The following is a 48399-nucleotide window of genomic DNA, read 5'->3' on the forward strand; positions in this document are numbered from 1 at the left end:
AGCCACACGCGCGTACCCGCCGGCGTGCCGGCATCGAGCGCGGCCAGGCACGCGTCCAGGGTGCCGTCGTCGAGCGCGACCGGCAGCAGCACCACCGGCAGCTCGGGCGTGCCGGAGTGCACTCCGCCGGCCATGCTCAGTCGGCGGTCCGGTTCAGCGGCTCCAGCGCGCGGAAGCGGCGGCCGTATTCGTCGGTGAGGTCGCGCGCGTCCTGCTGGTTGCGGACCAGGGTCGGGGTCAGCAGCACGATCACCTCGCTGCGGGTCGTGTTCGACGACTGCCGCCCGAACAGGCCGCCCAGCACCGGGATCCGGCTCAGGCCCGGGAAGCCGGCGGAACCGCGCGTGGTCGAGTCCTGGATCAGGCCGGCCAGCATCACCGTATCCCCGCTCTGCACCACGGCGTTGGTCTTCATGCGGCGGGTGTCGATGCGCACGTTGCCGTTGGCATCGGGCTGGCTCCCGGGGCTGCTGACCTCCTGGACGATGTCCAGGAACACGGTGCCATCGCGGGTGACCCGCGGCCGCACCTTGAGGATGGTGCCGGTGTCGAGATACTGCACCTGGCTGTAGGAGCTGTCGCCGCCGAAGCCCGGGTTCACCGTCACCGAGGAGATCGGGATCCGGCTGCCGACGTTGAGCGTGGCCTCGTAGTTGTTGCGCACCATCACCGAGGGCGTCTGCAGCATCTGCACGTCGCTGACCTCGTCGAGCGCGCTGATGATGCCGGCGGCGTTGCGGCCGAGGAAGGTCCAGGCCAGGCCGGCCGGGCCGGCGCCGGTCTCGGTGCCGGTCACGTTGCCGGCGATCGCGCTCCAGGTCTCGCGGCCGACCGCGTTCGGGAGGCCGGCGTCGGTCACCGCGCGCTCGAAGAACCAGTTCACGCCGTAGCTCAGCTCGCCGCTCAGGGTGACCTCCACCACCTGCGCCTCGATGTGCACCTGCAGCGGCATCACGTCCAGGCGGTCGATGACCTCGCGGATCGAGCGCCAGGCCTGGCCGGTGGAGCGCACCAGCAGGGTGTTGGTCTCGTCGACCGCAGACACGCCGACCTCGGCGCCATCGACCTCCAGCGTCACCGAGGTGTCGCCGCCCTGGCGTTCGCCCAGCGAGAGCGACCCGCCGCCCAGCCCGCCGCTGCTGCCGCTGTCACCGCGATCGCCGATGTCGGCGCTGCTCGTGCCGTCCACGCCGCCGTCGCCGATCTCGGTGGACTCGAGGCCCGGCATCAGCGAGGCACCACCGCGACGGGAGCCGCCGCTGCCGCCGCCACGCCGTCCGTACACCTCGGACAGCCGTTCGGCCAGGTCCTTGGCGGTGACGTACTTCAGCTCGTACGAGAACAGCTGCACGCCGCCGCCGGCGCCGTCGATGCGCGCGATCCACTGCTCGATCTGGTCGAGGTAGGCCGGCTGCGAGGTGATCACCAGCACCGAGTTGGCGCCGTCCAGCGGCATGAAGCGGAACATGCCCGCCACCGGCGAGTTGCTGCCTTCGCCGAACACCTTCTCGAGGTCGGCCACGACCTGCGGCGCGCGCCCGGCCACCAGCGGGAACACGCCCACCGACATGCCGGCCAGCCAGTCGACGTCGAAGATCTCGATCGTCCGCAGGTAGTTCTGCAGTTCCTGGCGCGTGCCGGCGACGGTGATGACGTTGCGCCCGGCGTCCACGTTGACGATGGCGTTGGGCCGCGCGTAGGGCTGCAGCACCTTCTCCATCTCGACCGCGGACACATACTGCAGCGGCACCACGCGGGTCTCGAAGCCGCGCGCGCCGGTGGCGGTGCCGGTGCGCGCGGGCACCGCGCCGCTGGCGACGGCGGCGTCCGCGGGCACGATGTTGTAGCGGCCGTCGGCGTAGATCATGCGGGCGTTGTTCCAGCCCAGCACCATCTCCAGCAGGCTGAGCGCCTGCGCGGGGCTGACGGTCTTCGGCGTCGCCAGGGTGACGGTGCCCTGCACGCCCGGCGCGATCACGTAGTTCTGCCCGAGCATGTCGCCCAGGATCACCTTGACCACCGCGTGCAGCGACTCGCCCTCGAAGTTGAAGGTGGCCTCGCCGCTGGTGCCGGCCAGGCTGGGCGGGGCCGACGCGGCCAGCGATTCGTTGATCACCCGGCCGTCGCCGCGGTGCTTGATCGCGCGCGGATCGCCCGCCAGCGGCGCCTCGACGATGCCGTCACCGTCGACGGTGGCCGCGGCGGCGTCGCGCGGCACGCCATCGACCTGGAACACCGGCTGCGGCATGCGCGCGTCGCGACGCACGTCGGGCGTCGGCACCGAGGCGCAGGCGGCCAGCAGCGTGGCGAGGAGCGCGGCGAGCGCGGGCTTGAACTGGGATCTCGGCGTCATCGTGGGCATTCCTGGGAGTCCGTCCGGCTACTGGCCCTGCTGGGCCTGCTCGCGCAGGCGGGCGCGGCGCGCCTCGATGCGCGCGCGGATCGCCTCCACCTGCTCGTCGGGCGTGCGGGCGGTCGGCGTGTCGGGTGTGGGAGCGGGCGGCGATGGCTGTGCGTCGCCTTCGGTCGGCACCGGCTGGCCGGGCTGGGGCGCGGGCACCGGCTGGCCGCCGTCGCCCGCGGCGTCCGCCGCGGCCGCGCGCGGCGACGCGGGGCGTGCCGGCGACTGGCCCGCGGTCGACCGCGCTGGCGTGGCCTGTCCGGCCGGGGGCGGGCTCGCCATCGCGGTCGGCGCCTCGCCGCCGGTGCCGTCGAACACGCGCAGTTCCAGCGTGCGCTGGCCTTCCGGGCCGTCGAACACGGCCCCGCGCGGCGAGATCGAGGACAACTGCCAGCCCTGCGCGCCGGCCGGCGATTCGCCCACCTTCAGGCGCACGGATTCGCCGCCGGCGGCCGGCTGCACGATCGCGACCTGCAGGCCCGGGGTCAGCAGCACGCTGGTCAGCACGTACTCGAACTCGGCCGGCGCGTCCTCGTCCACCGGGTTGATGAAGAACGGCTGCGGGCGGCGGTCGGTGGTGAACAGCGGGCGCTCGCCGAATTCGCCGTACTGCGCCAGCGGACCCAGGCGGTCCTCGGTTTCGGCCGCGGCCGCGGGCAGCCGCTGCACCAGGCCGGGATCCGGCGGCAGGCGGTCGATCCGGCCGCCCAGGCCGAACAGGCCCAGCACCCAGGTCGCCAGCGCCCACAGCGCCAGCGCGCCGAGCAGCCAGGTGCGCGCGCCCGCGGTCTCAGGGCGCATTGCTGGCTCCCGCCGCGGCCGGCTGCGGCTGCAGGTAGCCGTAGAGGTCGAAGGTGACGTCCAGGCCCGCGCCCTGCGTGCCCGCACCGGCCCCGCGGCCGAACGGCTGGCGCGGCGCCAGCACGTTGAGGTTGTCGACGAACAGGCGCGGCGAGCCATCCTCGAGCGAGTGCAGCACCGCCGCCAGCTCCGGATTGCCGCAGTGCAGGCGCACCTGCACCAGCGCGCGGCGGAACCGGTCCTGCTGGCGGGTGTCGGTCATCGGCGAGCGGTTGCGGATCGCGCAGCTGCGGTTGCCGGGGCTGGCCTCGAGCACGGCGGTTTCCAGGCGCGCGCTCAGCGCCGCGGTGGCGAGTTCGGCGCTGCGCTCGTCCATGAAGCCGGGCACGCGCGCGGCGACCTCGCGCACCTCTTCGAGCCGCGCCTGCACCTGCGGCGCCTGCGCCAGCTCCATGCGCACGCGCAGGTCGCGCTCCTGCAGGCCTTCGATGCGCGCGCCGGCCTCGAGCATCGGCGCCGTCCACCACGGGTGCACCAGCACCAGGTAGGCCAGGGCCAGCACGCCGGCGAGGATCGCCAGCGCCAGCCAGCGGTCGCGGTCAGGGATCGGTTCGCGCACCGGCGGCCTCCCTGCCCTGCGCCGCGGCGGTGGCCGTCGGCGCGACCACCAGCTCGGCGGTCAGGGTGAAACGGTCGCGGCCGCTGCGCGGGTCCGGCTGCAGCGCGCCGGCCAGGGCCGGCGAACGCCACAGCGGCGAGCCCTCCAGCCGCTGCACCAGCGCCGGGGCCTCGCTGCTGAGGCCGATGAGCAGGATCCGCGTGTCCTCGATCGACAGCTTCTCGAGATAGGTGGAGTCGGGCAGCCGGCGCGCAAGTTCGTCCATGACCTCGACCGTGGTCGGGCGCGCGGCGCGCGCGGACTGCAGGAAGGCCATGCCGTCGACCAGGTCGACCAGGGCCTGGCGCTGCGCAGAGGCGCCGCGGGCACGGGTCGCGGCCGCGGCGACTTCGGCCTCGAAGGCGTCGGCGGCGGCGCGGCGGTTGTCGAGGATCTGCCACAGCCCGGCGGCGGTGGCGACCACGGCCACCAGGCCGAGGGCCAGGTTCCAGCCCAGCCACGGATCGGCGCGCCGGTGGCGTCGGGCGCCGGGCAGCAGGTTGACGCCGCGGCCACCGCCTTCGTCGCCCTCGACATCGACGCCGGTCAGCGTGGACGCCAGCGGACCGAGCGCGGCCAGACGTGCGTCCAGGGCCTGGCGCGGCACGACCACCAGCTCGGCGTCCACCTGGCCGTCGCCGCGGCGGCCCACGAGGCGCGCGTCGTATTCGACCTCGGACACCGGAAACGGCGTCTGGCGTTCGATCTCGAAGCCGAGCACCTCGCGCAGCCGGTCGGCGGCGGCGGCCGGCAGCGGCAGGCGGCGGCGCAGGGTGGCCTCGGCGGGCAGCACCAGCCAGCGCGGCAGGCTGGCGACGCGCTGGTTCAGCAGCGGCGCCAGCGGGTCGTCCTCGCCCGCAGACAGCGCCGGCAGATCGGCGATGCGGCGCACGCCGCCCGGACCCTCGATCGACAGCACCAGGCCGTCGCCCGCGGACTGCAGCAGCAGGCGCTCGCGGGCGAGGCCGAACAGCTCGCGCAGACGCTGCGGCAGCCACGTGGCCAGGGCCTGGGTCCACCAGCGCCAGAAGCCGGCCAGGCGCGGGCGCAGCGCAGCACCGGGCCCGGCGATGGCGGGGCCCGCGCGACGCGGTGAACCGGCGGTGTCCTCTACGGTGCCCATCAGCGCGGCGTGGCTCCTTCTTCCCATGCCAGCGGAACATATGCCGACCCCGGCAGTCCGCCCCCACCCGCGCGTACCACCGCCCGCAGCACGGCCTGGCGGCCATCGGCGAGCCGCGCGCGGCTGTCGATACTATACGTGCCGCTGCCGGCGCCCACGAGGTCCGGGGCGAGGCCTTCGCCGCCTTCGCGCTGCTGCAGTACCAGCGCCGGATCGTTGCCCAGCGCCTGCAGCACTTCGCCGCTGGCGAAGCGCGCGTCGGGCTGCGGCATGCCGCTGAACACGGTGAGGTGGCGCGCAGCCGCCTCGAACAGCGCACGGTCCATCCCGAGCACCTGCTCGACCTCGGCCACGGTCTCGAACGGCGCATCCTTGGCGCCGTAGGGCAGGCCGGCGGCGGCGTACTGCGAATCCTCGGCGCCGCCCATCGGCTGGGTGAATTCGTCGCCGTCGCGCCAGTCGACGATCGCCGCCGCCACCGCGTCGGCCTGGCCCTCCTCGGCCCCGAGCACCCGGAACAGCGACCCGAGCAGGCCGGCATCGACGGCGTTGAGGTCGACCTTGCCGGACTCGTCGACGATGCGGACCTCCACCTCCGCCGCGCCGAAGGCCCAGCGGTAGGGACGGCCGTCGGGCACCCACGCGAACTCCGGCTGGCCGGACTGCACCCGCACCATGGCGTACTCGAGGCCCGCGCGCGCGGCGGACTCGGCGACGACCGCGCCGTGCAGTCCCCGCCCCTGCATGTACTCGATGCGCGCGGTGGCGGCGTACGCGCCGACGAGCGCGGTCAGCAGCGCCACCAGCCACATCACGATCACCAGGGCCGCGCCCCGCTGCATGGCCATCAGCGCCGCCCCCGCGCGTCGCGCAGCCGGCTGCGCGCGCCGCCATCGGTGCCCTGACGGCCACGCGGCGCGACCCCGCGTCCCAGGCGGGCGCCCAGCCGGCTGGCGCGCCCGCTGCCGAACTCCGGGGCGCTCGCCGCCTGCGGCAGCGCGACCACCAGGGCCGGCCACGCACCGCCGTTCGCGCTCTCGATCTCGATCGACACCTGCAGCGGGAGCTGTTCGTAGGACTCCCAGGCGTCCAGCCAGTCGGTCAGGCCCTCCTCGTCCATGCCGCGGTAGCGGATGCGCAGGCCGGTCAGGCCTTCGACCAGCGGTTCGGGCGGACGCGGCTCGTCCTCGATGATGGTCTCGCCGGCGAGCACCAGGTCGAACGTCACCGCCAGCGCCTCGCCGTCGTCGGCGTCGTACACGCCGATGTCGTGCAGGTGCGGGCCGCCGCGGCCGAGATAGCTGGGCAGGTCGGCGACGAAGCGGATGCGGTCGGGCTCGCCGATGAAGCGCAGTGCGCCGCCGTTGCTTTCATCCTGCGCGAAGGCGATGGGCTGCGCGGCGGCGAGGCGGCGGCGCAGGAAGCCTTCGACCGCGCGCATGCGCTCGGTGCGCGCGGCGATGGCCTCGCCGCGGTCGACGGTGGCGGTCGCGGCGCGCAGGGTGCCGAAGCCCAGGGCCAGGCCGGCGGCCAGCAGCACCGTGGCCAGCAGGACCTCGATCAGGGTGAAGCCGGCGGCGGCGCGGGCGCGGTTCATGGCCCTTCGCCCGGTTCCGGCTGCACCAGGCGCAGGGACTCCACCACCAGCCGCTGCGCCGGCCCGCCCTCGCCCCAGGACAGCTCCAGCCGCAGGTGCAGCAGCTGCGCGGCGAAGGGATCCTGCAGCGGCGCCGCCGGCTGCAGCGGATCGACCCACGGCGAGACCTCCAGCCGCCAGCGGTAGCGGCCGTCCTCGAGTTCGCCGTCGTCGCGGCCCGGGACCAGCGCCTCGCCCACGCCGATGTCGGCCAGCAGCGACTGCGCGTGCAGCGACGCGCGCCCGGCGTCGGCCGACCAGCGCACTTGGCGGGTCGAGCCCGACAGCGTGCCGAGCAGGAAGGTCAGCGCCAGCGCCAGCACGGTGAACGCGACCAGCACCTCGATCAGGGTGTAGCCGCGCTGGCGGCGAGCGCTCACGGCCGCGCCTCCGCCCGGTGCATCGTGACCTCGCCGGTCAGCCAGGCCACGTCGATGTCGAAGGCCGCGCGGCCGCGGCTGAGCTGCACGCGGCCACCGGTGGAGGCGCCGTCGCCGAAGAACACGATCGCGCCGACGCCGTCGGCCGGCTGCACCTCGCGCGCGCCGGTGAAGTGGATGCCGAGCGACTCGGGCACCTCGCCGCTGCGCCCGTCAGCGCCCTGCCAGGCGTGGGCGGCGGGATCGATGGCGAAGGTCTGCGGCTGGCCGGTGGCCAGCGCGCGGGCGCGCGTGTAGCGCAGCTGGGTGGCGATGTCGCGGGCGTTGCCGCGCAGCTCCATGCGCGCGAAGCCGCCGCCGAGCACGCCGGCGGCCAGCACGCCGGTCGCGGCGATCAGGACCATCACCAGCAGCAGCTCCAGCAGCGAGAAGCCGCCGGAGCGGCGCCTTCCGCCGCGCCCGGCGTTCATGGCGGCGCGGCCTTATTCGTAGCGGATGTCCGCGTCGACGCTCTCCCCGCCCGGCTTGCGGTCGGCGCCGTAGCTGACGATGTCGTAGGGACCGTTGTCGCCGGGGACACGGTATTCGAAGGGCGTGTTCCAGGGATCGTTGAGGTCGGCGGCCTTGGCGTAGGGGCCGAGCCAGCCGGGCGCGCCGCCGGGGGCGTTCACCAGCTCGGACAGCGCGCCCGGCAGCGTGCCGGTGTCCATCTCGAACTGGCTGACCTTCTCGGCCAGCGTCTGCACCTGCGCGCGCGCGAGGTTGACCTTGGCGCGGTCGCCGCCGCCGAGGATGCGCGAGGCCGCGAAGGCGACGATGCCGCCCATGAGCACGACCACCACGATGATCTCGATGAGGCTGAAGCCGCCCTGCGCGGACGGACGCGGGGAACGGTTGAGCGGACGCTTGTGCATGGATTCCTGCCTGACTGGAAAGAGTGGGAGGCCGCGCGGGCCGGGCGTGCCCTGCGCCTAGCCTATGACATTGGTGAGGTCGTAGATCGGCACCAGCACCGCCAGGATCACCACCATGACCACCACCGCCAGCAGCAGGGTGATCACCGGGACCAGCGCGGCCAGCATGCGGTCCAGCGCCTGGCCGGTCTCGGCCTCGAAGGTGTCGGCGGTCTTGAGCAGCATGGCGTCGAGCGCGCCGGACTCCTCGCCCACCTGCACCATCTGCAGCGCCAGCCGCGGGAAGCGCTTGTTGCGCGCCAGCGCCGTGGACAGCGCGACGCCGTTCTTGACCTCCTCGCCCGCGGCTTCGACATCGGCGGCGAGCGCGCGGTTCCCGAGCACGTTGCGGCCGATCGCCATGGCCGCGATCAGCGGCACGCCGTTCTTCAGCAGCGTGCCGAGCGTGCGCGCCAGGCGCGCGGTCTCGATCCGCGCGACCAGGCCGCCGGCGAGCTTCCGCCCGAGCAGCCATTCATCGAAGCGCGCGCGGAAGGCCGGATCGCGCAGCCGGCGGTCGAACCACAGCGCCGCCAGCGAGGGCACCGCCAGCAGCACGATCCACCAGTCGCGCACCAGCTCGCCCAGGCCGAGCACGATCTTCGTGAAGAACGGCAGCTCCGCGTCCAGGCTCTCGTACATCACCCCGAACTGCGGAACCACGTAGCCGAGCAGGAACAGCAGCGCCAGGCCCACCATCACGATCAGGATGACCGGGTAGATCAGCGCATTCATCACCCGGCCGCGCAGCGCGCGCGAGCGCTCCAGGTAGTCGGCCAGGCGCTGCAGCGTGTCCTGCAGGGTGCCGCCGGCCTCGCCGGCGCGGACCATGTTGATGTAGAGCCGCGAGAAGGTGCCGTGCTGGCGCTCGAGCGCGGCCGACAGCGAGGTGCCGCCGCGGACCTGGTCGCGCACGTCGGCGATGGTGCGCCGGGCGGCCTCGTCCTCGGGCAGGTCGAGCAGGATGGTCAGCGCGCGGTCGAGCGGCTGGCCGGCGCCGAGCAGGGTCGCCAGCTGCTGGGTGAACTGCACCAGGCGTTGGCCGGAAAAGGCACTGGGCTTGAACAGTGTCTTCAGGCTGCTGCCACCGCCACCCTCGCTGGCCAGCTTCGCCTCCACCGGCAGGTGGCCCTGCTCCTGCAGGCGCAGCACCACCTCGGCGTCGCTGGCGGCCTCCATCTGGCCGTCGAGCGTCTCGCCGCGCGCGTTGAGCGCCTTGTAGCGGTACAGCGGCATGATCAGGCGTCCTCGGTGACGCGCAGGACTTCCTCGATCGTGGTCTGGCCGGCCAGCGCCTTGCGGATGCCGTCCTCGTACATGGTCTGCATGCCGGCCTCGCGCGCGAGCTGTTCGAGTTCACCCATGCCGGCGTGGCGCATCACCGCGCGGCGCAGGGCGTCGTCCATCACCAGGAACTCGACGATGGTGGTGCGGCCCAGGTAGCCGGTGGGCGCGATCGCCGAACCGCGCGGGCGGTACAGGAAGATCTCGCCCTCGGGCTGGAAGCGCCGCAGGTCGAACTTCGCGATCTCTTCCGGCGAGGCCGGGTAGCGCTCGGCGTGCGTGGGCTCGAGCCGGCGCACCAGGCGCTGGGCGAGGATGCCGTTGATGGTCGAGGTCAGCAGGTAGTCCTCGACGCCCATGTCGAGCATGCGGGTGATGCCGCCGGCGGCGTTGTTGGTGTGCAGCGTCGACAGCACCAGATGGCCGGTGAGCGCCGACTGGATCGCGATGCGCGCGGTCTCGAGGTCGCGCATCTCGCCGATCATGATGATGTCCGGGTCCTGGCGGACGATCGAGCGCAGCGCATTGGCGAAGTCCAGGCCGATCTGCGGCTTGGCCTGGATCTGGTTGATGCCCTCGATCTGGTACTCGACCGGATCCTCTACGGTGATGATCTTCACCGTCGGCTGGTTGAGCTTCGACAGCGCCGTGTACAGCGTGGTGGTCTTGCCCGAGCCGGTGGGGCCGGTGACCAGCAGGATGCCGTGCGGCTGCTTCAGCACCTGCTCGAAGCGCGGCAGGAACTCGTCGGTGAAGCCCAGGCGGTGGAAGTCGAACACCACGGTTTCGCGGTCGAGCAGGCGCATGACCACGCTCTCGCCGTGCGCCGTGGGCACGGTGCTGACGCGCAGGTCCAGCTCCTTGCCCTGCACGCGCAGCATGATGCGGCCGTCCTGCGGCAGGCGGCGCTCGGCGATGTTGAGCTTGGCCATGATCTTGATGCGGCTGATCACCGCGGCGGTGAGGTTGGTCGGCGGGCTCTCGCCCTCCTCAAGCACGCCGTCGACGCGGTAGCGGACCTTGAGCCGGTTCTCGAAGGGCTCGACGTGGATGTCGGACGCGCGCAGTTCGACCGCGCGCTGGATGACGAGGTTCACCAGGCGGATCACCGGCGCTTCGCTGGCGAGGTCGCGCAGGTGCTCGACGTCGTCCATATCGCCGCCCTCGCCCTCGGCGGTCTCGACGATCGCGCCCATCGCACTGCGGCCCTGGCCGTGCCAGCGCTCGATCAGGTCGGAGATCTCGGAGCGGATCGCGACGCTGGCGCGCACGTCCTTGCCGCTGGCCAGGCGCACGGCGTCGAGCGCGTAGGGGTCCTGCGGATCGGCGGCGAGCACGTCGACGACGCTGTCGCCTTCGGCCACCGGCACGACGTGGAACTGGGTCATGAAGCGCAGGCCCAGCGCCACGCCCTCGGGCGGCAGCTCGGGCATGTCCTTGGCGCTGGCCAGCGGCAGGCCCAGCACGGCGGCGCAGGTTTCGGCGTGGTCGCGTTCCGACACCAGGCCCAGGCGGCCCAGCAGGGCGAGCAGGCTGCCGCCCGTTTCCTCCTGCAGCCGCCGGGCGCGGCCCAGGTCGGCCTCCTTCAGGCGGCCCTTGTCGAGCAGCGCGGCGACGATGCGCTCGTCGGCGCCGGCGGTCCCGGTGGTCTGTTCCGCGGCGGCGTTCATTCGTTGCGACGGCTGTCCGGAGGGGCCCAGCACTGTAGCAAACGCCGCAGCCCCGCTACCCCCTGCAGGAGCAGCGAGGCGATCAGGCGGGGCTCAGCCGACCGCGGCGCGGGCGTTCCTGAACATGCGCAGCCAGGGCGAGCCCTGCGGCCAGCTGGCCGGCGCCCAGCTGAAGTTCGCGCTCGCGAGCGTGCGCTCCGGATGCGGCATCAGCAGGGTCACGCGGCCGTCGTCGCTGGTGAGCCCGGCCACGGCGTCGTCGGAGCCGTTGGGGTTGGCCGGATAGCCGGTGGCCGGAGCACCATCGCCCCCGACATAGCGCAGCGCCACGCGCGCGGCGGCGCGGTCGGCGTCACCGGCGAACTCCGCGCGGCCCTCGCCGTGCGAGACCACCACCGGGATCCGCGAGCCGGCCATGCCGCGCAGGAACAGCGACGGCGAATCCACCACCTCGAGCATCGACAGGCGGGCCTCGAACTGCTCGCTGCGGTTGCGCAGGAACTTCGGCCAGTGCGCCGCGCCCGGCACGATGTCCTTCAGCTGCGAGAGCATCTGGCAGCCGTTGCACACGCCCAGGGCGAAGCTGTCGCCGCGGGCGAAGAAGCGCTCGAACATGGCGCGCAGCGCTTCGCGCTCCAGGATCGAGGTCGCCCAGCCGCGGCCGGCGCCCAGCACGTCGCCGTAGCTGAAGCCGCCGCAGGCGGCGAAGCCGGCGTAGCCGTCCAGCGTGGCGCGGCCTTCGACCAGGTCGCTCATGTGCACGTCGACGGCCTCGAAGCCGGCGAGCGTGAACGCCGCGGCCATCTCCACCTGGCCGTTGACGCCCTGCTCGCGCAGCACCGCCACGCGCGGCGCGGCGCCGGTGTTCACGTAGGGCGCGGCCACGTCCTCGGCGGGATCGAAGGCCAGCGCGGGCTGCAGGCCGGGCGCGTCGAAGCGCGAGGCCGCGGCGCGCTCGGCGTCGGCGCAGTCGGGGTTGTCGCGCTGGCGCTGCATGGCGTGGCTCACCGACCACCAGGCGCCGAACAGGTCTTCCCACGCCCACTCGGCCAGGACCTCGCCCTCGGCCAGCACGCGCACCGAGGATGCGGTGGTCGGGCGCGCGATGCGCTGGGCGCACTCCACCAGCCCATGGCGCGCGACCAGGTCGGCGAACTCCACGCGGTCCTCGACCGCGATCTGCACCACCGCGCCCAGCTCCTCGTTGAACAGGGTGCGGAACACGTTCTCGGTGCGGTCGTCGCCCCAGGCGTCCAGGTCGATGTCCAGGCCCACGCGCGAGCAGAACGCCATCTCGCACAGGCTGGCGAAGACGCCGCCGTCGGAGCGGTCGTGGTAGGCCAGCAGCAGGCCGGCCTGGCGCGCCTCGCAGACCAGCTCGAAGAAGGCGCGCAGGCGCTGCGGATCGTCGAGGTCCGGGCAGGCGCCGCCGAAGGCGCCGTGCACCTGCGACAGGATCGAGCCGCCCAGGCGCTGCTTGCCCGCGCCCAGGCCGATCAGCCACAGCTCGGTGCCCGGCTGGCGCGCGAGCAGCGGCGTCAGCTGCGCGCGCACGTCGGCCACAGGCGCGAAGGCGCTGACCACCAGCGACACCGGCGAGACCGACTTCTGCGCCCCTTCGGCGTCCTGCCACTGCGCCTGCATCGACAGCGAGTCCTTGCCCACGGGAATCGACAGCTCGATCTCCGGGCACAGCTCCATGCCGACCGCATGCACGGCGTCGTACAGGCGCGCGTCCTCGCCCGGATGGCCGGCCGCGGCCATCCAGTTGGCCGAGAGCTTGGTGCGCGCCAGCGATTCCACCGGCGCGGCGCAGAGGTTGGTGATCGCCTCGCCCACGGCCATGCGCGCGCTGGCGGCGGCGTCGATCAGCGCCAGCGGGGTGCGCTCGCCGATCGCCATCGCCTCGCCGGCGTGGCCGTGCAAGTCCGCGAGGGTGATCGCGCAGTCGGCCACCGGCAGCTGCCAGGGGCCGACCATCTGGTCGCGCGCGGTCAGGCCGCCGACGCTGCGGTCGCCGATCGTGACCAGGAACTGCTTGGACGCGACGGTGGGATGCGACAGCACGCGCAGCCCGGTCTCGTGCAGGGCCGCGCCGGCGCCGGCGCCGGCGGCGAGCGCCACCACGTCGAGCTGCGGCCAGCGGTTCGGGGCCAGGCGCGCGGTATCGCGGTGCATCTTCGGCGGCTTGCCGAAGATCACGTCCATGGGAAGGTCGATCGGCAGCGCGGCGGCACCGGCGTCATGCGGCTGCCGCTCGAGGCCCAGCGCATCCGCGGACGGTGCCAGCACGCCATGGCCGACCACCAGCCGCTCCTCCGCGGTCGCTACGCCGACCACCGCGAACGGGCAGCGCTCGCGCCGGCACAGCGCGGCGAACCCGGCGATGTCGGCGGCCGCGATGCCGAGCACGTAGCGCTCCTGCGACTCGTTGCACCACAGCTGCATCGGCGACAGCGAGGGATCGTCGCTGGGCACGCGGCCGAGGTCGATCACGCCGCCGACGCCGGAGTCGTGCAGCAGCTCGGGAATGGCATTGGACAGGCCGCCGGCGCCGACGTCGTGGCACCACTTGATCGGGTTGCCGTCCTCGCCCAGGGCCGCGCAGCGGTCGAGGACCTCCTGGCAGCGGCGCTCCATCTCGGGGTTGTCGCGCTGCACGCTGGCGAAGTCGAGGTCCTCGGCGCTCTCGCCGGAGGCCACCGAGCTTGCCGCGCCGCCACCCAGGCCGATCAGCATCGCGGGACCGCCGAGCACGACCACCGCGTCGCCCGGCGACAGCCGGCGCTTGGCCACCTGGTCGCGGTCGATCGCGCCCAGGCCGCCGGCGAGCATGATCGGCTTGTCGTAGGCGCGCACCAGGCCGTCGGCTTCCGGCAGCTCGAAGCTGCGGAAGTAGCCGGCGAGGTTGGGGCGGCCGAACTCGTTGTTGAACGCCGCCGCGCCCAGCGGGCCGTCGGTCATGATCTCGAGCGCCGGCGCCATGCGCGGGTTCAGCGCGCGCGGCTGCTCCCAGGGCTGCGGCAGCGCCGGGATGCGCAGGTGCGAGACGCTGAAGCCGACCAGGCCGGCCTTGGGCTTGCCGCCGCGGCCGGTGGCGCCCTCGTCGCGGATCTCGCCGCCAGCGCCGGTAGAGGCCCCCGCGAACGGCGAGATCGCCGTCGGGTGGTTGTGGGTCTCGACCTTGATGCAGAAGGCGCTGTCGCGCAGGCCTTCGGCGCGGTACACGGCCGTGGCCGGGTCGGGCCGGAAACGCTGCGACGGATAGCCCTCCACCACCGCGGCGTTGTCGCTGTAGGCCGAAAGCGTGTGCTCCGGCGTCTGCGCATGCGTATGCCGGATCATCCGGAACAGCGACTGCGGGCCGCCGGCGGGCGCGCGCATGTCCTCGCCGTCGATGGTCCAGGAGGCATTGAAGATCTTGTGCCGGCAGTGCTCGGAGTTGGCCTGCGCGAACATCATCAGTTCGACGTCGTGCGGGTCGCGGCCGAGCGCGCCGTAGCGCTCGCGCAGGTAGGCGATCTCGTCGTCGGCCAGCGCCAGGCCGAGGCGGCCGTTCGCCTCTTCCAGCGCGGCCAGCGGGACCACCTCGACTTCGCCGCGCGCGGGCGCGGTGAACAGCGCCGAGGCGCCGGCGTGCGAGGCCAGCAGCGACTGGGTCATCGGATCGTGCAGGACGCGTTCGACCGCGGCGGCGACCGCGGCATCGGACGGCCAGCCGGCAACGTCGATGCGGGTGCCGCGTTCCACGCGCTTCACCGGCACGCCGGCGCCGCGCAGCAGCTCGCCGGCCTTGCTGGCCCAGGGCGACAGCGTGCCCAGGCGCGGCGAGACGTAGCGGCTGGTGGCGCCGGGCGCGGCGGCTTCGACGGCGTCCGAGGCCTGGAGGATGCGGTGCAGGACCGCCGGGTCGGGCGTGGCGCCGGCCTCGGCGGCGATCCAGTAGACATGCCAGGCACCGGTGATGCGGATGCCGGGATCGATGGCTTGCAGGCGGGCCTGGAGGCGTTCGCGCCGGAACGGCGACAGGGCGGGCAGGCCCTCGAGGACGATCATGTCCGGATTCGACCGTGGAAACGGGCCCGCCATTGTAGCGAAGCCGGGCGGCCGCGCGCGGCGCGGGCGGGAAGGCTCAGCGGCTGCCCGCGGCGCCGTCGGCCTGCGGCACGGCGGCGCCAGCCGGGGCGGCTTCGGCCGGAGCGGCGTCGGCGGCCAGCTCGTCCAGCGCCGCGCGCAGGTCGGCCGGCGGCATGTAGCCCGGCATCTGCACGCCGGCGGCGGTCACGATCATCGGCGTGCCGGTCAGGCCGACGCGGCGGCCGATGTCGTAGTGGCGCGCCACCGGGTTGGTGCAGTTGGCCGACTGGACCTTGCGGCCTTCCTTGGCGGCGGTCAGCGCCGCGCCGCGGTCGGCCGCGCACCAGACCGAGACCATCTTGGCGAAGTCCTCGCTGGCCGGGCCCATGCGCGGGAAGGCCAGGTACTCGATCGCGATGCCGAGGCGGTTGTACTCGGCGATGTCCTGGTGAAGCTTCTGGCAGTAGCCGCACTCGACGTCGGTGAACACGCTCACCGTGTGCACCGGGTTTTCCGGCGCGAACACGATGCGCTCCGAGGCCGGGATCGTGGCCAGCAGCCTGCGGCGCACCTCGGCCATGCCGGCCTGGCTGAGGTCCTTCTTCTCGACCACGTCGTACAGCGCGCCCTGCAGCAGGTAGCGGCCGTCGTCGCTGATGTAGACCACCTGGCCACCAACCACCGCCTCGCGGAAGCCCGGCAGCGGCGCCGGGCCGACGTGGTCGACCTCGATGCGCGGATTGATCGACTGCAGCGCCTGGATCGCGCGCTCGTCCACCGAACCCTCGGCGGCCGTGGCCAGGCCCTGGGACGGCGCGGGCGCGGCCGCGGTGCCAACGCCGGCGGCGCTGTCGGGGGCCTGGGCGCAGGCGGTGAGGCTGACGGCGCAGAGCAGCAGGGGAAGCAGGGACTTCATTCGCGGTCTCGATCCGGGGGCGGCACCGGGCGACGGCGCCAAAGGCCGCATTCTCGCACGGGGCCCCGTCGCGGGACCGGCCGCCGCCGCGGAGCGTTGCGCGGGCTTTCAGGCACGCGGGTGGTGGCGCGCATGCAGCCGCTTGAGCTGCTCGCGCGCGACCAGGGTGTAGATCTGGGTCGTCGACAGCGAGCTGTGGCCCAGCAGCATCTGCAGCGAGCGCAGGTCCGCACCGTGGTTGAGCAGGTGGGTGGCGAAGCTGTGGCGCAGGCCGTGGGGGCTGACCTTGCCGGGATCGATGCCGGCCGCGGCGGCGTGGCGCTTGACCGTGGACCAGAACGCCTGCCGCGACAGCGGCCGGCGCCGCGCGTCGATGAACAGCGGCACCTCGCCGCGCGCGTCGAGCGGCACCGGCCTGCCGCCCGCCAGCGCCGGAAGCGCCTGGGCGAGATAGCGCTCGAGCCAGGCGCGCGCCTCCTCGCCCAGCGGCACCAGCCGGTCGCGGCCGCCCTTGCCGGTGACGCGCAGCACGCCCTGGCGCAGGTTCACGCCGTTGGCCGGGAGGTCCACCAGCTCGCTCACGCGCAGCCCGCAGCCGTACATCAGCTCGAGCATGGCGCGGTCGCGCAGCCCATCGGCGGCGTCGACGACGGGCGCCTCGAGCAGCCGCTCGACCTCGCGCTCCGACAGCGCCTTCGGCAGCAGCCGCGGCAGCCGCGGCGGCTCCAGCAGCGCGGTCGGATCGTCCGCGCGCAGGCCCTGGCGCAGGCGCCAGCCGTAGAAGGCACGCAATGCCGACAGCAGGCGCGCGTTGCTGCGCGGCGACCAGCCCTCGCGGCTGCGCCAGGCCAGGTAGTCGAACAGGCCGGCGCGGTCCGCGTCGGCGATGTCGCCGCGATCGCGCCAGCGCGCGAATCCCTGCAGGTCGCGGCGATAGCCGTCCAGGGTCTGCCGTCCGGCGCCGGACTCGGACCACCAGGCATCGATGAAGCCATCGATCGCGCGGGCGTCTGCATCGCGCAGCGGCGGCAGCGCGTGCACGCGTGCGCGGAGCTCGGCGGGCGTGGTCGCGGTCATCGCCACCAGCTTAGCGGCGCGCGCCGCGCGGCGGCTATCCTGTGGCGATGCACGCGAACGCCCCGCACGACACTCCCGAGCCGGTCGCCGGCAGCACCCGCGCCGGCGCCCACGTCGGCAAGCGCCTGCTGGCGATGCTGTACGACCTGCTGCCGGTGCTGTCGCTGTGGTTCCTGCTCGGCTTCCTGTTCACGCTGGGCTACACCCTGGCCGGCCACGCGCCGCGCGAGAACATCGCGCCCTGGAGCCCGCTGCAGTGGCTGCTGTGGCTGTGCTGCTGGCTGGTCACCGGCGCCTACGCGACGGTCAGCTGGCGCCGCGGCGGCCAGACCCTGGGCCTGCGGCCATGGCGCCTGCGCGTGGTGTCCGCCGACGGCGCGGCCCTGGCGTGGCCGGCGCTGTGGCGACGCTACGCCGTGGCCACGCTGTCGCTGGCGGCCGGCGGCCTGGGCTTCTGGTGGGCCTGGATCGACCGCGACCGCCTGACCTGGCACGACCGCGCCGCGGGGACGCGCATGATCCACGAGCCGAAGAACAGGAGCTGAGCCGCGTGCGCATCGACATCTGGTCGGACCTGGTCTGCCCCTGGTGCTGGATCGGCAAGCACCGCCTCCGGCGCGCGCTTGAACTGCTGGGCGACGCCGCGCCGCCGGTCGAGATCCACTGGCACCCCTTCCTGCTCGACCCCGGGGCCGACGCGACGCCGGTTCCGCTGCGCGAAGCCTATGCTGCGAAGTTCGGCGGCGCCGGGCGCGCCGGCGAGATCCTCGCGCAGACCCAGGACACGGCGCGCGCCGAGGGCCTGCCGATGGACTTCGACCGCGGCCAGGTCCGCGTGACCACCCTGCCCGGCCACCGCCTGATGTGGCTGGCCGCGCGCGAGGGGGACGCCGATGCCGTGGGCGAGGCCCTGTTCCGCGCCCACTTCGCCGAGGGCCGCAACCTGGCCGATCCGGAGGTGCTGGCCGCGGCGGGCGCCGAAGGCGGACTCGACGCGGCGCGGGTGCGCGCGATGCTCGATTCCGACGAGGGCCTGGCCGAAGTGCGCGCCGCGCTCGGCCGCGCGCAGGCGATGGGCATCCGCGCGGTGCCGACCTTCGTCATCGACGGCCGCCAGGGCATCCAGGGCGCGCATCCGCCCGAGGCCCTGGCCGACGTGCTGCGCGAACTGGCGCCGCCGCGTCCGGCCGAAGACGGAGCCGCCGCCTGCGGGCCCGACGGCTGCGACGCCTGAGCCCGCCGGGCGAATCAGGACCTCTCCGCCACCGTCCCGTCCGCGCCATCGCCCTCCGCATCGCCCTCGTCTGCCGACCGCGGCGGCGCGGGGGCGAACCAGCCCACGGCCGTGCATAGCAGGCCGTAGGCGATGAAGGACCCGATGCCGAGCAGGTCGCCCAGGTGGCGGCGGTCGAACAGCACCAGCTTGGCCAGCACCACCCCCATCAGCACCGCACCCGCGAGCCACAGCGCGCGCTGGCCGCGGCGCGAGCCGCTGATCCAGCCGGCCACGCCCAGCACGCTCCAGACCAGGGTCAGCGCGGTCTGCGCGAGGCTGGTCGACCACATCGATTCGCCCCAGGCCACCCCGCCCCAGTGGTGCACGCCGCGCAGGGTGACGCAGGTGACCAGCATGAAGCCCGCGGCCGCAAGCAGCGCCACCCGCCGGCGCCCGAACTCCGCCGGCGCATCCGCCGACCAGAGCCAGCGCCCGAACAGCGCCAGCGCCGCCAGCTGGGCGAGCTCCAGGGGATTGAGCAGCGGCAGCCAGGGCAGCGGCGCGCTGGCCCCGGCATCGCGCAGCGCCAGCAGCCAGCCAAACCCCACCACGCCCAGCACCAGCGCCGACAGCGGCGCGCGGGCCGCGTCGAAGGCGGCCCCCAGCGGCGGCCGCAGCCAGCGCCAGCGGAACAGCTGCAATGCGAGCAGGGCCAGCCAGGGCAGGGCCGGCAGCGCCCGCCTCCAGCCACCGCCCAGCCCAAGGACGCGCGCAAGCTCCAGCGCCGAGAGCGACAGCACCAGCGGCCACAGCAGCCACCAGGCCGACTGCGCCCAGAGCGCGGGCAGGCCGCCGTCGCGGCGCAGGCAGGCCAGGCTGCGCCAGCCGAGGACGGCGAACAGCAGCCAGGCCGCGGCGCCCCAGCCGGCCAGCGGCTGCCCGCGGGCGTCGACCTGCGCAAGCGCCAGCGGCGCGGCGAGCGCGAAGGCGCCCAGCACCGTCAGCACCAGCGCCGGTGCCGCACGCCGGCGCTGCGCCTGCGCCGCCAGCAGCGCGGTCAGGGCCAGCGCCGCGACCAGCGCGTCCGGACGCTGCGCGGCGGACAAATGCTCCACCACCTCGCCCAGCACCGCACCGGCCCACCAGGCCAGGCCCCAGCCGTAGGACAGCAGGGCGGCGCCGTCCCGGCCGGCCGCGCGCAGCCACCAGGCGCTGGCGAATCCGGCCACCGCCACCAGCAGCGCACCCGCGAACACGGGATTGAGCAGCGGACGCGGATCCGCGGGCAGGCTGGCGAGGCCGATGAAGAAGGCCAGCGCGGCCGCCAGCTGCAGGGCCGCGCCGCTCCAGCGCGGCAGCCGGCGCCCGGTGCGCAGCCCCAGCCAGACCAGGCCTGCGCCCTCGACGGCGAACACCGCCGCCGTGGCCCGCGCCGACAGTGCCAGCGGCACCGCCAGGGTCGCGAAGCCGGCGGCCAGCAGCGTGTAGGCCTCCGCGAGCACCGCATGCGGGCCGCGGCGCTGCCACCAGGCCAGCGCGGCGTAGACGGCCGCCAGCACCAGCGCACAGCCCGCCAGCGCCCTACCATCGCCTTCGAGCAGGCCCGCCTGCAGCACGAACGCGACCAGCGGCGTGCCGAACAGCAGGCAGCCGTCGACCACGTCGCGCCGCCCCGGCGCCCGCCGGCGCGCATACAGCACGGGCAGCAGCAGGTAGAAGGCGAAGAACAGCAGCAGGAAGGGCTGGGTGCTTGCGAACTTCGAAGGCGCGTAGGCCAGCACGCCCCAGGCCACGCCGATGCCCCAGGTGAAGGCCCAGCCCAGCAGGTTGAGTTCGCGCCAGGCCCGCAGCCAGGCGATGGCGAAGATCGCCGCGTTGAGCAGCGCGTAGTACGAGAACAGCACCACGTGGTTGCCGCTGCCGGTGGACAGCCAGATCGGCGCCATGAAACCGGCGAGGATGCCGAGCACCGCCAGGGTGCGGGAATCCTGCAGCACCGCAAGCAAGCCCAGCGCCGCCACCAGGGCGACGCTGGCGGCAAAGGCCGGGCCCGCCGGCATCAGGCCGTGCAGCTTGAACGCCGCGAACACCACCAGCAGCAGCACGCCGATCGCCCCGCCCTGCACCGCCAGCGCGAAGCTGCGGTGGCTCTCGCGCTGGCGCCAGGCGAAGGCCAGCGCCGCCAATGCCGCCGCGGCGATGCTCGCCAGGCGCAGGCTCATGGGCACCGCCAGCCAGCCCTGGTCGCTGGCGTACTTGAGCAGCGCGGCCACGCCGGCCAGCAGCACCAGCACGCCGACCTTCACCGGGACGTTGCCCTCGGTGAACCAGCGGCGCAGCCGGCTGGCGATTCGCCCGAACGGATCCGGCCCTGCCGGCGCCCGCCGCGCGGCGGCGGGAATCGGCTCGACGCGTGGCGGCCGTTGTGGCTGCGGCGGTGGCCGATGTGACGACCCCGGCTGGACCGGCGCCGGTGTCGGTGACCGCTGCGTTTGCGCGACGTCCGCTTGCGCGGCCGGCCCCCGGGCCTGCTGCGCACCCATACCGGGCGCCGCCGCCGGCGCGTCCGTCCGCGCTCCGGCCCGCGCCATCGCGCGTTCCAGCTCCGCGACGCGCCGCTTGAGGTTGCCCACGGCGACCAGCACCACGACCAGCAGCACCGGCACCGCCAGCACCGCCAGCGCTCCCAGCAGGAGGATCGATTCCATCGGCGCGAATCCTTCGCCGCTCCCCGCGGCCCAGAGCGCACCTTAGCCGCGCCGGTGCCGCCGGTGCACGGCTGGCACCGGTTTCCGACCCTTCCCCCGGAAACAGGAAGCCCCGCGCGCGGCGGGGCTCCAGGGAGTCGAACCGGTGGCGCGCCTTACTTCGCGGCCACGACCCTGGCGAGCTCCAGGCACTTGTTGGAGTAGCCCCACTCGTTGTCGTACCAGGCCACCAGCTTGACGAAGGTGTCATCCAGCTGGATACCGGCCTCGGCGTCAAAGATCGAGGTGCGCGCGTCGCCGCGGAAGTCGGTGGCGACCACCTTGTCCTCGGTGTAGCCGAGGATTCCCTTCAGCGCACCTTCCGACTGCGCCTTCATCTCGGCGCAGATCTCGGCGTAGCTGGCGCCCTTCTCGAGCTCGACGGTCAGGTCGACCACCGAGACGTCGGAGGTCGGGATACGGAAGCTCATGCCGGTCAGCTTGCCGTTGAGCTCCGGGATCACCTTGCCCACGGCCTTCGCGGCGCCGGTGGACGAGGGGATGATGTTCTCGAGGATGCCGCGGCCGCCGCGCCAGTCCTTGTTGGACGGACCGTCGACGGTCTTCTGGGTGGCGGTGGCGGCGTGCACGGTGGTCATCAGGCCGCGCTTGATGCCCCACTTGTCGTTGAGCACCTTGGCCACCGGCGCCAGGCAGTTGGTGGTGCAGGACGCGTTGGAGACGATGGCCTCGCCGGCGTACTTGTCGTGGTTCACGCCGTACACGAACATCGGCGTGTCGTCCTTCGACGGCGCCGACAGGATCACCTTCTTCGCGCCGGCATCGAGGTGCTTCTGCGCGGTGGCCTTGTCGAGGAACAGGCCGGTGGACTCGATCACCACGTCGGCACCGACCTCGTCCCACTTCAGGTTGGCCGGGTCGCGCTCCTGGGTCAGCCGGATGCGCTTGCCGTTCACCACCAGCGTGCTGCCGTCGACCTCGACGGTGCCGTCGAAGCGGCCGTGCACGGAGTCGTACTTCAGCATGTAGGCCAGGTAGTCCGGCTCCAGCAGGTCGTTGATGGCCACGATCTCGATGTCGTTGCCGAAATTCGCCACCGCCGAACGCAGGACGTTGCGCCCGATGCGGCCGAAACCGTTGATGCCAACCTTGATCGCCATGGAATGCTGACTCCGTCACGCCGCGTCGCCGCGGCAGGGTGGGTGGGACACGCAGAACGCGCATTTTAGCAGTCCCGGCAGGGCGGGGCCCGACTTGATCGCCGTCAATGCGCCGCGGTACGGCGCCCCGCAGGATGGCGCCACTCCCACACCAAGAAGGCACGCACATGCCCCGCAAGACCCTGCCGTTGCTCGCCCTGGCCCTCGCCGGCGTCCTCGCCGCCCCCGCCGCCCTCGCCCAGTCCGCCGGCGACTGGACGGTCGCGATCGGCGCCCACCAGGTGAACCCGGATTCCGACAACGGCGCCCTCGCCGGCGGCACCCTGCCGCTGGACATCGGCTCCAGCACCCGCCCGACGATCGCGTTCGAATACTTCCTGCGCGACAACCTCGGCCTGGAAGTGCTGGCCGCCCTGCCCTTCCAGCACGACATCAACATCGACGGCCTCGGCCGCGTGGGCAGCACCAAGCACCTGCCGCCGACCATCAGCCTGCAGTACCACTTCAACAGCGCGGGCAAGGTTTCGCCGCTGCTGGGCGTGGGCCTGAACTACACGACCTTCTTCAGCGAGGACACCCGCGGCGCGCTCGCCGGCTCGGACCTGGAGCTGGACGACTCGTTCGGCCTGGCGCTGCACGCCGGCCTCGACTTCAAGGTCGGAGAGAAGGGCGCGATCCGCGTCGACGTGCGCTGGATGGACATCGACAGCGACGTGAAGCTCGACGGCGCGGCGCTGGGAACCGCGGAGATCGACCCGCTGGTCTATGGCGCCGCCTACGTCATGCGCTTCTGATCCACACGGCGACGCCGGGCGCGTGCGGCTAGAATCGCCGCATGCGCCCCTACCGTGACCGCCCGATGACCCGATTCCTCCCCGTCCTCGCCCTCGCCTGCGCGTTCGTCGCCGGCGACGCCTCCGCCTGGAGCGCGAAGGGCCACCGCATCGTGGCCCACATCGCCGACGCCGGCCTCAGTCCGGCCGCCCGCGTGGAAGTCGAGCGCCTGCTTGCCGGCGAAGCCGACCCGACCCTGGCCGGCGTGGCCACCTGGGCCGACGAGCTGCGCGACAACGAGCCCGAGCTGGGCAAGCGCTCGGCGAAGTGGCACTACATCAATTTCGACGGCCGCTGCGGCTTCGAACCCCCGCGCGACTGCAAGGGCGACAACTGCGTCGTCACCCAGACCAACCGGCTGTACCGCATCCTCGCCGACACCCGCCGCGATCCCGCGGAGCGCACCATGGCGCTGAAGTTCCTGGTGCATTTCGTCGGCGACCTGCACCAGCCGATGCACGCCAGCCCGCGCGACGACAAGGGCGGCAACGACTACCAGGTCAACCTGGGCGGCGAAGGCAGCAACCTGCACCGCATCTGGGACGGCACCATCATCGAGCGCCGCGACCTGTCCGCGGAGGACCACGCCGAGGCCCTGCTGGAACACCTGCCGTCGTCCGACCCGACCCTGCAGTCCGACCGCCCGGTGCTGGAGTGGGCGCTCGAATCCTGCCGGCTGGTGGAAGACGGCAAGGCCTACCCGGCCGAGGGCGTGCACGTGATCGACGAGGCCTTCCTCGACGAACGCCTGCCGCTGGCCGAACAGCGCCTGCGCGACGCCGGACTGCGCCTGGCGCAGCTGCTCAACCACGCGCTGGCGCCGCCGACCCGGGCGCCGTGACCCGGGCTGCGCCTGCAGTCGAGCCCCCCCGCCCCGCCGGCGCCCGCACGCGGCACCACGGCGGGCGCCGCCAGCCGCGGACGCCATCGATGCCGGACGTCCTCCGCGCCCTCGCCACGCTCTGCGCCCTGCTGCTCGCGTCCGCGGCCGCGCTGGCCGCGCCCGGCGCCGCGCGCGCCGCGGATGCGCCGCTGACCGTGTTCGCCGCCGCCAGCCTGAAGGAATCGATGGACGAGGCCGCGGCCGCGTACCAGGCCGGGACCGGCCAGGCCGTGCGGGTGTCCTACGCGGCCAGCTCCGCGCTGGCGCGGCAGATCGAACAGGGCGCGCCGGCCGACGTCTTCGTATCCGCCGACCTCGACTGGATGGACAGGCTGCAGGCACAGGGCCTGGTCGATGCGGCGACGCGCAGCGAACTCCTCGGCAACACCCTTGTGCTGATCGCGCCCGCGGCGTCCAAGGCGAAGCCGCTCGCGCTGCGGGAGGGCCTGGACCTGCGCCCGCTGCTCGGCGAGCGCGGGCGGATCGCGCTGGGCATGGTCGACAGCGTGCCGGCGGGCAAGTACGCGAAGGCCGGCTTCGAATCGCTGGGCATGTGGTCGGCGCTCGAGCCCCGCGTGGCCGGCGTGGAGAACGTGCGCGCGGCGCTGATGCTGGTCGCGCGCGGCGAGGCGCCGCTGGGCGTGGTCTACGCCAGCGACGCCCGGGCGGAACCGCGCGTGCGCGTGCTGGCGACATTCCCCGCGGACTCGCATCCGCAGATCGTGTATCCCGCGGCGCGGGTGGCCGCGAGCCGGCATCCGCACGCGGCCGGCTTCGTCGCCTGGCTGCAGCGGCCCGGGGCGCGCGCGATCTTCCTGCGCCACGGCTTCAGCCTCCGCTGAGGCAGGCGACGCGAGCCCCCGCCGCACATGCCCGACTTCAGTCCCGCCGAATTCGCCGCGATCACGCTCAGCCTGAAGGTGGCCTGCGTGGCGGCGCTGGCGAGCCTGCCGGCCGGCATCGCCGTGGCCTGGGTGCTGGCGCGCCGGCGCTTCCCGGGCAAGGCGCTGCTCGACGCACTGGTGCACCTGCCGCTGGTGGTGCCGCCGGTGGTGGTGGGCTATGCGCTGCTGGTGAGCTTCGGCAGCCAGGGCGCGATCGGCGCGTTCCTGGCGGAGCACGTCGGCCTCACCTTCGCGTTCCGCTGGACCGGCGCGGCGCTGGCCAGCGCGATCATGGGCTTCCCGCTGATGGTGCGCGCGATCCGGCTGTCGATCGAGGCCGTCGACCATCGCCTGGAGCAGGCCGCCGCCACCCTCGGCGCCAGCCCCTGGCGCGTCTTCGCCACCGTTACCCTGCCGCTGGCCTGGCCCGGCATCGTGGCCGGCGGCGTGCTCGCGTTCGCCAAGGCCCTGGGCGAGTTCGGCGCCACCATCACCTTCGTGTCGAACATCCCCGGCGAGACGCAGACGCTGTCGTCGGCGATCTACGAACTGATGCAGGTGCCCGGCGGCGAGACCGGGATCTGGCGCCTGGCGCTGGTGGCGGTGCTGATCTCGCTGCTGGCGCTGCTGGCCTCGGAGTGGCTGGTGCGCAGGCAGCACGGCCGCCGCGACGAGGGGGACGAGGCGTGAAGCGCGGGCAATCCCGCATGGCCGGCGCGGCGATCACGGCGGACGCGGAGCCCGCGGCATGCTGAGCCTGGACGTCGAACTCAGGCGCGGCCGCTTCCGGCGCCACGTCCGGATCGAGGACGCGGCCCGCGTGGTCGCGCTCACCGGGCCCTCGGGCGCCGGCAAGACCACGGTGCTCAACGCGATCGCGGGGCTGGTGAAGCCGCGCGCGGGCCGCATCGAGGTCGACGGCCGGGTGCTGTTCGACAGCGCGCGCGGCATCGACCTGCCCGCCCATCGCCGGCGCGTGGGCTACGTCTTCCAGGACGCGCGCCTGTTCCCGCACCTCGACGTACGCGCCAACCTGCTCTACGGCCGCCACGCCGGACGCGGCGAAGGCCCGCGCTTCGGGCTCGAGCCGGTGGTGTCCCTGCTCGGCATCGAGGCCCTGCTGCGGCGCCGCACCGCCAACCTCTCCGGCGGCGAGGCGCAGCGCGTCGCCATCGGCCGCGCCCTGCTCTCGCAGCCGGCGATCCTGCTGTTCGACGAACCGCTGTCGGCGCTCGACCAGGCCCGGCGCGAGGAGCTGATCCCCTACCTGCAGCGCGTGCGCGACGAGGTGCGGCTGCCGATGCTCTACGTCAGTCATCGCGCCGAAGAGGTGCAGCAGCTGGCGGAGGCGACGCACCGCCTGGACTGAAGCGCGGGCCTCCCTTCGATCGCGCATCGATGCCACGGGCCGCGGCCGCCGTGGGGGGCGGCCGCGAGCCGGGCAGCCACTCAGGCGCCGCTGCCGCCTCCGGGCGCCGGGGCGACCGCCTCATCTTCCGACGACCGGAAGTCGACCGGGACGCGTACCCAGCGTTCGACGGGCCTGCCGTCTTCGGTGGCCGGATCGAACGTCCACATCCGGGCAGCCTCCACCGTCGCGGCGTCGAACACGCCGGCCGGCTCGGATCTCTCCACCACCACGTCCTTGACCGTGCCGTCGGTGCGGACGAGCAGCTTGAGGATCACGCGCCCGTCCACCTCCGCCGCGGCGGCCTCGGCCGGATACTTCGGCGGCGGCGTGCGGTTGATCGCGCTGGGACCGGAGGTGGCGGCAATCGCCGTCGGCAGGACATGGCCCGGCGCTGCGGGAGCCGGTGCCGGAGGTGCCGGAGGTGGCGGAGGTGGCGGAGGTGGCGGAGGGGCAGACGGTACCGGCGGCGCGGCCGGTGCCGTTGGCATGGGCGGCGCCGGCGGTGCCGCCGGTGCAGGGGGCGGGACCGGGGCCTTCGTCGCAGCGGACATGGCCGCTGCAACAGGTGTCGACGGTGTCGCCGGTGGCGGCGGGGCCGCCGGACGCACGGCCCAGGCGGCATAGCTGCTGCCGGCGAGCACTGCGCCCAGCACCAGGAGTCCGGTGCGGCGGCGCAGGGCGCCGGGTTGCGGCTGTTTCAACATCTGGATGCGCTCCTTCAGGGATTGGCTGGACTGCCAATGGCAGCCGACCGGCAGTCCAGGGACGGCCAGCTGCACGTTCAACATCGCGGCCGCATAGCTGCGGCGGGCATGGGGATGGCGGGCGAGCACGGTGGCGTCGCAGGCCAGCTCCTGGTCGAGGCGGAAGCGCCGCTCAGCCAGGTGCAGGACGGGGTTGAACCACTGCAGGCAGCGCAGCGCGACGGCCAGCAGGTTGGCGCGGGTGTCGCCGCGGGCGAGGTGGGCGCGCTCGTGGGCGATGACCAGGACGGCTTCCTCGCACCCGTGCCGCTGCTCGAAGGCCAGGGGCAGGACGATGCGCGGGCGCCACGCGCCGACCACCGCCGGACCTTCGACGCCGTCGCCACGCCAGTGGCCTTCGGCGTCGGGCTCGAGACGGCCCAGGGCTGCGACGAAGCGGCGCTGCTGGCCGGCGAAGCGCCAGGCCACGGCCACGGCGCCCAACAGCCAGACGGCGGCGAGCACGCTGGCCCACCCGGGTCCGTCCGCCGACGCCGCGGCCGGGGCGACCTGCTCCGGAACCACCAGCAGCGCACCCGGATGCAGGGCCGCCAGCGCCGGCGCCAGCAGCTGCCCGGCTTCCGGCCGCGGCAGCAGTGTGACCAGCAGTGCGAGCGGCACCAGCGCCCAGGCCGAATAGGCCACGCGCGCACCGAAGGCTCGACGCAGCGGACGCCGCAGCGCCAGCACCAGCAGCGCGGCCGCGCCCGTGGCCAGGCTGCCTTCCACCAGCCAGCGCAGCACGGCCTCAGCGGCGCTCATCGTCGAGCTCCTCCACCAGCCGGCGCAGCTCGTCGATATCGGCCCGGCTGAGCTTGCCGCGCTCGCTGAAGTGCGCCACCAGCGGCGCCACCCGGCCGCCGAACAGGCGATCGAGCACGCCCTCGCTCCGGTTGGCCACCCAGGCCTCGCGGGTGAGCACCGGCGAATAGAGATAGCGGCGACCGTCACGCTCGGCGCGCACCGCGCCCTTCTTCAGCAGCCGGTTGAGCAGGGTCTTGATGGTGGGCTCGGCCCAGTCGCTGTGCCCGGCCAGACGCGCGACGACGTCCTCGGAGGCCAGCGGATGCTCGGCCCAGAGCACGTCCATCACCACGGATTCGGAGTCGCTGATCGGCATATCGATTACGCCCGTAAACGCTTGAATCGATTACAGGCGTAAACGGAGGCGGTGTCAAGGGGGGTGCGGGGGCGCGCTGGTCAGGGATTGGAGCAAAGATTTGCCACGGATTGCGCGGATTTACGCGGATTTACGCGGATCTGGCCGAGGCAAGGTCGTGGCTGGAATCTTTGGGAAGAGCCTTGGCTGCCAAGCACGTGCTGATGGGGCTGGCCTTGCACGGATCCGCGTAATCCGCGTAATCCGTGGCCAGACGCTTTCAAACCAGGCTTCAGGCCTCGCCCAGCGCCTCCAGCCCCTCGATGCGCCCACCCGCGACCGCGGCTGCGATGGTGGCGTCCGTGCCGTCTATGTCGATGCCGTTGGCCGCGTACCACTCCGCCGCGTAATAGCTGTGCGCGTAGCGCTCGCCGCTGTCGCAGAGGATGGTCACGATGGAGCCGCTGCGGCCTTCATCGGCCATTCGTCGCGCGGCGTGCAGCACGCCGACGAAGTTGGTGCCGGTGGAGCCGCCGACGCGGCGGCCGAGCGTGGCGCTGACGTGGCGCATCGCCGCCAGCGCCAGGGCGTCGGGCACCTTGACCATGCCGTCGATACAGCTCGGGATGAAACTCGCCTCGACCCGCGGGCGGCCGATGCCTTCCACGCGCGAGCCGCAGGGATGGGTGAAATCGCGCCAGGGCGCGCCGGCCAGCGCCGCGCGATAGGCGGCGTGGAAGACCGATTCCTGGGGGTCGGCGCACAGCACCCGCGTGTCGTGGCGGCGGTAGCGCGCGTAGCGGCCGAGCGTCGCCGCGGTGCCGCCGGTGCCCGGGCTGCACACGATCCAGGTCGGCACCGGATGCGGCTCCTCGGCCATCTGCCGGAAGATCGATTCGGCGATGTTGTTGTTGGCGCGCCAGTCGGTCGCCCGCTCGGCGTAGGTGAACTGGTCCATGAAGTGGCCGCCGGTTTCGGCGGCGACGCGGTGCGATTCGGCGTCGAGGTCGCAGGCGCGCTCGACCAGGTGGCAGCGGCCGCCGTGGAACTCGATCGCGGCGATCTTCTCCGGCGAAGTGCTGGCCGGGATCACCGCGATGAACGGCAGGCCGAGCAGGCGCGCGAAGTAGGCCTCCGAGACCGCGGTCGATCCGCTGGAGGCCTCGACCACCGGCCGCCCCTCGCGCAGCCAGCCGTTGGCCAGCGCGTACAGGAACAGCGAGCGCGCCAGCCGGTGCTTGAGGCTGCCGGTGGGGTGGCTGGACTCGTCCTTGAGGTAGACGTCGATGCCGGGATAGCCCGGCAGCGGCATCGGGATCAGGTGGGTGTCGGCCGAGCGGTTGAAGTCGGCCTCGATGGTGTGGATGGCGCGTGCCACCCAGTCGCGCTGCGCCATGATCCCGCCTCCCCCTGCGCGCGTTACAGCGCGCGCGCGGCGTCGACCACCGCCTCGACCGTGAAGCCGAAGTGCGGGAACAGCACCTCGGCCGGGGCGCTGGCGCCGAAGCGGTCGATGCCGACCACCGCGCCGTCGAGGCCGACGTACTTCCGCCAGAAGTCGGTGATGCCGGCTTCGATGGCGACGCGCTTCCTGCAGGCGTTGGGCAGCACCGACTCGCGGTAGGCCGCGTCCTGGCGGTCGAAGACGTCGGTCGAGGGCATCGAGACCACGCGCACCTTGTCGCCGAGCTGCGCGGCGGCGTCCATCGCCAGGCCGACCTCGGAGCCGGTGGCGATCAGGATGACCTCCGGCGCACCGACGGAATCCTTCAGCACGTAGCCGCCGCGTGCGATCGCCGCGACCTGGGCGGCGTCGCGCGCCTGCGGCGCGAGGTTCTGGCGCGAGAACACCAGGCAGCCGGGGCCGTCGCGACGCTCGATCGCGGCCTTCCAGCACACCGCGGACTCGACCGCGTCGCAGGGACGCCAGACGTCGTTGCCCGGGATCGCGCGCAGGCTGGCCAGGTGCTCGATCGGCTGGTGGGTCGGGCCGTCCTCGCCCAGGCCGATGGAGTCGTGGGTGTAGACGTGGATCGCATGCGCGCCCATCAGCGCGCTCATCCGCACCGCGTTGCGGGCGTAGTCGCTGAACACCAGGAAGGTGGCGTCGTAGGGAATGAAGCCGCCGTGCAGCGCGAGGCCATTCGAGATCGCGGTCATCGCGAACTCGCGCACGCCGTAATAGACGTAGTTGGCGTCCGGGTCGTCGCCGGCCACGGACTTGCTGCCGCTCCACAGCGTGAGGTTGGAGCCGGCGAGGTCGGCCGAGCCGCCGACGAGTTCCGGCAGGTGCGGCGCGAAGGCTTCGATCGCCATCTGCGAGGCCTTGCGCGAGGCGACCTTGGGGCTGTCGGCCTGCAGCTTGGCGATGTACGCATCGGCGGCGGCGGCGAAGCCCTCGGGCAGCTCGCCGTGCGAACGGCGACTCAGCTCGGCGGCCAGCTCCGGGTGGCGCTGCGCATAGGCATCGAACAGGCGGTTCCACTGGTCCTCGCGCACGGTGCCCGCGTTGTTCGCGCGCCAGCCGCCGTAGATCGCCTCCGGGATCTCGAAGTCGCCCTGCTCCCAGCCCAGCGCCTTGCGCGTGGCGACGATCTCGTCCTTGCCCAGCGGCGCGCCGTGCGAGGACTCGCTGCCGGCCTTGGCCGGCGAGCCGAAACCGATCGTGGTGCGGCAGCAGACCAGCACCGGCCGGTCGTCGTGCTGCATCGCCTGGTCGATCGCGGCCTTGATCGCCTTCGCGTCATGGCCGTCGACGCCGCGGATCACGCGCCAGCCGTAGGCCTCGAAGCGGGCCGGGGTGTCGTCGGTGAACCAGCCCTCGACGTCGCCGTCGATCGAGATGCGGTTGTCGTCCCAGAACGCTACCAGCTTGCCCAGGCCCCAGGTCCCGGCGAGCGACGCGGCCTCATGCGAGATGCCCTCCATCAGGCAGCCGTCGCCGAGGAACACCCAGGTGCGGTGGTCGACCACGGCGAACTCGGGGCGGTTGAAGCGCTGCGCCAGCAGCTTCTCGGCCAGCGCGAAGCCGACGGCATTGGCGAAGCCCTGGCCCAGCGGCCCGGTGGTGGTCTCGACGCCGTCGGTGACGAAGTTCTCCGGGTGGCCCGGGGTGCGGAAGCCGAGCTGGCGGAAGTTCTTCAGCTGTTCGATCGGCAGGTCATAGCCGGACAGGTGCAGCAGCGCGTACTGCAGCATCGAGCCGTGGCCGTTGGAGAGCACGAAGCGGTCGCGGTTGAACCACTTCGGGTTGCCCGGGTTGTGGTTCAGGTAGTCGTTCCACAGCACTTCGGCGATGTCGGCCATGCCCATGGGCATGCCGGGATGGCCGGAGTTGGCCGCCTGGACGGCGTCCATGGCGAGGATGCGGATGGCGTTGGCGAGGTCGCGGCGGCTGGGGCTGGTCATGGTCTCGGGAGGCTGGGGACGGCGGGCGAAGCCGCCATTGTCCCATCCCCCGCCCCCCGCGTCTCCCGCGGGCCGGGTTCAGGCGGTCGTTCCGGGCGGGTCGTCCGCCAGCCCGGCCGGCGGGTCCACCTCGCCCTTCGACACGATGGCCGCGATCCCCAGGTCGCCGGTCACGTTCACCGTGGTCCGGCACATGTCGAGGAAGTGGTTCACGCCCAGGATCAGGCCGATGCCCTCCGGCGGCACGCCGACCATGGCGCAGATCAGGGCCACCACCGGCAGCGAGCCCGAGGGCACGCCGGCGGTGCCGATGCCGCCGAGGATGCACACCAGCATCACCATGAACTGCTGGCCCAGGGTCAGGTCGACGCCGAAGAACTGCGCCAGGAAGATCACGGTCACGCCCTCGAACAGCGCCGTGCCGTTCTGGTTGGCGGTGGCGCCGATGGTCAGCACGAAGCGCGAGACCTTGTTCGGCAGGCCGAGGTCCCGGTCGGCGACCTTGAGCGCGGTCGGCAGCGTGGCGTTGCTCGAGGCGGTGGAGAACGCCATCAGCATCGCCTCCTGCACGCCCTTGAAGAACTTCCAGGGCGAATAGCCGCCGACGAACTTCAGCGCCAGCGAATACGTCACCAGCATGTGCAGCGCCAGCGCGCCCACCACCACCAGCACGAAGGCGCCCAGGCGCAGCAGCAGGTCCCAGCCGAACAGCACGGCGAGGTTGAACATGAAGCAGAACACCGCCAGTGGCGCCAGGCGGATGATCAGGCCGATCAGGGTCATCGAGACCTCGAAGAGGCCCTCGATGCCGCGGCGCAGGGTGCGGATCGGCGCGGAGTCCGGGCTCATCACGATGCCGACGCCGAACATCAGCGCGAAGAACATCAGCGCCAGGATGTTGGCGTTGTTGGCGGCGGCGCCGACCACGTTCTGCGGCACGATGTCGAGCAGCATCTGCACGCCGGTGGGCTGCGCGCCGCTGTCGCGGACGATGGCCTCGGTGCGCTCGGCGCCCTCGGCCAGGAGCTGCTGCGCCAGCACCGGGTCGACGCCGACGCCGGGCTTGAACACGTTCACCATCACCAGGCCGAGCAGCACGGCGATGCCGGACAGCACCACGGTCGCGACCAGGGTCTTCCAGCCGATGCGCCCCAGCGATCGCACGTCGCCCATCTCGGACACGCCGACCACCAGCGCCGAGAACAGCAGCGGCACGATCATCATGAAGATCAGGCTGAGGAACAGCGTCGAGAACGGCTGGGTGGCGTACTGGGTCAGGGCCTGCACCCAGCCGGCGTCGCGACCGATCCCGTAGTGCACGAACAGGCCGAGCACGAGGCCGGCAACGAAGCCGATGGCGATCTTCCAGTGCAGCGGCATGCGCTGCCTGGCGGGCGCGGTCGGCTCGGTCATGCGGTGTTCCCCGGAACGGTGTGGACCGCGGAGCTTAGCAAAGCGGCGCATCCGCCCTTCAGCGGGGATAGTGCGGCGGCAGGAGCCCGTCGTCGCCGGCATCGTCGCCGTCAAGCCAGTCCGGACCGCGCATGAAGGCGGCGCGGACGGCCGCCCGCGCCTGCGCGGCGCCTGCCCCGTCCTGCCCCCAGCGCGCGCGCTGCAAGCCTGCGATGGCTTCACGCTGCGGCCCCGGTGCGAGCCGCGCCGACAGGGCGTCGAGGTCGGCGACCGGGGGCGTCGCCAGCGCGCAGAGTGCCGCCGCGACTTCGCCGAGATCACCGGTATCGAGCGCCGTGCGCAGCGCGGGCCCGTGGCTGCTGCGAGACGCGGCCTGGCCGCCCGGGCGTCGCGACGGCGTCCCGGCAACCGCGTCCGCAGCCAAGACAAGCCCCCGCTGGCGCCACTGCAGCGCCCAGGCCAGGGTGACCAGCCACAGCAGCGCGAAGGCCACGGTGGCCAGGGCCCAGCGGTGCACCGGACCCTGCACGCCCGGCAGGCGCACCCAGGGCCCGGCATCGCTCGCCAGGGAAGCGCCCGCGTCATGCGCGGCAGCGCCGCCCGCCACCGCGGCCACGTCGAGCTCGAGCGCTGGCACGGTGGCCGTCCGCGCGCGATCGGCGCCGACGTCCCACCACGCCATCGCCGGCGCCTCGATGCGCAGCGGGCCCGCACGCGCGGGCAGCACCGAGAACCGGCGCACCATGCGCACGCGCGGGCGCCCGTCCTCGATGGTTTCATCGTGCTGCGCGGGCTCGGGGAAGACCTGCGCGCCCGCGTCGGCCACCAGCATCGGGGGTTCCAGCTGTGCCGCCGTGGCGCCGTCGGCGACCAGCTCGAGCTCCACGGTGAACGCATCGCCGGCGCGCGCGGCATCCGGTGTCTGCAGCCAGCGCAGCTGCAGTCCGTGCAGCGGCAGCCACGGGCGCGGCGCGCCGTCGGGCACCGGCTGCACGTCGAGCGCTAGCGCCGGCCCTTCGGCCGACAGCGCGCGCTGGCCATCGCCGAACAGGTCGTCCAGCCAGCCGCCGACGCCGCGGCCGCGGAAGGTGGCGGGCGGCAGCGTGATCCGGCCGCTGCGCTCGGGGATCAGCAGGTAGCGCCGCTCCACCACCTGGAAGGTGCGCCCGCCCACCTCGCGCGTGTACTGCAGGTCGCTGCCGGCGCGCTGCAGTCCCGCGCCATCCACCGACGGCTGGTCGAGCTGGCCGGACAGCAGCTGCGCCGAGTAGTACAGCCTGAGCCGCAGGCCGACGGCCTGCTGCACATGGGGCGAGGGATCGTCGACCTCGGCCTCGATGAAGGCGGGGCCGCGCGCGCGCGGCTGCGCGACGCTCGCGGGAACGACGGTCAGCGTCAGCGGCGCGGTGCGTTCGCTGCCCACGCGCAGCGCGGGGATCGCCAGGCGACCCTCGCGCCCGGGCTGCAGCGCCACGGCGTACAGCGTGCGCGTCACCGGCTGGCCGTTGCGCGTCACCAGGGACTGGCGGCTGCTGCGCTGCTCGATCCGGAACTCCTGGCCCAGCGGACCGTAGTCGGGGCGGCCGCCGCCATCGGTCTCGATGTTGAGCGTGACGGTCTCGCCGAGCTCGATGCGGTCGCGATCGAGCCAGGCGCGGGCCTCGGCCGTCGCCAGCTGCGGCGCGAGGACCAGCACCAGCGCGAGCAGCCAGCAGACGATGCCGCGGGACGTGGCGGACGGATTCGGCATGGATCAGCGCTCCCCTGCGCGGCGGCGCAGGTGTTCGTTGCGGAAGCGCGCGCGCAGCAGCGCCCCCGGGTCGTCGGGGACGCGCCGCAGCCACGCGGCATTGGCCTGTTCGCGCTCGTCGGCGGCGGTCGACGCGCTCTGGCCGGCGACGTTGCGCTCGTCGTCGCCTTCGGCGCCCGCGCCCTCGGCGTCGGCGGCATCGAGCGCACGTTGCATGGCCTCGCGCTGGGCGGCATCGGCCGCCTGCTGGCGGGCGCGGTCCGCGGCGTCCGGCCCGGCCTCGCCGGCCTGCGGCGGCGTCCCTTCGGCGCCGGCGTCCTTGCGCGGGGGCGGCTGCGGGCCGGAGTCGTCGCCGTCGAGCTCCCTGCCCGGGTCGTCGTCGGGGTCGGCGTGGCCGTCGTCGCCGCGATCGCCGGCATCGCGGCCGTCGCCGCGGCCACCCTCGCCCGCGTCTGGGGCACTGTCGCCGCCGCGGCCAGCGCCAGGCGGCGGATCGCGCCGCATCGCGGCTTCCACGGCGGCCCGGTTGGCGAGGGCGTCGGGCATTCCCGGTGACTGGCCAAGGGCGTCGTCGTAGGCGGCGATCGCCTCCTCGTAGCGGCCGGCGCGGGCGAGCGCGTTGCCGCGGTTGTAGGCGGCATCGGCGCCGGGCAGCCCGGCGAAGCCGCGGGCGGCGGCGGCGAAATCCCCCCGCCGGTAGGCCGCCTCGGCCTCGGCGCTGCGGGCATGGGCGACCTGGTCGGCCCGCCGCCAGGCGGTGGCGGCCGGTGCGTCGCCTTCTGCCGCGAGCGAGGGTGGCAGCGGCAGCACCAGGCACAGCGCCAGCACCGCGAGCACCCCGCCGCGCCGGAACGCCGGCAGCAGGAGCAGCATGGCCAGCGGCAGCAGCCAGTAGCCGCCGTCCTCGCGCACCCGGCCCGCGCCCGCCACGGACCCGCCGGCCGCGCCGCCGGCCGCGTCCAGGCCGGCCAGGACCTGCGCCGGCGCCTCGTCCCAGGCGTGCACGCGTCCGCCGCCGGCGGCCGCCAGCGCGCGCAGCGACTCCACATCGAGCGCGGTGCGGTGGATTTCGCCGTCGCGCCCGCGGTAACCGGCGCCCGCCGCCGTGCCCATGGCGAGCACCGAGACGGTGTAGCCCCGCCCCGCGGCGCGCCCCGCCGCACGCACCGCGCCGGCGTCTGCGGCGGGCGCCAGCAGCAGGATGCCGCCGCGCACGTGGCCGGCCTGCCGCAGCAGGTCGGCGGCGAGGTCGATGGCGGGTCCGGCACGCTGGCCGTCGACGGGCATGACGTCGGGCGACAGGGCGTCCAGGAACACCGCCACGTTGGCCGGATCCGGCGTCAGGGGCGACACCACGTGGGCGTCGTCGGCATAGGCCACCAGCGCCACGTCGCCCGCGTGCGCGCGCAGCAGCGCGTCGAGGCGGGCCCGCGCCTGCGCCAGTCGCGACGGCTGCAGGTCGTTGGCGAGCGTGCTGCTGGACAGGTCGAGCGCCAGCACCAGCGCGCCGCCGCCGGCCTGCAGCGGCTGCGGCACCGTGCGCCAGGCCGGTCCGGCCAGGGCGACGATCGCCAGGCCCAGGCCGGCCAGCACGCCGACGCCCGCCCATGCGCCGCGGCGCACGCCGCCGCCACGCTCGAGCAGGTGCGGCAACAGGTGCGGATCCACCGCCGTGCGCCAGCCGCTGCGATCGCGCGCGCGCCTGCGCCACGCCAGCGCCAGCACCGGCAGCAGCACGAGCGCCAGCAGCCAGGCCGGGCGCAGGAACTGGAGTTCGCCGATCGCCAGCGTCATCGTCCGCGCCTCCGCCATGCGAGTCCGGCCGCGAGCAGGCCGCAGGCCAGCGCCAGGGCCAGCGGCCAGTGGTAGCGCTCCAGGCGCGGGCGCACCGCCTCGCCGCGCGCCTCCACCGGCTCGATGCGGTCGATCTCGCCATAGATCCCGGCGAGGGTCGCGGTGTCGCGGGCGCGGAAGCTGCGCCCGCCGGTCGTGTCGGCGATGCGCGCCAGCGCGGCCTCGTCGATCTCGCTCCCGCCCGAGGGCAGCCGGAAGCCGAACACCGACAGCTGCTCGCCGTCGCCGCCGAAGGCGATGGTGTGGATGCGCACGCCGGAGTCGCGGGCGATGTCCGCGGCCTTCACCGGATCCAGCACGCCGGCGGTATTGACGCCGTCGGTGAGCAGCACCAGCACGCGCTCGCCGCCGCGCTGGGCCTGCAGGCGCTTCACGCCCAGTCCGATGGCGTCGCCGATCGCGGTCTCGCGCCCGGCCAGCGCGACCTCGGTGGCCATCAGCTGCTCGCGCACGGTCGCGAGGTCGGCGGTCGCCGGCGCCAGCACGTAGGCACCCCGACCGAACACCAGCAGGCCGACGCGGTCGCCTTCGCGGCGATCGAGGAAGTCGGCGATAACGGCCTTGGCCGCGGCGAGCCGATCCACCACCTCGTCGCCCACCAGCATGTCGCGCTCGCCCATGCTGGCCGAGAGATCGACGGCGAGCATCAGCTCGCGCGCGACCTGCGGCGGCTGCACGGCCTCGCCCCAGGCCATCGGGCGCGCGGCCGCGAGGCACAGCAGCGCCCAGCCGGACCAGGCCAGCCAGGGCGTGCCGTGCACGCGCGGTCGCCCGTGCACCCCCTCGGCCAGCGCCGACAGTCGTCCGGCCGACCACGGCACGCGCAGCGCCGCACCGCCCTCCCGCACCGGTGGCAGCATGGCGCGCAGCAGCCACGGCAGCGGCAGCGCGAGCAGCAGCCAGGGCCAGGCGAAGCCCGCGAAGGGGCCGAATGCGGCGGTCAGGTCCATCAGCGGCGCGCCATCCACTCGATGAAGCGCTCGCGCGCCGCCGCGCGCAGGTCGGCGACCTCGTCCGGGTCGAGGCCGGGGCGGTAGGCGCCCTCCAGCAGCAGCGCGCCGCGGGCGCCGTCGAAGCGACGTGCCTCGCGGCCCTGGTCGAGGAAGTCCAGCCAGGGCTGGCCGTCGAGACGGTCGGCGCCCGGATCGACGCGGCGTGCCGCACGGCGCAGCAGCGAGGAGATGGCGGCGACGGTCGCGTTGGCGTCGGTGCCGGAGGTTTCCGCATCGAACAGCGCCAGCAGGCGCCGGCGACGGCGCTGGCGCCGCAGCCGCAGGCCCAGCACGCATGCGGCGAGCACCAGCAGCGCGCCGGCGACGAACCACCATCCCGGCGCCGGCGGCCACCACGACGGGCCCGTGGACAGATGGAGGTCGCGCAGGACGAGGCCGTCGCTCATCCGCGTCGCCCCATCCCGGGTGCACCCAGCCAGGCATCGCTCGGCGCGTTGCCGGGCAGCGTGACCGCACGCACGCCGCGGGCGGCGAGCGCGCTGGTGATCGTCGACACCTGGTTGGCGAACGCGTCCTGCCAGCGCCTGCGCTGGGCCGGGTCCGCGAGGTCGAGGTCGACGCGGTGCGCGTCGCCGGCCTCGCGTCCCGCGGGCGCGAACCCGAGCAGCCCGCTGGGCGGATCGGTCTCCAGCGGATCGGTCAGCATCACCACGTCCACCTGGTGGTGGGCGGCCAGCGCCGGCCAGCGTTCGTCGGGGATGGCCGCCACGCTCGCAGGATCGGCGAGCACCAGCAGCCTGGAGCCTGGACGCAGCAGCCGCCGCGCCTGGTCGAGCGCCACCTCGAGTCCGGCGTCGTCGTCCGCAGGTCGTGCGTACCAGTGCACCAGGGCATCGAGTACGCGCAGCGCGCCGCGGGCACCGGACGCCGCCGGCACCGGTGGCGCCGCGTGGCTGCCGCGCAGGGCGGCGATGCGGTCGCCCTCGGCCACCGCGCGCCAGGCGGCGACCGCGCCGGCACGCGCGGCCTGCACCGACTTGAAGCGGGCTCGCGTGCCGAAATAGAGCGCCGGCGCGGTGTCGCAGACCAGGAGCGTGGTGCGCTCGCGTTCGGCCTGGAACAGCTTGGTGTGCGGCTTGCCGGTGCGCGCGGTCACGCGCCAGTCGATGTGGCGGGCGTCGTCGCCGATCGCGTAGCCGCGCGACTCGGCGTACTCCATGCCGCGGCCGCGCAGCATCGAGGGGGCCTGCGTGCACACGCCGGACATGCCGCGCCGGGCACCGCCGCGCGCATGCGCGAGGCCGCGCAGGGCGATCAGTTCGGCAAGCGTGGGCACCACGCCTTCGCGGTGGCGATCGCTTTCGTCTCCCGACGGTCCGGCGACCCCGGTGCCGCGTGCGGCCAGCGCGGCCGCAGCGCCGGGGCGCCGGAGTCGCGCGCCCAGCACATGCAGCACACCAGGACCCGTCACGGCAACGGCACCTGCGCCAGCAGGGCCTGCACCAGGCGTTCGCCATCCCAGCCTTCGGCCGTGGCCTCGTAGCTCGGCAGCACGCGATGGCGAAGCACGTCGGGCGCCATCGCGCGCACGTCGTCGGGCGTCACGAAATCCCGGCCCGCCAGCCAGGCATGCGCCCGCGCGCAGCGCTCCAGCGCGATCGAGCCGCGCGGGCTCGCGCCCCAGGCGATGCGACGCCCAAGGGCGTCGTCGTAGCGGCCCGCATCCCGCGAGGCAAGCACGATCTCGACCAGGTAGCGCTCCACCGCCGGGGCCATGTGCAGCGCCAGCACCGCGGAGCGTGCCGCCATCACGTCGGCCTGGGGGATCCGCTGCGCGGGGACGGACGGAGCCTCGAGGGCCGCGATCGCGCGCTCCCGGGCCAGGCGCAGGATGGCGGTTTCCGCCTCGGCCTCGGGGTAGCCGATCCGCACGTGCATCAGGAAGCGGTCGAGCTGGGCTTCCGGCAGCGGGAACGTGCCCTCCTGCTCGATCGGATTCTGTGTGGCCATGACCAAGAACAGTTCGGGCAGCGCGTAGGTCTGGCGGCCGACGGTGACCTGGCGCTCGCCCATGGCCTCGAGCAGCGCCGACTGCACCTTGGCCGGCGCGCGGTTGACCTCGTCGGCCAGCAGCAGCGAATGGAAGACGGGGCCCGGCAGGAACTCGAAGCGCCCGTCCTGCGGGCGCCAGACCTCGGTGCCGGTCAGGTCGGCCGGCAGCAGGTCCGGGGTGAACTGCAGGCGCGCGAAGTCGGCCTCGACGCGCGCGGCCAGCGCGCGGATCGCGCTGGTCTTGGCCAGGCCGGGCGCACCCTCGACGAGCAGGTGGCCGTCGGCGAGCAGCGCCACCAGCAGGCGCTCGACCAGCGCCGACTGGCCAATGATCTCGGCGGCCAGCGCGTCGCGCAGGCCGGTGAACAGGCCGTGCAGGCGGGCGCCCTCGTCGGAAGAAGAGATGTCCATGGCATGCGGATTGGCGGCGCCGACTGCGCCGGGGCCAGTTTGACCCGATCGGGGGGCAATGGTTCAAGCCACCTGGTCCCGGAACGACGACGGGGCCCGAAGGCCCCGTCGTGGATGACGCTGTTGGATCCGATCAGTAGCTGCGCGGCGCCACGCGCAGGACGCGCGGGGTGACGAAGATCAGCAGCTCGGCCTTGGCCTTGGAGCGACCCTTCGTCTTGAACAGATTCCCAAGGATCGGCAGGTCGCCGAGGAACGGCACCTTGGAAACCGAGTTGCGGTCGCTGAACTCATACACGCCGCCAATCACCACGGTCTGCCCGTCCTCGATCAACACCGCCGTCGTGACCTCACGCTTCGCGAGATTGGGAACCGAACCGAAGCCCGTGATCTCCGTGAAGTCTTCAATCTCGTCCTTTTTGACTGCGAGGTTGAGGAACACGCGCCCATCCGCGGTAATGGTCGGCGTGACCTTCAGTTCAAGCAGCGCCTCCTTGAACTGCACGGTCGGCACGTTGTTGCTCTGGCCACCAGTGACCGTCAGGTAGCCGACTTCGCGGCCCTGGCGGATGACTGCCTCGCGCTGGTTGCTGGTGACCACGCGCGGGTTGGACACGACTTCACCCCGCTGCTCCTGCTGCAGCGCCTGGAGCTCGAGGTCCCAGTTGATGGTGTTGCCCAGGATGGTGAAGGCGATCGAACCGGGGTTGAGATTGCGAATCGAGAAGTCGTTGTTCAGACCCCGGTCATATGGACCCCAGGTTGGCGTCTTTTCCGGATCGGTCGCGGCATCGATCAGGCTGTTGACCAGGGTGTTGTTGCTGTCCAGCGAGCCGGACGTTACCAGTCGGTCCTTCACGCCACGGACGCCGAAGCGCGCACCGAGATCCCGGGCGAAAGATTCGTTGGCGATCACGATCCGGGACTCGATCACGACCTGGTCCACCGGCTTGTCCAGCTCGTTGACCAGATTCTGGATCTCCTCCACCCGGTTCGGGATGTCGATGACCAGCAGCGTGTTGGTGCGGCGGTCGAAGCTCAGGCTGCCGCGCGAGGACAGGAAGCCCCGGCTCGACGCACCCTGGCCGCCCCCGCCGCCCTGGCTGTTCTTGCTCTCGTCGGTCAGCAGCTTGGCGATGTCCTCGGCGCTGCCGTAGGAGATCGGGATGTACTTGGTGACCATCTCCGCGCGCTCTTCAAGCGCCAGGCGCGCATTCGCGATGTCCTGCTCGAACTTCGCGATCTCGGCCTGCGGCGCCACCCAGACGACGTTGCCGCTGCGGCGCTTGTCGAGCGACTTGGCCTGCAGGACGATGTCCAGCGCCTGGTCCCACGGCACGTTGATCAGGCGCAGGGTCACGTTGCCGGTCACGCTGTCGCTGGCGACGATGTTCAGGTCCGACAGCTCGGCGATGAGCTGCAGCACGGTGCGAACCGGCACGTCCTGGAAGTTGAACGTGACCGGACGGCCGCGGTAGGCGCGGGTGTCGCCCTGTGCGGCGGCCTGGACCGCGGTCTGGCCGGTGGCCGCGACCGTGTTGGCCGCGGCGCCGCCGACGGCGCGACCCGGGGCCGCCTCCGCGCGCGGCACGATCTCGACGATGTAGTCGCGACCGGTCTGGTACGCGAGTGGCTCGAAGGCACCCTGGGTGCTCAGCACGATCTGCGTGCCCTTGCTGCCCTGGTTGGCGTCGATGCGCTGCACCGGCGTGGCGAAGTCGGTCACGTTGAGCGGCTTCTGCAGCGACGCCGGCAGCGAGGCATTGCCGACGTTGACGATGACGGTGCCGCCTTCGGTACGGAGGTCGGGGGCCGCGCCCTCGCCGTCGAAGCGGAGCACCAGCTTGCCGGCGCCACCGTCGCCGCGCTTGAAGTCGATACCGGCCACGGCCACTTCGGCCGGAACCTGCTTGGCCGGATCCACGGCGACCGCGGAGGCCTGGGCGAAGCTGGCCACGGGCACGCCCGGGGCCGGCGCGGCGCTGACCGGGCCGAGGGCGGCGAGCAGGCCGACGAGGAGTCCGCAGGCGCCTGCCCGGAGGGGCAGGGCCCGCTGGGTCGACGAACGGCGTTGCGCGTTGGTGAAGGTCATCTGGCTTCCCCTAATCAATTGTCTTCGAGCGCAATCGAGGCAGGCCTTTCCAGCCAGCCGCCCGCGCCATCGGGCACGAGTTCGACGAGTTCGATACGGTCTTCGGAAACGCTGGTGACGCGGCCGTCGTTCTGGCCCATGTACACCCCGGGGCTCACCTGGTAGGTGACCTTGTCCGGCGCCAGGACCAGCGCCTTGAGCGAGCTGCCCGCGCCCAGCGACCCGACCATGTCGAGGCCGTCGAGCGGGAACTGTTCGAGCGTCTGCTTGCGGCGGTTGGAGTCCGGACGCGGGCCGCTGCCGCTGCCTTCGTTGGTGAAGGCCGCGCTGAACGGATCGCGCATGCCCTGCGCGGCGTACTCGAAGGTCTCGAACTGCTGCATGACCGGGAGCGGATCGAGCGGCGGCGCCGGACGGGCGCGCACGTTGGCCACCCACTCCTCGAGATTCGGCGCGCCACCAGGCTCGCTGGTGATGCCCCGGCCGCAACCCGCCAGGGCGGCGACGGCGGCGAGGCAGACCAGGCCGCGGAGCGCATTGGATGTCATCCCCATGTCAGCGGCTCCCCCCGGCTGCTGCGGCGGCCGCCGCGGCTTCCTGCGCGGCCGCTTCTTCCTCGTCGAGATAGCGATAGGTCTTCACCGTGCCCGCCAGCTCCAGCGGGGAATCGGGCCGGATTCCGGCGCGTGGATCCTTGTCACCGCCGCGCGGTCGCAGCTGGATGTCGTGCATGGTCATGATCACCACGCGCGGCAGCGAGGCGACGCCGCTGACAAAGGCGCCGAACTGGTGGTAGCTCCCCACCATGCGCAGCGCGATCGGCTTCTCCGCGTAGAACTCCTTGGGCGTCTCCGGACCGGGCTGGAAGAGCTCGTTCTGGATGCCGGTGGCGAGCGCGGTCTGCGAGATGTCCACGATCAGGTCGGGCATCTCCGTGCGGCTCGGCAGCTGCCGCAGCATCTGCTGCAGCTGCTGCTCCATCTGCGCCAGCTGGAGCTTCAGCGGCTCCAGGTTGGCGGCGCGGCCCTGCTTGGTCTCGAACTCTGCGCGCAGGTCGGATTCGGTGCGCTCCAGGCCCTCGAGCTGGTCGCCCTTGTCGCGGGTCAGCACCCACCACAGCAGGCCGAAGATCAGCAGGCCGACGATGACGCAGAACCCGATCCGGTACTCGCGTGGCCACGAACCGATGTTGTTGAAGTCCAGCTCCTTGAGCGACATCTTGCGCTTGCTCACGAGGCGGCTCCTTCTTCTGCCACGGGCGCGGTTTCAACCGGTGCGGACTCGGCAGGTGCATCGGCGGCGGGCGCCGCATCGACCGGCGGGACCGCATCCGGGATGCCGTCGCCGTCCTCGTCCTTGGGCGCGTTCGGATTGGCCAGCTGCACCGCCAGGGTGAAGGCATAGGGCAGCCCGGCCACGCCGTCGCGCGCCTCGATGATCGAGAGATCCGGCTTGGTCATCCAGCCCGAGCCCTCGAGGTTGCGCATGTAGGTGCTGACGCGCGCGTTGGACTGCGAACGGCCTTCCAGGGTCAGCGCCTCGCCGACCTGCTTGATGTTGGTCAGCACCACGCCGTCGGGAATGGTGCGCACCAGCGAATCGAACAGGTGGACCATCTGCGAGCGGTTGGCCTGCAGCTGCTCGATCACTTCCTTGCGCGCCAGCAGGCGGGCCTTCTGGCGGTCGAGTTCGTCGATCTCGGTGATGCTGGCCTCGACCTGCTTGATCTGCTCCTGCAGGTAGGTATTGCGCGCGTTCTGGCCGTCGATCTGGGCGTTGTAATAGCCGTTGACGAGGAACCACAGCAGCAGGCCGGCCAGCGCCGCGAAGCCCAGCATGACGCCGAATTCCTTCTGGCGCTGCTTGCGGCGCTCCGCGCGCCACGGGAGGAGGTTGATGCGTGCCATCAGTCGAAGCTCCTCAGGGCCAGTCCGCAGGCGATCATGAGGGCCGGCGCATCCTGGGCCAGCGCGTGCGCCTGCACGCGGGACCCGAGCGTCATCTGCGCGAGCGGGTTGGCCACCGTGGTCTGCACGCCGAGCTGCTCCTCGACCATCTCGGCGATGCCGCTGATCGAGGCGCAGCCGCCGGCCAGCACCACCTGGTCGACGCGGTTGAACTCGCTGCCGGCGTAGAAGAACTGCAGCAGGCGGCTGATCTGCTGGACCAGCGCCTCCTTGAAGGGCTCCAGCACTTCGATCTCGTAGCTTTCCGGAAGTCCGCCCTGGCGCTTGGCCAGGCCCGCCTCCTCGTAGGAAAGACCGTAGCGGCGCATCACCTCGTCGGTGAGCTGCTTGCCGCCGAAGACCTGCTCGCGCGTGTACAGGCTGCGGCCGTTGCGCAGGATGCTGAGCGTGGTCATGGTCGCGCCGATGTCGACCAGGGCGACGATGCCGTCGCGCGGCACGTTGAGCGTGCCCGCCAGCAGCGCGAAGGCGTTCTCGATCGCGAAGGCCTCGACGTCCATGACGCGGGCCGTGAGCCCGCCGAGTTCGAGGGCGGATGCACGCATCTCCACGCTTTCCGAGCGCGAGGCCGCGAGCATGACCTGCACCATTTCGGGATTGCCGGGCATCGGGCCCAGCACTTCGAAGTCGAGGTTCACTTCCTCGATCGGATACGGGATGTAGTTGACCGCCTCGAGCTCGACCTGCGACTCCATCTCGTCCTCGTCGAGGTCGGCGGGCATCGGGATCAGCTTGATGATGACCGCGGAACCGGCGACCGCAGCGGCGGCGTGCTTCGCCTTGCTGCCGGAGCGCGACATCGCGCGGCGGATCGCCTCGCCGACGGCCTCGACCTCGACGATGCTCTTCTCGACCACCGCGTTCGGCGGCAGCGGCTCGACGGCGTAGTGTTCGACCTTGTACCGGTCACCGGACCGGGACAGCTGCAACAGCTTTACCGCTGTCGAACTGATATCGACCCCGACCAGCGGTGCCTGGCTTTTTGTGATCAGCCCCACGCTTTTCTCCCCATGTCACGGGCGCTTACGTGCGCTTCGTGCCCCGACGCATTAGATAACGGAGTTTTTACCGGTTGGCAACAAGCGGCACACGAAACCGTGCCGCATTGCGCGCTTGGTCACGTCCTGACGCGTTGCGTCACCCCTCGCCGCTTGGCCGTCCGGGCCGCAGCAGCTCCTATATATACTGCGCGACTCCACACGGCCCGCCAAGGGCCATCCCTCCCAGGATCCATCGATGTCACGTTTCCGCCGCCTGTTCCGCTGGCTGCTGTTGCTCGCCGCCGTCGCCATCCTGCTCGGCCTGCTGGCCGCGGGCAGCATCTACTACGTGGTGTCGTCCCGCCTTCCGGAGGTCGAGAGCCTGCGCGACATCGAGCTGCAGGAGCCGATGTACGTCTACGCCCGCGACGGCCGCCTGATGGCGCTGTTCGGCGAGATGCGCCGCTATCCGGTCGATATCGCCAAGGTCCCCGAGGCGGTCAAGCAGGCCTTCATCGCGATCGAGGACAACCGCTTCTACGAGCACGAAGGCATCGACTACAAGGGCGTGGCGCGCGCGGTCTGGCTGATCGCCAAGACCGGCTCCAAGGAAGGCGTGCCAGGTGGCTCGACCATCACGCAGCAGGTGGCGCGCCAGTTCTACCTCAGCCCCGAGGTGAGCTACACGCGCAAGTTCGAGGAAATGCTGCTCGCGATGAAGATGGAGCGCGAGCTCAGCAAGGACGAGATCTTCGAGCTGTACCTCAACAAGAGCTTCTTCGGAAACCGCTCCTACGGCGTCGCCGCCGCGGCCGAGTTCTACTACGGCAAGGAGCTGGCCGAACTCGACCTCGACGAGGTCGCTTCGCTCGCCGCGATCCCGAAGTTCCCGTCCAGCGGCAACCCGATCTCAAACCCCGAGCGCGCGAAGATCCGCCGCGACTACGTCCTCGAACGCATGGCCGACCTGGGCTTCATCACGCGCGCCCAAGCGACCACGGCGCAGGCGGTGGAGATGCACGCGCGTCCGCACGAGCGCCCGGTCGAGGTGTACGCCCCCTACGTGGCCGAGATGGTCCGCCAGGAGATGATCGAGCGCTACGGCGGCGACGTCCTGACCCGCGGCTACCACGTCACCACCACGATCGACCCGGTGATGCAGGCGGCCGCCGACAAGGCCGTGCGCGACGGCCTGTCGGCGTACGACCATCGCCATGGCTGGTCGAAGGTCGAGCAGACCTTCGAGCTGTCGGCCGACGAGGATGCGGCCACCGCGTCCGCACGCCTGCGCGGGATCCCGGCGCAGTCTGGCCTGCTGCCCGCGATCGTGCTGCGCGCCGACGCAGGCACCGCCGACGTGGTGCTGGCGGACGGCACCGTGGTGACCCTGGATGCGGCCTCGAGCCGCTGGACCGGCAAGAGCCCCGCTGCCCTGCTCAAGCGCGGCGACCTGACCCGCGTGCGTCGCATCGAACCCAAGGGCAAGGACGGGGCCGCGCCGCCGGCCGATGCCAAACCCGCGTGGCAGCTGGACCAGCTTCCGCGCGGGCAGGCCACGCTCGTCTCGCTCGAGTACGACACCGGCGCCCTGCGTTCGCTGGTCGGCGGCTTCAGCTTCGCCGGACAGAAGTTCAATCGCGCGACGCAGGCCCGGCGCCAGCCAGGCTCCAGCTTCAAGCCCTTCATCTATGCGGCGGCGTTCGAGCGCGGCTTCAATCCGGCCTCGATCGTGCTCGATGCGCCGGTGGTGTTCCGCATGCGTCGCGGCCAGGACTGGCGCCCGCAGAACGACGACGGCCGGTTCGTGGGGCCGATGCGCCTGCGCGAAGCGCTGGTTCGCTCCCGCAACCTCGTGTCGGTGCGCCTGCTCGACGCCATCGGCGTCGACTACGCGCGCCGCTACATCAGCCACATGGGCTTCGACGAGTCGGAGCTGCCGCCCAACCTGTCGATCTCGCTCGGCACGCCTTCGCTGGCGCCGTTGGACATCACGCGCGGCTATGCGGTGTTCGCCAACGGCGGCTTCCGCGTCACCCCGTGGTTCATCGACGAAGTGCGCGATCGAGATGGCCAGGTGATCTTCAAGGAGAACCCGGCGGTCGCCTGCCGCAGTTGCGGCGCCGGCGGCCAGCCGGGCGTGCCGGCCACGGTCGTGGATGGCTTCAACCTCGGTCCGTCGGTGCCTGCAGCCTCCGCCGTGGAAGCCACCAGCAGCGCGCGGACGGCCGCGGCCCCGGACCCGGACGCGGTGATCGCGCCGCGCGCGATCGATCCCCGGGTCGCGTACCAGCTGGTGTCGATGATGCGCGACGTGGTCCAGCGCGGCACCGGCACCGCGGCCAAGGTGCTGGGCCGCGAGGACGTGGGCGGCAAGACCGGCTCCACCAACGACCACCGTGACGCCTGGTTCTCGGGATTCGGCGGCAGCCTCGCGACCGTGGTCTGGGTCGGCCGCGACGACAACCGCTCGCTCGGCAACCGCGAATACGGCGGCCGCTCCGCGCTGCCGATCTGGATCGACTTCATGCGCGTGGCGCTCGAAGGCATGCCCATCGCCGCGAACGAGCCGCCCGAGGGCATGGTCAAGGTCTCGGTCAGCGCCAGTGGCCGCCTGCTTCCCGGCGGCGAAGGTGGCATCACCGAATGGGTGAAGGCCGAGGACCTGGAGCGCATGGAGACGACGTTCGACGACTACGACGACGAAGTGCCCGCGGAAGAAGCCTTCGACATCTTCTGACGCAGGCTTCCGCTAGGCTTGCGGGACCAGACGGAGGGTCCCGCATGCACCGCGCCCGACAGCACGCCGAGCGACGCACCCAGGAACGCCGCCATCGCCTGGCCCACGAGGCCGCGCGGCTGATGGCGGAAGGCGGCATCCGCGACCACCACCTGGCCAAGCTCAAGGCCGCCGAGCGCCTCGGCATCCGCGACGACGCGTCGCTGCCGCGCAACAGCGAGATCGACGAAGCCCTGCGCGAGTACCAGCGCCTGTTCCAGGGCGACGCCCAGGCGGCGGCGCTGGACGAGCGGCGGCGCGCGGCCCTGCAGGCCCTGGAATTCTTCCACGCCTTCCATCCGCGCCTGGTCGGACGGGTGCTCGAGGGCACGGCCGACGCGCACACGCCGGTGTCTTTGCACCTGCATGCCGACGACCCCGACGCGGTTGCACGCTTCCTCGCCGATGCCGGCATCCCCGCCGAGGCCAGCTGGCGACGCCTGCGCCTGGATCGCGTGCGCGACCGCGATGCCCCGGTGTGGGTGTTCAACGCCGACGGCATCGCCTTCGACCTGGCCGTGCTCCCCCTCGACACGCTGCGCCAGGCCCCGCTGTCGGCGACCGACGAGCGCCCCATGGCGCGCGCATCGGCCAGCCAGCTGCGGAAGCTGCTGGCCGAGGAGGAAGCCGCGGCGTTCCTCGACGCCGGCGCGCCGCGCTGAGGCGGCCAAAAGAGGTTCTTCGGCCAATCGGGGGGAATGTTCGCGTTGGTCTTTTCGGCTGCAGCGGCCCGGCGCAGACGCAGGGGGCGCTTCGGGAAGCTGCGGCGGCCCGGCGCGGACGCAGGGGGGATGCCCAGCCGGAATCTGCGCTGTCCTGCTCCCACTTC

Annotated in this window: 41 protein-coding genes and 1 pseudogene (1 of these 42 only partly in view); 9 read left to right on the forward strand and 33 right to left on the reverse strand. The window is 72.8% G+C overall.

The features are described from left to right. The 15 genes and pseudogenes from H9645_RS08210 to xerD form a co-directional block, all read right to left on the reverse strand. Positions 1-134, reverse strand: partial view of a glycosyltransferase family 2 protein gene (locus H9645_RS08210; protein ID WP_225218101.1) — the beginning only. It extends 730 nt beyond the left edge of the window; only the first 134 of its 864 coding nucleotides appear in the window; the start codon lies at positions 132-134; the stop codon falls past the left edge of the window. A gap of 2 nt (positions 135-136) precedes the next feature. Then, positions 137-2353: a type II secretion system secretin GspD gene (gene gspD / locus H9645_RS08215; RefSeq protein ID WP_191729208.1), complete on the reverse strand. Its 2217-nt coding sequence runs from the start codon at positions 2351-2353 to the stop codon at positions 137-139. A 27-nt stretch (positions 2354-2380) separates the two neighbouring features. Next, positions 2381-3202, reverse strand: coding sequence for a general secretion pathway protein GspN (locus H9645_RS08220; protein ID WP_191729209.1), 822 nt, complete (start codon positions 3200-3202; stop codon positions 2381-2383). After that, positions 3192-3821 carry a type II secretion system protein GspM gene (gene gspM / locus H9645_RS08225; RefSeq protein ID WP_318240512.1) on the reverse strand — a complete coding sequence of 210 codons (630 nt, stop codon included), beginning with the start codon at positions 3819-3821 and terminating at the stop codon, positions 3192-3194. Before gspM ends, H9645_RS08220 begins: the two co-directional genes overlap by 11 nt. Beyond that, complete coding sequence (locus H9645_RS08230) at positions 3802-4983, reverse strand: PilN domain-containing protein (protein ID WP_191729210.1); 1182 nt, start codon at positions 4981-4983, stop codon at positions 3802-3804. The genes gspM and H9645_RS08230 overlap by 20 nt, the downstream gene beginning before the upstream one ends. Next, positions 4983-5831, reverse strand: coding sequence for a type II secretion system minor pseudopilin (locus H9645_RS08235; protein ID WP_191729211.1), 849 nt, complete (start codon positions 5829-5831; stop codon positions 4983-4985). The genes H9645_RS08230 and H9645_RS08235 overlap by 1 nt, the downstream gene beginning before the upstream one ends. 131 nt (positions 5832-5962) lie before the next feature. Next, positions 5963-6580, reverse strand: a pseudogene (locus H9645_RS08240) (prepilin-type N-terminal cleavage/methylation domain-containing protein); the annotation flags it as partial. After that, positions 6577-6999 carry a type II secretion system protein XpsI gene (xpsI, locus tag H9645_RS08245; protein ID WP_191729212.1) on the reverse strand — a complete coding sequence of 141 codons (423 nt, stop codon included), beginning with the start codon at positions 6997-6999 and terminating at the stop codon, positions 6577-6579. The gene xpsI and the pseudogene H9645_RS08240, both read right to left, overlap by 4 nt. Then, on the reverse strand, positions 6996-7469 hold the full coding sequence (gene xpsH, locus H9645_RS08250) for a type II secretion system protein XpsH (protein WP_191729213.1): 474 nt from the start codon (positions 7467-7469) through the stop codon (positions 6996-6998). Before xpsH ends, xpsI begins: the two co-directional genes overlap by 4 nt. 12 nt (positions 7470-7481) lie before the next feature. Then, positions 7482-7913, reverse strand: a complete 432-nt coding sequence (gspG, locus tag H9645_RS08255; RefSeq protein ID WP_191729214.1) for a type II secretion system major pseudopilin GspG — start codon at positions 7911-7913, stop codon at positions 7482-7484. A 57-nt stretch (positions 7914-7970) separates the two neighbouring features. Further along, the gene (xpsF, locus tag H9645_RS08260; RefSeq protein WP_191729215.1) at positions 7971-9188 is read right to left on the reverse strand and encodes a type II secretion system protein XpsF; all 1218 of its coding nucleotides are present in this window, start codon (positions 9186-9188) and stop codon (positions 7971-7973) included. Between the two features lie 2 nt (positions 9189-9190). Next, complete coding sequence (gspE, locus tag H9645_RS08265; RefSeq protein ID WP_191729216.1) at positions 9191-10906, reverse strand: type II secretion system ATPase GspE; 1716 nt, start codon at positions 10904-10906, stop codon at positions 9191-9193. 93 nt (positions 10907-10999) lie between these two features. Next, positions 11000-14995: a phosphoribosylformylglycinamidine synthase gene (gene purL, locus H9645_RS08270; RefSeq protein ID WP_191729217.1), complete on the reverse strand. Its 3996-nt coding sequence runs from the start codon at positions 14993-14995 to the stop codon at positions 11000-11002. Between the two features lie 43 nt (positions 14996-15038). Continuing rightward, positions 15039-15899, reverse strand: coding sequence for a DsbC family protein (locus tag H9645_RS08275; RefSeq protein WP_191729218.1), 861 nt, complete (start codon positions 15897-15899; stop codon positions 15039-15041). Between the two features lie 108 nt (positions 15900-16007). Next, complete coding sequence (gene xerD, locus H9645_RS08280) at positions 16008-16982, reverse strand: site-specific tyrosine recombinase XerD (protein ID WP_318240513.1); 975 nt, start codon at positions 16980-16982, stop codon at positions 16008-16010. Between the two features lie 41 nt (positions 16983-17023). Between xerD and H9645_RS08285 the strand changes: the two genes are divergently transcribed. Together H9645_RS08285 and H9645_RS08290 are read left to right on the forward strand one after the other, a co-directional pair. Further along, positions 17024-17521, forward strand: a complete 498-nt coding sequence (locus H9645_RS08285) for an RDD family protein (protein WP_191729220.1) — start codon at positions 17024-17026, stop codon at positions 17519-17521. Positions 17522-17526: 5 nt separating this feature from the next. Further along, entirely contained in the window at positions 17527-18210 is a 684-nt protein-coding gene (locus tag H9645_RS08290; RefSeq protein ID WP_191729221.1) for a DsbA family oxidoreductase, read from the forward strand. Between the two features lie 14 nt (positions 18211-18224). On the opposite strand, the gene H9645_RS08295 is transcribed toward H9645_RS08290, so the two are convergent. Both H9645_RS08295 and gap read right to left on the reverse strand, forming a co-directional pair. Beyond that, complete coding sequence (locus H9645_RS08295) at positions 18225-20900, reverse strand: DUF2339 domain-containing protein (protein WP_191729222.1); 2676 nt, start codon at positions 20898-20900, stop codon at positions 18225-18227. Between the two features lie 155 nt (positions 20901-21055). After that, positions 21056-22060 (reverse strand): type I glyceraldehyde-3-phosphate dehydrogenase, encoded by a 1005-nt coding sequence (gene gap / locus H9645_RS08300; protein WP_191729223.1) that lies wholly within the window; start codon positions 22058-22060, stop codon positions 21056-21058. Positions 22061-22227: 167 nt separating this feature from the next. On the opposite strand from gap, the gene H9645_RS08305 reads away from it, so the two are divergent. From H9645_RS08305 to H9645_RS08325, 5 genes are all read left to right on the forward strand, one after another. After that, on the forward strand, positions 22228-22854 hold the full coding sequence (locus H9645_RS08305; RefSeq protein ID WP_191729224.1) for an OmpW/AlkL family protein: 627 nt from the start codon (positions 22228-22230) through the stop codon (positions 22852-22854). A gap of 65 nt (positions 22855-22919) precedes the next feature. Then, the gene (locus H9645_RS08310; RefSeq protein WP_191729225.1) at positions 22920-23735 is read left to right on the forward strand and encodes a S1/P1 nuclease; all 816 of its coding nucleotides are present in this window, start codon (positions 22920-22922) and stop codon (positions 23733-23735) included. Positions 23736-23824: 89 nt separating this feature from the next. Further along, complete coding sequence (modA, locus tag H9645_RS08315; protein ID WP_191729226.1) at positions 23825-24619, forward strand: molybdate ABC transporter substrate-binding protein; 795 nt, start codon at positions 23825-23827, stop codon at positions 24617-24619. 27 nt (positions 24620-24646) lie between these two features. Further along, positions 24647-25351 carry a molybdate ABC transporter permease subunit gene (gene modB, locus H9645_RS08320; RefSeq protein WP_191729227.1) on the forward strand — a complete coding sequence of 235 codons (705 nt, stop codon included), beginning with the start codon at positions 24647-24649 and terminating at the stop codon, positions 25349-25351. A gap of 58 nt (positions 25352-25409) precedes the next feature. Next, complete coding sequence (locus H9645_RS08325) at positions 25410-26030, forward strand: ATP-binding cassette domain-containing protein (protein WP_191729228.1); 621 nt, start codon at positions 25410-25412, stop codon at positions 26028-26030. An 80-nt stretch (positions 26031-26110) separates the two neighbouring features. Here the strand turns inward: H9645_RS08325 and H9645_RS08330 are convergent, their stop codons facing one another. From H9645_RS08330 to H9645_RS08400, 16 genes are all read right to left on the reverse strand, one after another. Beyond that, the gene (locus tag H9645_RS08330; protein ID WP_191729229.1) at positions 26111-27577 is read right to left on the reverse strand and encodes a TonB family protein; all 1467 of its coding nucleotides are present in this window, start codon (positions 27575-27577) and stop codon (positions 26111-26113) included. Further along, on the reverse strand, positions 27564-27935 hold the full coding sequence (locus H9645_RS08335) for a BlaI/MecI/CopY family transcriptional regulator (protein ID WP_191729230.1): 372 nt from the start codon (positions 27933-27935) through the stop codon (positions 27564-27566). Before H9645_RS08335 ends, H9645_RS08330 begins: the two co-directional genes overlap by 14 nt. Before the next feature lie 271 nt (positions 27936-28206). Beyond that, the gene (locus H9645_RS08340; protein WP_191729231.1) at positions 28207-29310 is read right to left on the reverse strand and encodes a PLP-dependent cysteine synthase family protein; all 1104 of its coding nucleotides are present in this window, start codon (positions 29308-29310) and stop codon (positions 28207-28209) included. 23 nt (positions 29311-29333) lie between these two features. After that, positions 29334-31322, reverse strand: a complete 1989-nt coding sequence (gene tkt, locus H9645_RS08345) for a transketolase (RefSeq protein WP_191729232.1) — start codon at positions 31320-31322, stop codon at positions 29334-29336. Positions 31323-31400: 78 nt separating this feature from the next. After that, complete coding sequence (locus H9645_RS08350; RefSeq protein ID WP_191729233.1) at positions 31401-32735, reverse strand: dicarboxylate/amino acid:cation symporter; 1335 nt, start codon at positions 32733-32735, stop codon at positions 31401-31403. A gap of 58 nt (positions 32736-32793) precedes the next feature. After that, entirely contained in the window at positions 32794-34485 is a 1692-nt protein-coding gene (locus H9645_RS08355) for a BatD family protein (RefSeq protein WP_191729234.1), read from the reverse strand. Positions 34486-34488: 3 nt separating this feature from the next. Then, positions 34489-36279, reverse strand: coding sequence for a VWA domain-containing protein (locus H9645_RS08360; protein WP_191729235.1), 1791 nt, complete (start codon positions 36277-36279; stop codon positions 34489-34491). Beyond that, a complete protein-coding gene (locus H9645_RS08365) occupies positions 36276-37289 on the reverse strand; it encodes a vWA domain-containing protein (protein WP_225218102.1) in 1014 nt (337 codons plus the stop codon). The genes H9645_RS08360 and H9645_RS08365 overlap by 4 nt, the downstream gene beginning before the upstream one ends. Next, the gene (locus tag H9645_RS14200) at positions 37289-37738 is read right to left on the reverse strand and encodes a DUF4381 domain-containing protein (RefSeq protein ID WP_225218103.1); all 450 of its coding nucleotides are present in this window, start codon (positions 37736-37738) and stop codon (positions 37289-37291) included. The genes H9645_RS08365 and H9645_RS14200 overlap by 1 nt, the downstream gene beginning before the upstream one ends. Then, positions 37735-38763 carry a DUF58 domain-containing protein gene (locus tag H9645_RS08370; protein ID WP_425490220.1) on the reverse strand — a complete coding sequence of 343 codons (1029 nt, stop codon included), beginning with the start codon at positions 38761-38763 and terminating at the stop codon, positions 37735-37737. Before H9645_RS08370 ends, H9645_RS14200 begins: the two co-directional genes overlap by 4 nt. Further along, positions 38760-39755: an AAA family ATPase gene (locus tag H9645_RS08375; protein ID WP_191729237.1), complete on the reverse strand. Its 996-nt coding sequence runs from the start codon at positions 39753-39755 to the stop codon at positions 38760-38762. Before H9645_RS08375 ends, H9645_RS08370 begins: the two co-directional genes overlap by 4 nt. Before the next feature lie 133 nt (positions 39756-39888). Beyond that, on the reverse strand, positions 39889-41847 hold the full coding sequence (locus H9645_RS08380; protein ID WP_191729238.1) for a type IV pilus secretin PilQ: 1959 nt from the start codon (positions 41845-41847) through the stop codon (positions 39889-39891). Positions 41848-41861: 14 nt separating this feature from the next. Beyond that, the gene (locus tag H9645_RS08385) at positions 41862-42395 is read right to left on the reverse strand and encodes a pilus assembly protein PilP (RefSeq protein WP_191729264.1); all 534 of its coding nucleotides are present in this window, start codon (positions 42393-42395) and stop codon (positions 41862-41864) included. 7 nt (positions 42396-42402) lie between these two features. Continuing rightward, a complete protein-coding gene (locus H9645_RS08390; protein WP_225218131.1) occupies positions 42403-43065 on the reverse strand; it encodes a type IV pilus inner membrane component PilO in 663 nt (220 codons plus the stop codon). An 11-nt stretch (positions 43066-43076) separates the two neighbouring features. After that, positions 43077-43754, reverse strand: a complete 678-nt coding sequence (locus tag H9645_RS08395) for a PilN domain-containing protein (protein WP_191729240.1) — start codon at positions 43752-43754, stop codon at positions 43077-43079. Further along, positions 43754-44812, reverse strand: a complete 1059-nt coding sequence (locus H9645_RS08400; RefSeq protein ID WP_191729241.1) for a pilus assembly protein PilM — start codon at positions 44810-44812, stop codon at positions 43754-43756. The genes H9645_RS08395 and H9645_RS08400 overlap by 1 nt, the downstream gene beginning before the upstream one ends. 238 nt (positions 44813-45050) lie before the next feature. On the opposite strand from H9645_RS08400, the gene H9645_RS08405 reads away from it, so the two are divergent. Both H9645_RS08405 and H9645_RS08410 read left to right on the forward strand, forming a co-directional pair. Further along, positions 45051-47531 carry a penicillin-binding protein 1A gene (locus H9645_RS08405; RefSeq protein ID WP_191729242.1) on the forward strand — a complete coding sequence of 827 codons (2481 nt, stop codon included), beginning with the start codon at positions 45051-45053 and terminating at the stop codon, positions 47529-47531. 44 nt (positions 47532-47575) lie between these two features. Continuing rightward, a complete protein-coding gene (locus tag H9645_RS08410) occupies positions 47576-48232 on the forward strand; it encodes a coiled-coil domain-containing protein (RefSeq protein ID WP_191729243.1) in 657 nt (218 codons plus the stop codon). Positions 48233-48399 lie beyond the last annotated feature (167 nt).

Source organism: Luteimonas colneyensis (assembly GCF_014836665.1).
GTDB lineage: Bacteria > Pseudomonadota > Gammaproteobacteria > Xanthomonadales > Xanthomonadaceae > Luteimonas > Luteimonas colneyensis.

Bases quoted from the DNA above. Each gene is read 5' to 3' on its own strand.
- xpsH (WP_191729213.1), bottom strand. From the start codon at position 7,469: ATGAACGCCGGGCGCGGCGGAAGGCGCCGCTCCGGCGGCTTCTCGCTG.
- H9645_RS08285 (WP_191729220.1), top strand. From the start codon at position 17,024: ATGCACGCGAACGCCCCGCACGACACTCCCGAGCCGGTCGCCGGCAGC.
- xpsF (WP_191729215.1), bottom strand. From the start codon at position 9,188: ATGCCGCTGTACCGCTACAAGGCGCTCAACGCGCGCGGCGAGACGCTC.
- H9645_RS08325 (WP_191729228.1), top strand. From the start codon at position 25,410: ATGCTGAGCCTGGACGTCGAACTCAGGCGCGGCCGCTTCCGGCGCCAC.
- H9645_RS08340 (WP_191729231.1), bottom strand. From the start codon at position 29,310: ATGGCGCAGCGCGACTGGGTGGCACGCGCCATCCACACCATCGAGGCC.
- H9645_RS08275 (WP_191729218.1), bottom strand. From the start codon at position 15,899: ATGAAGTCCCTGCTTCCCCTGCTGCTCTGCGCCGTCAGCCTCACCGCC.
- modA (WP_191729226.1), top strand. From the start codon at position 23,825: ATGCCGGACGTCCTCCGCGCCCTCGCCACGCTCTGCGCCCTGCTGCTC.
- H9645_RS08350 (WP_191729233.1), bottom strand. From the start codon at position 32,735: ATGACCGAGCCGACCGCGCCCGCCAGGCAGCGCATGCCGCTGCACTGG.
- H9645_RS08310 (WP_191729225.1), top strand. From the start codon at position 22,920: ATGACCCGATTCCTCCCCGTCCTCGCCCTCGCCTGCGCGTTCGTCGCC.
- H9645_RS08360 (WP_191729235.1), bottom strand. From the start codon at position 36,279: ATGACGCTGGCGATCGGCGAACTCCAGTTCCTGCGCCCGGCCTGGCTG.
- H9645_RS08220 (WP_191729209.1), bottom strand. From the start codon at position 3,202: ATGCGCCCTGAGACCGCGGGCGCGCGCACCTGGCTGCTCGGCGCGCTG.
- modB (WP_191729227.1), top strand. From the start codon at position 24,647: ATGCCCGACTTCAGTCCCGCCGAATTCGCCGCGATCACGCTCAGCCTG.
- H9645_RS08330 (WP_191729229.1), bottom strand. From the start codon at position 27,577: ATGAGCGCCGCTGAGGCCGTGCTGCGCTGGCTGGTGGAAGGCAGCCTG.
- H9645_RS08390 (WP_225218131.1), bottom strand. From the start codon at position 43,065: ATGTCGCTCAAGGAGCTGGACTTCAACAACATCGGTTCGTGGCCACGC.
- H9645_RS08395 (WP_191729240.1), bottom strand. From the start codon at position 43,754: ATGGCACGCATCAACCTCCTCCCGTGGCGCGCGGAGCGCCGCAAGCAG.
- H9645_RS08355 (WP_191729234.1), bottom strand. From the start codon at position 34,485: ATGCCGAATCCGTCCGCCACGTCCCGCGGCATCGTCTGCTGGCTGCTC.
- H9645_RS08385 (WP_191729264.1), bottom strand. From the start codon at position 42,395: ATGACATCCAATGCGCTCCGCGGCCTGGTCTGCCTCGCCGCCGTCGCC.
- H9645_RS08235 (WP_191729211.1), bottom strand. From the start codon at position 5,831: ATGGCCATGCAGCGGGGCGCGGCCCTGGTGATCGTGATGTGGCTGGTG.
- H9645_RS14200 (WP_225218103.1), bottom strand. From the start codon at position 37,738: ATGAGCGACGGCCTCGTCCTGCGCGACCTCCATCTGTCCACGGGCCCG.
- H9645_RS08335 (WP_191729230.1), bottom strand. From the start codon at position 27,935: ATGCCGATCAGCGACTCCGAATCCGTGGTGATGGACGTGCTCTGGGCC.
- tkt (WP_191729232.1), bottom strand. From the start codon at position 31,322: ATGACCAGCCCCAGCCGCCGCGACCTCGCCAACGCCATCCGCATCCTC.
- H9645_RS08305 (WP_191729224.1), top strand. From the start codon at position 22,228: ATGCCCCGCAAGACCCTGCCGTTGCTCGCCCTGGCCCTCGCCGGCGTC.
- H9645_RS08230 (WP_191729210.1), bottom strand. From the start codon at position 4,983: ATGGGCACCGTAGAGGACACCGCCGGTTCACCGCGTCGCGCGGGCCCC.
- H9645_RS08380 (WP_191729238.1), bottom strand. From the start codon at position 41,847: ATGACCTTCACCAACGCGCAACGCCGTTCGTCGACCCAGCGGGCCCTG.
- gap (WP_191729223.1), bottom strand. From the start codon at position 22,060: ATGGCGATCAAGGTTGGCATCAACGGTTTCGGCCGCATCGGGCGCAAC.
- H9645_RS08295 (WP_191729222.1), bottom strand. From the start codon at position 20,900: ATGGAATCGATCCTCCTGCTGGGAGCGCTGGCGGTGCTGGCGGTGCCG.
- H9645_RS08405 (WP_191729242.1), top strand. From the start codon at position 45,051: ATGTCACGTTTCCGCCGCCTGTTCCGCTGGCTGCTGTTGCTCGCCGCC.
- gspD (WP_191729208.1), bottom strand. From the start codon at position 2,353: ATGACGCCGAGATCCCAGTTCAAGCCCGCGCTCGCCGCGCTCCTCGCC.
- H9645_RS08375 (WP_191729237.1), bottom strand. From the start codon at position 39,755: ATGGACATCTCTTCTTCCGACGAGGGCGCCCGCCTGCACGGCCTGTTC.
- purL (WP_191729217.1), bottom strand. From the start codon at position 14,995: ATGGCGGGCCCGTTTCCACGGTCGAATCCGGACATGATCGTCCTCGAG.
- gspG (WP_191729214.1), bottom strand. From the start codon at position 7,913: ATGCACAAGCGTCCGCTCAACCGTTCCCCGCGTCCGTCCGCGCAGGGC.
- gspE (WP_191729216.1), bottom strand. From the start codon at position 10,906: ATGAACGCCGCCGCGGAACAGACCACCGGGACCGCCGGCGCCGACGAG.
- H9645_RS08365 (WP_225218102.1), bottom strand. From the start codon at position 37,289: ATGGACCTGACCGCCGCATTCGGCCCCTTCGCGGGCTTCGCCTGGCCC.
- H9645_RS08410 (WP_191729243.1), top strand. From the start codon at position 47,576: ATGCACCGCGCCCGACAGCACGCCGAGCGACGCACCCAGGAACGCCGC.